Annotated in this window: 47 protein-coding genes (1 of these 47 cut by a window edge); 24 read left to right on the top strand and 23 right to left on the bottom strand. The window is 46.1% G+C overall.

What is annotated here, in order from left to right; translation table 11 throughout:
• Positions 1 to 429: 429 nt before the first annotated feature.
• From Q1A86_RS06515 to serA, 5 genes are all read right to left on the bottom strand, one after another.
• Complete coding sequence (locus Q1A86_RS06515; protein ID WP_299804394.1) at positions 430 to 1,527, bottom strand: lipocalin-like domain-containing protein; 1,098 nt, start codon at positions 1,525 to 1,527, stop codon at positions 430 to 432.
• A complete protein-coding gene (locus tag Q1A86_RS06510; protein ID WP_299804391.1) occupies positions 1,524 to 4,061 on the bottom strand; it encodes an FtsX-like permease family protein in 2,538 nt (845 codons plus the stop codon). Before Q1A86_RS06510 ends, Q1A86_RS06515 begins: the two co-directional genes overlap by 4 nt.
• Positions 4,054 to 4,722: an ABC transporter ATP-binding protein gene (locus tag Q1A86_RS06505; protein ID WP_299804388.1), complete on the bottom strand. Its 669-nt coding sequence runs from the start codon at positions 4,720 to 4,722 to the stop codon at positions 4,054 to 4,056. The genes Q1A86_RS06510 and Q1A86_RS06505 overlap by 8 nt, the downstream gene beginning before the upstream one ends.
• Before the next feature lie 548 nt (positions 4,723 to 5,270).
• Positions 5,271 to 6,242: a tRNA-modifying protein YgfZ gene (gene ygfZ, locus Q1A86_RS06500; protein ID WP_299804386.1), complete on the bottom strand. Its 972-nt coding sequence runs from the start codon at positions 6,240 to 6,242 to the stop codon at positions 5,271 to 5,273.
• A 185-nt stretch (positions 6,243 to 6,427) separates the two neighbouring features.
• Positions 6,428 to 7,657 (bottom strand): phosphoglycerate dehydrogenase, encoded by a 1,230-nt coding sequence (gene serA / locus Q1A86_RS06495; RefSeq protein ID WP_299804383.1) that lies wholly within the window; start codon positions 7,655 to 7,657, stop codon positions 6,428 to 6,430.
• Positions 7,658 to 7,913: 256 nt separating this feature from the next.
• Here serA and Q1A86_RS06490 point away from each other — a divergent pair, with 256 nt between their 5' ends.
• The 8 genes from Q1A86_RS06490 (at position 7,914) to katB (ending at position 15,986) form a co-directional block, all read left to right on the top strand.
• On the top strand, positions 7,914 to 8,528 hold the full coding sequence (locus Q1A86_RS06490) for a DUF2238 domain-containing protein (protein ID WP_299804380.1): 615 nt from the start codon (positions 7,914 to 7,916) through the stop codon (positions 8,526 to 8,528).
• Between the two features lie 241 nt (positions 8,529 to 8,769).
• Positions 8,770 to 9,444, top strand: coding sequence for a response regulator transcription factor (locus Q1A86_RS06485; protein ID WP_299804378.1), 675 nt, complete (start codon positions 8,770 to 8,772; stop codon positions 9,442 to 9,444).
• A 654-nt stretch (positions 9,445 to 10,098) separates the two neighbouring features.
• On the top strand, positions 10,099 to 11,325 hold the full coding sequence (locus tag Q1A86_RS06480) for a NupC/NupG family nucleoside CNT transporter (RefSeq protein WP_299804376.1): 1,227 nt from the start codon (positions 10,099 to 10,101) through the stop codon (positions 11,323 to 11,325).
• A 91-nt stretch (positions 11,326 to 11,416) separates the two neighbouring features.
• A complete protein-coding gene (deoD, locus tag Q1A86_RS06475) occupies positions 11,417 to 12,130 on the top strand; it encodes a purine-nucleoside phosphorylase (protein ID WP_299804661.1) in 714 nt (237 codons plus the stop codon).
• A gap of 536 nt (positions 12,131 to 12,666) precedes the next feature.
• Complete coding sequence (locus Q1A86_RS06470) at positions 12,667 to 13,116, top strand: hypothetical protein (RefSeq protein WP_299804374.1); 450 nt, start codon at positions 12,667 to 12,669, stop codon at positions 13,114 to 13,116.
• A gap of 162 nt (positions 13,117 to 13,278) precedes the next feature.
• Entirely contained in the window at positions 13,279 to 13,716 is a 438-nt protein-coding gene (locus tag Q1A86_RS06465; protein ID WP_299804372.1) for a PaaI family thioesterase, read from the top strand.
• Positions 13,717 to 13,899: 183 nt separating this feature from the next.
• Positions 13,900 to 14,148: a hypothetical protein gene (locus tag Q1A86_RS06460; RefSeq protein WP_299804369.1), complete on the top strand. Its 249-nt coding sequence runs from the start codon at positions 13,900 to 13,902 to the stop codon at positions 14,146 to 14,148.
• A gap of 371 nt (positions 14,149 to 14,519) precedes the next feature.
• Positions 14,520 to 15,986, top strand: a complete 1,467-nt coding sequence (gene katB, locus Q1A86_RS06455; protein WP_299804367.1) for a catalase KatB — start codon at positions 14,520 to 14,522, stop codon at positions 15,984 to 15,986.
• Positions 15,987 to 16,468: 482 nt separating this feature from the next.
• Here the strand turns inward: katB and Q1A86_RS06450 are convergent, their stop codons facing one another.
• Complete coding sequence (locus Q1A86_RS06450; protein WP_220759050.1) at positions 16,469 to 17,023, bottom strand: TMEM165/GDT1 family protein; 555 nt, start codon at positions 17,021 to 17,023, stop codon at positions 16,469 to 16,471.
• A gap of 669 nt (positions 17,024 to 17,692) precedes the next feature.
• On the opposite strand from Q1A86_RS06450, the gene Q1A86_RS06445 reads away from it, so the two are divergent.
• The 3 genes from Q1A86_RS06445 to Q1A86_RS06435 all read left to right on the top strand — a co-directional run bounded on the left by Q1A86_RS06445 (position 17,693) and on the right by Q1A86_RS06435 (position 22,834).
• Positions 17,693 to 18,892 (top strand): amino acid permease, encoded by a 1,200-nt coding sequence (locus tag Q1A86_RS06445; protein ID WP_299804361.1) that lies wholly within the window; start codon positions 17,693 to 17,695, stop codon positions 18,890 to 18,892.
• Positions 18,893 to 19,185: 293 nt separating this feature from the next.
• Positions 19,186 to 21,342 (top strand): S46 family peptidase, encoded by a 2,157-nt coding sequence (locus Q1A86_RS06440; protein ID WP_299804358.1) that lies wholly within the window; start codon positions 19,186 to 19,188, stop codon positions 21,340 to 21,342.
• Positions 21,343 to 22,366: 1,024 nt separating this feature from the next.
• Positions 22,367 to 22,834 (top strand): helix-turn-helix transcriptional regulator, encoded by a 468-nt coding sequence (locus tag Q1A86_RS06435; RefSeq protein ID WP_299804355.1) that lies wholly within the window; start codon positions 22,367 to 22,369, stop codon positions 22,832 to 22,834.
• A gap of 720 nt (positions 22,835 to 23,554) precedes the next feature.
• Here the strand turns inward: Q1A86_RS06435 and Q1A86_RS06430 are convergent.
• From Q1A86_RS06430 to Q1A86_RS06420, 3 genes are all read right to left on the bottom strand, one after another.
• On the bottom strand, positions 23,555 to 24,271 hold the full coding sequence (locus Q1A86_RS06430) for an RNA pseudouridine synthase (protein ID WP_299804352.1): 717 nt from the start codon (positions 24,269 to 24,271) through the stop codon (positions 23,555 to 23,557).
• Between the two features lie 12 nt (positions 24,272 to 24,283).
• Positions 24,284 to 24,997 (bottom strand): DUF998 domain-containing protein, encoded by a 714-nt coding sequence (locus Q1A86_RS06425; protein WP_299804348.1) that lies wholly within the window; start codon positions 24,995 to 24,997, stop codon positions 24,284 to 24,286.
• 136 nt (positions 24,998 to 25,133) lie between these two features.
• A complete protein-coding gene (locus Q1A86_RS06420; RefSeq protein WP_299804345.1) occupies positions 25,134 to 26,486 on the bottom strand; it encodes a Na+/H+ antiporter NhaC family protein in 1,353 nt (450 codons plus the stop codon).
• 407 nt (positions 26,487 to 26,893) lie between these two features.
• On the opposite strand from Q1A86_RS06420, the gene Q1A86_RS06415 reads away from it, so the two are divergent.
• From Q1A86_RS06415 to Q1A86_RS06400, 4 genes are all read left to right on the top strand, one after another.
• Positions 26,894 to 27,418, top strand: a complete 525-nt coding sequence (locus Q1A86_RS06415) for a DUF3087 domain-containing protein (RefSeq protein WP_299804342.1) — start codon at positions 26,894 to 26,896, stop codon at positions 27,416 to 27,418.
• A gap of 157 nt (positions 27,419 to 27,575) precedes the next feature.
• The gene (locus tag Q1A86_RS06410; RefSeq protein ID WP_299804339.1) at positions 27,576 to 28,856 is read left to right on the top strand and encodes an aminotransferase class I/II-fold pyridoxal phosphate-dependent enzyme; all 1,281 of its coding nucleotides are present in this window, start codon (positions 27,576 to 27,578) and stop codon (positions 28,854 to 28,856) included.
• Positions 28,857 to 29,310: 454 nt separating this feature from the next.
• Positions 29,311 to 31,215, top strand: a complete 1,905-nt coding sequence (locus Q1A86_RS06405) for a GGDEF domain-containing protein (protein WP_299804337.1) — start codon at positions 29,311 to 29,313, stop codon at positions 31,213 to 31,215.
• 226 nt (positions 31,216 to 31,441) lie between these two features.
• On the top strand, positions 31,442 to 32,608 hold the full coding sequence (locus Q1A86_RS06400) for a porin (RefSeq protein WP_299804335.1): 1,167 nt from the start codon (positions 31,442 to 31,444) through the stop codon (positions 32,606 to 32,608).
• Between the two features lie 110 nt (positions 32,609 to 32,718).
• Here the strand turns inward: Q1A86_RS06400 and Q1A86_RS06395 are convergent, their stop codons facing one another.
• The 3 genes from Q1A86_RS06395 to Q1A86_RS06385 all read right to left on the bottom strand — a co-directional run bounded on the left by Q1A86_RS06395 (position 32,719) and on the right by Q1A86_RS06385 (position 35,660).
• Entirely contained in the window at positions 32,719 to 33,429 is a 711-nt protein-coding gene (locus Q1A86_RS06395) for an oxidative stress defense protein (RefSeq protein ID WP_299804333.1), read from the bottom strand.
• A 171-nt stretch (positions 33,430 to 33,600) separates the two neighbouring features.
• Positions 33,601 to 34,245: a 5,6-dimethylbenzimidazole synthase gene (gene bluB, locus Q1A86_RS06390; protein WP_299804330.1), complete on the bottom strand. Its 645-nt coding sequence runs from the start codon at positions 34,243 to 34,245 to the stop codon at positions 33,601 to 33,603.
• Between the two features lie 98 nt (positions 34,246 to 34,343).
• The gene (locus Q1A86_RS06385; protein WP_299804327.1) at positions 34,344 to 35,660 is read right to left on the bottom strand and encodes an anaerobic C4-dicarboxylate transporter; all 1,317 of its coding nucleotides are present in this window, start codon (positions 35,658 to 35,660) and stop codon (positions 34,344 to 34,346) included.
• Between the two features lie 361 nt (positions 35,661 to 36,021).
• Here Q1A86_RS06385 and mpl point away from each other — a divergent pair, with 361 nt between their 5' ends.
• The 5 genes from mpl (at position 36,022) to Q1A86_RS06360 (ending at position 40,465) form a co-directional block, all read left to right on the top strand.
• Positions 36,022 to 37,407: a UDP-N-acetylmuramate:L-alanyl-gamma-D-glutamyl-meso-diaminopimelate ligase gene (gene mpl, locus Q1A86_RS06380; protein WP_299804324.1), complete on the top strand. Its 1,386-nt coding sequence runs from the start codon at positions 36,022 to 36,024 to the stop codon at positions 37,405 to 37,407.
• 5 nt (positions 37,408 to 37,412) lie between these two features.
• The gene (locus tag Q1A86_RS06375) at positions 37,413 to 38,066 is read left to right on the top strand and encodes a flavin prenyltransferase UbiX (protein ID WP_299804322.1); all 654 of its coding nucleotides are present in this window, start codon (positions 37,413 to 37,415) and stop codon (positions 38,064 to 38,066) included.
• 7 nt (positions 38,067 to 38,073) lie between these two features.
• Positions 38,074 to 38,607: a hypoxanthine phosphoribosyltransferase gene (gene hpt / locus Q1A86_RS06370; RefSeq protein ID WP_299804319.1), complete on the top strand. Its 534-nt coding sequence runs from the start codon at positions 38,074 to 38,076 to the stop codon at positions 38,605 to 38,607.
• A gap of 140 nt (positions 38,608 to 38,747) precedes the next feature.
• Positions 38,748 to 39,692, top strand: a complete 945-nt coding sequence (locus Q1A86_RS06365; protein WP_299804317.1) for an ABC transporter ATP-binding protein — start codon at positions 38,748 to 38,750, stop codon at positions 39,690 to 39,692.
• Positions 39,693 to 39,694: 2 nt separating this feature from the next.
• A complete protein-coding gene (locus Q1A86_RS06360) occupies positions 39,695 to 40,465 on the top strand; it encodes an ABC transporter permease (RefSeq protein ID WP_299804659.1) in 771 nt (256 codons plus the stop codon).
• A gap of 75 nt (positions 40,466 to 40,540) precedes the next feature.
• Here the strand turns inward: Q1A86_RS06360 and Q1A86_RS06355 are convergent, their stop codons facing one another.
• The 9 genes from Q1A86_RS06355 to sfsA all read right to left on the bottom strand — a co-directional run bounded on the left by Q1A86_RS06355 (position 40,541) and on the right by sfsA (position 48,079).
• Positions 40,541 to 40,876, bottom strand: coding sequence for a DUF4144 family protein (locus Q1A86_RS06355; RefSeq protein WP_299804314.1), 336 nt, complete (start codon positions 40,874 to 40,876; stop codon positions 40,541 to 40,543).
• Positions 40,877 to 41,015: 139 nt separating this feature from the next.
• Positions 41,016 to 41,522 carry a DUF4124 domain-containing protein gene (locus tag Q1A86_RS06350; RefSeq protein ID WP_299804312.1) on the bottom strand — a complete coding sequence of 169 codons (507 nt, stop codon included), beginning with the start codon at positions 41,520 to 41,522 and terminating at the stop codon, positions 41,016 to 41,018.
• A gap of 484 nt (positions 41,523 to 42,006) precedes the next feature.
• Positions 42,007 to 42,858, bottom strand: coding sequence for a pantoate--beta-alanine ligase (gene panC / locus Q1A86_RS06345; RefSeq protein WP_299804310.1), 852 nt, complete (start codon positions 42,856 to 42,858; stop codon positions 42,007 to 42,009).
• A gap of 70 nt (positions 42,859 to 42,928) precedes the next feature.
• Positions 42,929 to 43,723: a 3-methyl-2-oxobutanoate hydroxymethyltransferase gene (gene panB / locus Q1A86_RS06340; protein ID WP_299804306.1), complete on the bottom strand. Its 795-nt coding sequence runs from the start codon at positions 43,721 to 43,723 to the stop codon at positions 42,929 to 42,931.
• 133 nt (positions 43,724 to 43,856) lie between these two features.
• On the bottom strand, positions 43,857 to 44,351 hold the full coding sequence (folK, locus tag Q1A86_RS06335; RefSeq protein ID WP_299804303.1) for a 2-amino-4-hydroxy-6-hydroxymethyldihydropteridine diphosphokinase: 495 nt from the start codon (positions 44,349 to 44,351) through the stop codon (positions 43,857 to 43,859).
• Positions 44,351 to 45,655 carry a polynucleotide adenylyltransferase PcnB gene (gene pcnB, locus Q1A86_RS06330; protein WP_299804300.1) on the bottom strand — a complete coding sequence of 435 codons (1,305 nt, stop codon included), beginning with the start codon at positions 45,653 to 45,655 and terminating at the stop codon, positions 44,351 to 44,353. Before pcnB ends, folK begins: the two co-directional genes overlap by 1 nt.
• Positions 45,656 to 45,835: 180 nt before the next feature.
• Positions 45,836 to 46,714, bottom strand: coding sequence for a tRNA glutamyl-Q(34) synthetase GluQRS (gluQRS, locus tag Q1A86_RS06325; RefSeq protein ID WP_299804297.1), 879 nt, complete (start codon positions 46,712 to 46,714; stop codon positions 45,836 to 45,838).
• Positions 46,715 to 46,771: 57 nt separating this feature from the next.
• Positions 46,772 to 47,215, bottom strand: coding sequence for an RNA polymerase-binding protein DksA (dksA, locus tag Q1A86_RS06320; protein WP_299804296.1), 444 nt, complete (start codon positions 47,213 to 47,215; stop codon positions 46,772 to 46,774).
• Positions 47,216 to 47,374: 159 nt separating this feature from the next.
• On the bottom strand, positions 47,375 to 48,079 hold the full coding sequence (sfsA, locus tag Q1A86_RS06315) for a DNA/RNA nuclease SfsA (protein ID WP_299804294.1): 705 nt from the start codon (positions 48,077 to 48,079) through the stop codon (positions 47,375 to 47,377).
• Positions 48,080 to 48,386: 307 nt separating this feature from the next.
• Here sfsA and pepB point away from each other — a divergent pair, with 307 nt between their 5' ends.
• A complete protein-coding gene (gene pepB, locus Q1A86_RS06310; protein ID WP_299804291.1) occupies positions 48,387 to 49,664 on the top strand; it encodes an aminopeptidase PepB in 1,278 nt (425 codons plus the stop codon).
• Between the two features lie 350 nt (positions 49,665 to 50,014).
• Entirely contained in the window at positions 50,015 to 51,052 is a 1,038-nt protein-coding gene (locus Q1A86_RS06305; RefSeq protein ID WP_299804289.1) for a winged helix-turn-helix domain-containing protein, read from the top strand.
• 256 nt (positions 51,053 to 51,308) lie between these two features.
• Here the strand turns inward: Q1A86_RS06305 and Q1A86_RS06300 are convergent, their stop codons facing one another.
• Positions 51,309 to 51,620 (bottom strand): hypothetical protein, encoded by a 312-nt coding sequence (locus tag Q1A86_RS06300; protein ID WP_299804286.1) that lies wholly within the window; start codon positions 51,618 to 51,620, stop codon positions 51,309 to 51,311.
• 830 nt (positions 51,621 to 52,450) lie between these two features.
• Positions 52,451 to 52,972, bottom strand: a complete 522-nt coding sequence (thpR, locus tag Q1A86_RS06295) for an RNA 2',3'-cyclic phosphodiesterase (protein ID WP_299804283.1) — start codon at positions 52,970 to 52,972, stop codon at positions 52,451 to 52,453.
• Positions 52,973 to 53,150: 178 nt separating this feature from the next.
• Here thpR and hrpB point away from each other — a divergent pair, with 178 nt between their 5' ends.
• Positions 53,151 to 55,691 (top strand): ATP-dependent helicase HrpB, encoded by a 2,541-nt coding sequence (hrpB, locus tag Q1A86_RS06290; RefSeq protein WP_299804281.1) that lies wholly within the window; start codon positions 53,151 to 53,153, stop codon positions 55,689 to 55,691.
• Between the two features lie 24 nt (positions 55,692 to 55,715).
• On the top strand, positions 55,716 to 57,671 hold the 5' portion of the coding sequence (mrcB, locus tag Q1A86_RS06285; RefSeq protein WP_299804278.1) for a penicillin-binding protein 1B. It continues 405 nt past the right edge of the window; only the first 1,956 of its 2,361 coding nucleotides appear in the window; it begins with the start codon at positions 55,716 to 55,718; its stop codon lies off the right edge, out of view.

Raw genomic sequence — 57,671 nt, 5'->3', positions numbered from 1 at the left:
GTTTATATCGAGTCTAGACCTCATGAAAATTGTGGGTATACCTCACAAGGGGTATTGATAGTTTTTGTAGACCAAGATCAACTTTTTGAGGGTGATCTAGCTCTCAAATTGACCAATAAATATTAGGGGCTTGTGTGATTTTTGTCCACATGGAATGTTAGCTTGCGCTACATTAAAAACCAAAGATATTCAAAAGCTTGCTTAATGAGAATGGTTCTTATCTGTTGATGGTTTTTACTGATAGAAACACATGGTGATTAACCCTGTTTTCCTGAGAACTATCGAAGAATCCCCCTAATGTTGATGAGTTCTAATCCGCCGAATAACTTAATGAAAGTGGCTAACTTGGTATTAACTGCCAATTAAGGAATAGACTCGCAGCCTCGGGCTAAAGTTGCTGTAGCTGATCTAAATTCAATGGCTTGCGAGCTAGTAACCAGTCAGTTCCATATAACCTAAACCACTATGACTACCGCTTATGCTAACTGGTCCCTCCCAATATGGAATGGACAATGGCATGCTGGCATTAGCGTTAAGCGCTTGAGTGGAGAGCTCAATGGTTTGTGAGGGGATAGATATATCCCAAGCAACAGGGTAGCGCCCTGATGGTGTTTGCTGCCAAGCCGTGGCAGTCATTGAGATCTGCTCGCTGCTAATTTGTGTGCCACTACCGTCAGGGTACATGCGCCTACCACTATAGAAGTCTTGTTGCTTGCCACTGTTGTCTCTTAGCTGAAACAACATTAACGCCGAGCCATCATCTAGTCTAAAAGCAAACCAGTCCCAGCCTTGTTGGGTTTTCGATAAAAACTGTGAACTCCACTCTCTGTCTAACCAGGCATCACCGCTGACCTTAATGGTTTTACCATTTAGTTCGATAGTGCCACTGACCTCGATAAAAGGCTGGCTGTAGTAATAGCTTGCTACTGTGCCAGTGGCATTTTTGCGGCTATAGCCATTATCGCCTTGCAGTTGAAACGGTGCTTTACTGTCGAGTTGCAATTGATAGCTAAACTCTGCGGTATTAGCTGACAAAGTTGCAGGGAACAGCTGCTGGCTGTCACTGCGCCACTGCCAATCGTCTTGTTGGATAACTAATGGATTAGCTTTAGTGCCAGCAAAATTGGCGTTGCCTCGGGTCCATTTTTCTTCAGCTTGGTGTTGTTGCTCGCTGGTTATGGCTGTGTGCGACATATACAACTGCTCGGTCTGCCAATCCGATGTGAATTTATCTTGAGTCGGTGATGGTGGCGCAAGCGCAATCCGAAACTGGGTCCATTGCAGACCTAATGGTTCACCAGTTTCCGTTATGAGGTTGGCGGTTAAATACCACCACTCTTGGCGAAAGTCGTCGTGGGCCATATGATCAGCTGGAAAGGTGAGTCTCTTTCCTGAAACGACTGGGGCGTAGTGAGTGGTGTCTCCATCTAGTAGTTGTCCCATCCCCCGAGAAGAGGTTGTGGCTGAATCAAAGAAACACCCGCCCAGAAAAAGGCAAAATATTAAGCTGTAAATTCGTAGTCTCATAATGCCTCCTGCTGCAAGCTGCTGATCAATGGACGCCGGGTCTGCCACAATAGCGGCAAGATAACCGCAACGGCGCTGACAATCATAGCGATCACTAATACTCTGAAATAGGCCTGCCAGTCCCAAATCATAGCGATACTCCAGCCAAAGGCCTGTAGGGTGACTTTATTGATTAACAGGTAACCGAGAAGCGCGCCTGTTGGTAGGGCGAGTAAACAGGTCAGTAGTACGATTAACAGCATCTGCCCCGACACTAAGGTTCGCAATTGCATTCGGCTGACCCCCATTGCATAGAGTCTGGCGAGTGGAGCCTGTCTCGCTTGAGTCAGCATCAAGCAGGCACTGAACAGGCCCACCGCTGCGACGAGAAGCGTTAAGCTATTGAGCACTAAGGTGATGGAGAAGGTGCGTTTGAAGATCTGCATGGCACGTTGTTTAATCTTGCTCTGGTTATACATCTGCGCTGCAGAGAGTGGGATCTGGCTTTGTAGTATCGATTCTAGCTCGCTAATTTCATTATCATAATCTGCGGCAATGCTACTTGGAGGCAAGGGCAATCCCAGCCGCTGCCAAGTCGTCTGACTGACAATCACCTGTCCCTTTGGGCTGCCGTAATCATAAAAAATGGCCCCAATCGGTATTGGGGGGAGTGAGGCATTGTCAAACTCGGGTAAGCTGATGGTGTCGCCAACCGCGAGTCGATACTTGATTGCCATTGGCTCGCTTATCATCAGCACCTCAGCATTGAAGAAGTCCTGCCAATGGTCGGCCTGTTGCGCCTTTATCTGATTGCTGTTTCTCAGAGAGTGAGCATCTCGGGTCATTAAACTGACAGGGTCATTTTGGTAATGGCTGGAGTGTAGCCATTGACCATAAACCGCGCTGACATTAGGTAAGCTCTCGAGTAAGGTTTGAGTCTCTAGCATTTTATCGCTGGGAGGGCGGATATAAAGATCGGCATAGAGTCTGTCATCGAGCCAATGCTTTAAGGTTATTTCAAAACTGCCGACTAAAGTATTCATCGATATGTTAGCGGTAAGCGCTAATAGCATAGCCATCATGGCGAGGGAAAGCGGTGCGATAAGCTCCTTGCTCTCGGCTACGGCATATTGCCATAGACCCGCTTGAGTGACTCGTTCTACATGGGACAGGCCAACTTGCAGTACCATAGGTAATAACAGCGGGATGGCGATGGTGACTACGCCTAACAAAACTAAGCTATGTTGATAGTCCTGTGTCAATGGAAACAGGGCTGCGGCCAAAGCGAGTAATGTGAAGCCAATGATAAAGAGCCTTAGCTGCTGTCTCTTAGCATGGCTTTGCTGTTCGAAGCGACTCGCACTGCGCGCTAATGGCTGCTTGGCTAAGGTTTTAAATAATGGGTAACAAGCAAGAAGGGCGGCAAAAAAAGTCAGTCCAATCGCTTGATACAGCCAGCTCCACTGCCAAACTCCCGGCATCAGTCTTGCGCCGTAGAGTTGTTCAAGGGTGAGTGCAATCATGGGCTGTAGCCAATGGCTGAGCTGCAATCCGAGAATGAAGCCAACTAATGAGCCGATAAGCACCAATATAAGCAGTTCAAAAAGCAGGGCGAGTAGCAAGGCTCGTTGAGGTACGCCCTGTTGTTGTAGTTGGACTAACAGTTTTTGGCGTTTGAGCAGGCTGTAGCGAACGCCGTTATAAGCGATAAATAGACCAACGATAAACGCCAGTAGGCTCATGGCCGTGAGATTGAGATGAAAGCTGCGTGTTAGGCTCGTCAGGCCTTCGCCGTCATCTTGCTGAGTAAAGTCAAAATATTGCTGGCTTTGTTGATTAAACAGTTGCTGGATCTGCTTGGTTAAACGATCGGGGTTAGCAAACAGAGCGATATAGCTCAGCTCTCCAGTTCGATTCAGTATTTTTTGCCCGAGGGAGATATCCATCAAGATGGCGTTGCCGAGCCCAAGTTCATCGTTTAGGGATATCACACTCAGTCGATAGCCGTTGAGCTCAATGGTGCCTTTAGGGGCAACTTGAGCGCTGAAGCTTTCGCTCATTAAAATGTAATGGGCTCCTGATAACAGTTTCGCGAGGGGAAGGTCGGCAGATAGGAGCGAGTTCTGTTTAGAGTCTGTTGCGGTACCTTTTGTCGTCGAATGTTTGCTTTGTATCGACAGCGCCGCAACCAGATCGCTTGCCTGAATATCCCAGCGCTGGCCTATATCGTCGCTGGCGGTGCCACTCAATACGGCTAAAGCCTGAGTGATACCAGCTTGCCTAAGAGTAAAGTAAACCGATTCATCAACTGACTTTTTACCGCTAATAGGCGTGAGTAGTAACTGCGCCCTGTGGCTCAGTAGCTCGGTGGCCTCGGAGTAACTGCGCACGGCATTTTCATTGGTGGCCCTGACGCCAATTAATAGGGTGACAGCGAGTATGACCCCTAAGATAATCGCTCCGGCTTGCAGGGGCGACTTAAGGTAATGACGGGCAAAGACTTCGAGGCTTAAACGTATCGTTAAGCCGCTGTCTGCCATCGTTTGGTTACTCATGGATCTTTCCCTGCTCGAGATGCCAGCGCCGTTTCATAAAGGCGGCGCAGTCACTGCTGTGGGTGACCATTAACACACAGGTGCTAGATTCCTCGGCAAGCTGAGTGAGCAGGCTCATCACTTGCTGACCGGCTTTCTCATCTAGGTTTCCCGTCGGCTCATCGGCCAGTAATAGTTGCGGCTTGTGAGCGAGGGCGCGAGCGATGGCGACACGCTGCTGTTGACCACCTGATAGGGTTTCTACATTTCTACTTTGAACCTCTTGTAATCCAAGTTGCTCAATCAAGTAGTCGCACCAAGGGCTCCATTTTTGCTGATTTAAGCGTAGTGAAAAGGCGATATTGTCACGGACGTTGAGCGGGGTTAGGAGGTTAAACTGTTGAAACACGACTCCTAAATGCTGGCGTCTAAATTGACTCCACTGTTTATCTTGCCAGTGCGTGGTGTCATTTTGGTTGAGTAGTAACTGGCCTTGCTTGATAAATTCAAAGCCACCAATGATGTTGAGCAGAGTGCTCTTACCGCTACCGCTTGGGCCAGTTAATGCCACTGTGTCGGTAAGATTGAGTGTAAGGTTAATATCATCTAGCACCTGATGATATTTATCGCCATCGTTAAAGCCTTTTGAGACTCGGTTCAGTCGGACAATCTCACTGCTCATGACAACTCCTGTCGCTGGCTTTACCCTCAGAAATAGACCCTAACCTATCATGCTTTTTAAGTTTATACGTATTTGTACACCAATAAGATCTTTCATTATGGACTATCGATTGATGAAGCCGTGTTAGCTGATTGAGTGAGGCTGTGATTTCGGTTCAGCATGAGTTTAGGGGGGAGCCACTAAGAAAGCTAACGGTGTTCTTTTTATTATGTATTGAGTGTGTATTGATGATTTCATTTCAGCTTAGGGGCTGTTCCTAAGAAAGCCAAAGGTGCTGTGTGTTTGGAGGGGGATGATATTATCTAGGCTAATACTACTAATACCAGTCTGAATAAGAAAGTTAGCGACTCAGAGTGTTTTGTTGCAAACGAATTTATGGGCGGTGGAATGCGTGTAGCCTTGTGAATTCATTCAACGTAGAAGTCGGCAGCCAATCACACACCTGTAAGGTGATTGTCAGCGCTTAAGCCTAGTTTCACTAGGCTTTTCATTCGTTGGCTTATCTAAAAGCGCTAAACTTTCGCTGAGCGCTCAGATTTCTATACTGATTAATCCTGCTCATCTAATGAGTAAGGTAGCGCAATCAGTGTTAGCTCTGATTCCGTATCATCGGCAACTCTAAGCTTAGCATCGAGCTGAGTATCATTAGCCAGTACGGCGGTTAATAATACTTGGCCGTCACGCTGTACTGCTTCGATGATGGTACCTGCGCGGCGGAATCCTTCTTCGTCCTCCAGTGCAATCTCAAGTTGACTGTCGGCTGTGAGTGGCGCAGTTACCTTGCCGCTAACAATATACAGTGCGCGCTTGTTACCGCCGCGATACTTCATGCGAGCCACAGTTTCTTGGCCCATGTAGCAACCTTTATTGAAGCTGATACCATTGACGGCCTGAACGTTACACATCTGTGGAACAAACTGGCCTTGGTGGCTGGCACCTAAGTTTGGGTAACCCGCTAGGATCTCTAGTGTTTGCCAAGCGCTTGCATCATAGATTGGTTGCTCAATGGCGTTAACGAGTGACTCTGCCTGATCTCGTTCAATTGCTAGGATATAACGACCCGTATCATGAATAATCATGCCGCCATCGATTAATGTTAACTCAGCATTGAGTTCGCCAAACTGCGCGGTTAGCCAAGCATTTGCTTGCTCGCCAGCAACGCCAAGGAGTAACCAAGAATCAGTCACATCGGCTAAATCCGCTTTGCTAAATACTGCATACTTTTGCAGTTGTGGTAGGTCTAATGCCAAGGTGTCTTTTGGCATCATCAAGAAAAGCGTGTCATCTTTAGCGAAGGTTCTAAAGCTAGCTAGCATTTTGCCTTTAGGATCGCAGTGCGCGCCCCAGCGCCATTGGTCACTTTCTAGGGAGCTGATATCGGTAGTGACTTGGCCGTGAATAAAGCTGCGCCCCTGCTCACCTGTCACAGACATTAAGCCTAGGTGGGTTAACTCTGAAAAAAGTAGATCAGGCTGTTGTCCGTTAAGAAGCCAAGTTGGCTGAGAAGTTGACAGCGTCATGAGAAAGTCCAAGAAGTAAACCAATAAGGACAATGATTGTACCGCTAATTTCTCACTGCGCAAGCGCAGTAGTTCAAACTATTACTACTCACTAAGGATAAAGAACAAAGGCCGCATAAATCTATTTATACGGCCTTCTTTAATGTCTCGCTATGATTAAGACATAGATGCTATTTCACTAAAGATCAGTGAAGTAAACGAGTTCTAATCGTGCCTTCAATCGCTTGCAATTCTATTAACGCATCTTCAGCTTGATCTGAATCGACTTCCATTACCACGTAACCGATTTCAGCCGTTGTCTGTAGATACTGAGCAGCGATGTTGATGCCTTTCTCTGCAAACGCCGAGTTAATCTGGATAAGAATACCAGGGCGGTTGTGGTGAATATGCAGTAGACGCGACGTGCCAGAATGCTGAGCTAGAGAAACCTCTGGGAAGTTCACCGCAGTCATGGTCGAGCCATTGTCTGAGTACTTCGCCAGTTTACCCGCAACTTCGACGCCGATATTTTCCTGTGCCTCGGCTGTGCTGCCACCCACATGTGGGGTAAGTAGCACGTTATCTAGGCCGCGCAGCGGGCTTAGGAACTCATCATCATTCGACTTAGGTTCTACTGGGAATACATCGATTGCCGCACCAGCGAGGTGCTCTTCTTTTAGTGATGCAGCTAAAGCATCGATATCTACCACAGTACCACGAGAGGCATTGATAAGAATGCTGCCTTTACGCATACAGGCAAGTTCATCAAAGCTAATCATCTCTTTAGTCTGAGGCGTCTCAGGGACATGCAAGCTGACCACATCGGCAAGGGATAATACTTGCTGCAATGAATGTACTTGCTGTGCGTTACCTAGCGGTAGCTTGTCTTCGATATCGAAGAAGATCACTCGCATACCTAAGGTTTCTGCCAGAATACCTAGCTGCGTGCCTATGTGTCCGTAACCAATGACACCTAAAGTCTTACCGCGAGCCTCAAAGCTGCCTGAAGCACTCTTTAGCCAGCCACCACGGTGAGCTAGAGCGTTACGTTGCGGGATCCCGCGCAGTAGCATGATGATTTCACCTAAGACCAACTCTGCCACACTACGAGTGTTAGAGAATGGGGCATTGAAAACCGGGATCCCCAGTTTTTCTGCCGCAGACAGGTTAACTTGGTTGGTACCAATACAGAAGCAGCCGATACCGACGAGTCTCTCTGCGTGGGATAGAACTTCTTCGGTGAGTTGGGTACGGGAGCGAATGCCAACAAAGTGCGCATCTTTTATTGCAGAGGTTAGTTCTTCTTCTGCCAAAGAGGCTTTGTGATACTCGATGTTGCTATAACCTGCACGTTCGAGCACATCTACCGCAGATTGGTGGACGCCTTCCAAAAGCAGGATCTTAATTTTATCCTTGTCCAGCGAGTGTTTCGCCATGATTTATGTACCCTTTTAGTTTATATGTATTATGTATACTTAATGCCACCGCAAAAATGACTAGCTTCTACGTTGTAGGAGTGGTTTGGGTATAGACTGTCAATGTACTAAGGACTGTAAAGCCTCGACAATAGATATTTGCGTCAAAAGCGTAACAGAGGTAACAAAGTAGCACTTTTTTTTATTGCTGTGGAGGGCTAGATGGCTAAAGTGTTTATTCTGAATTTAGAACAATATCTTATATAGGGACGATATTTTGAATAAAAGAGCTGCGTGGCTAGTGATATTCTTCGCTGTATTGGTTTGGTCAGGGATTAATCCTAAGGATCAATTTACTTGGTTTTTAGAGGTGGCTCCCGCCTTAATCGCATTGCCCATTTTAATCTATACCCGTAATAACTTTACCTTGACGAGTTTAGCCTATGGTTTGATCTTGATTCACTGCATTATCTTGATGGTGGGCGGACATTATACCTATGCCGAAGTACCGCTGTTTGATTGGATTGCGGACTGGACGGGGGGCGAGCGTAATAACTACGACAAGGTGGGGCATTTCGCTCAAGGCTTCATTCCCACAATTTTGGCGCGCGAAGTGTTTATTCGCTTGAATGTGGTCAAGGTTGGTGCTTGGTGTAACTTCTTAGCCATCTGTTTTGCTTTAGCATTCTCAGCTTTTTATGAGCTTATTGAGTGGTGGGTGGCCGAGCTTACAGGAGAAGATGCCGAGGCATTTTTAGGTACCCAGGGCTATGTGTGGGACACTCAATCGGATATGGCTATGGCGTTAGTTGGGGCTATTTCGGCAGTGCTGCTCCTCAGTCGTTTGCATGATAAGGCGTTGCGAGCAAAGCTTAACCTAGCCAAGCTATGATAAGCTTGCTGGCTATAGAGGAGGCTACCTTAGTCTAGGTAGTTAATGCCGCTATATTCAGCGTCAACGAGTCGCCAGAAGGGGCTCGTAGTACGAACAAAAAGTATGAACAAAAATCTGATGCCGTAGTGGTACAGCTACTTATTCAATAGGCTCTGATGTTATTTCTGCCTCATCTCTGAATTAACTTCAGAGTTTGTTTTATATAGCGTACAGGCAAAACTTTTCAGGGAGAAAAGTGATGAGTAAAATTGATGAGGTCATCTTTCTTCATCAGGTGGCATCTCCTTGCCACTTAGCCATTCTCGCGGAGTCAATTGGACTGAAAACGCGGGTTATCTCTAACGTCGACCAGCTTGATCCTAATAGTCACAGTAACTGCTTTTATCTTGTTTCTCAGCAAGGTGCAGCGCTGGATGTCGATGGTATTCCGCTGGTGGCGAGTCAATTAGTCAAGCATGTTCCTGTGGCGCTTTATCAGGTCGAACGTGATGGTTTATCTACAGAAGCTGCGCTACTGCAAGGGATCCGTGGTCTACTGTTTATTAACGAGCGTATGGATCTGCTGCTAACGGGATTACGCAAAATGCTCAATGATGAGCTTTGGTTCGACAGACCATTGATGAGCAAAGTCTTGCGTCAATTAGTCAATAATATGAGCACTTCTGAATCCATGACGACTGAGGCGGCAGAGTCTCTTGAGGGGCTGACCAATCGTGAGAGAACCATCATTCAATTGGTATCTAGCGGCGCACGTAATAAAGAGATAGCCGATAAACTCTGCATTAGTGAGCATACGGTCAAGGCGCATATTTCCTCTATATTTAGAAAAACCCAAGCTAGGAACCGTGTAGAGCTATTGCGCTGGGCACAGTCATTCGAAAGCCAACTCAATTTATATGGATTAAGCCACTAAGCGATTTATCGAGCCTTTTATTCACACTTTAAAGCCATGTGGGACATAGCTGTTTCAAAATAGCTTTAAAGTGTGTGAGACGGCTGTCTTACCTATTCATTCTGACGATGAGCGGGGCTAGCTGCAGTAAATCGTATTTGAATATGCCATCAGAGTTTACTTATCTTGCCTCTACCTTCAATTATCCTTCCCTTTATCATGGCGCAAATTTTTCACTGTTCTCAGTACTTTTAATCTCAGTTTAATTATTAGCCGTTTAAATGTAGCGTGATAAATGACTATTTAAGCTATAAACGGGCCTTTCATAAAGGAATGCTCAAATTCCGTTCGTTATTAACGTTGTAAATTTTCATTTGTGTGTTTATTTGATCTGATTTGGACCGTTTTGGGCATAAATTTTATCATCTTAAAGCAGTACTAATTTTACCTCTTATGTTGGGGAGTATGTTTAAAGGTGGCAATGCTGTTGGTCTGGTGTTTGCATCATGTTTTGCTGATATTGATATGTTATTGCATTTCTCTCGTTTCATCGCTTATGGCAGCTAAAGGCGGTAAAAAGTTTAATTATCTTCACCAAAATCCGCCAAATGCCTTGCAGCAAAATAGTGTCTGTATACACTGCGCTCATATCAAGATTTAAACGGTAATAAATGTATGGAAGTTTTCATCAGTTTGTTCGGCATGCTTTGTCTTATGGGATTAGCTGTCGCCCTATCAGAAAATAGAAAAGCAATTAACCCTAGAACAGTACTCGGTGCGTTAGCGTTCCAAGTCGCCTTTGGCGCATTTGTTATGTACGTTCCTATGGGACAGGCAGTGCTTGATGGCGCATCAAATGGCGTGATGCATGTTATCGGTTACGCTAACGAAGGCTTAACCTTCTTGTTTGGTGATCTGGCTAAGTTTGGTGTTGGCTTTATCTTCGTCATCAACGTGCTATTTGTAGTGGTCTTCATCAGCGCATTAATTGCCGTACTTTATTACCTCGGCATTATGCAGTTGGTTATTGGCCTTATTGGTGGCGGCTTGTCTAAGCTACTGGGCTCTAGCCGAGCAGAATCTCTATCTGCGACAGCCAATATCTTTGTTGGCCCAATTGAAGCTCCTTCAATGGTACGTCCATTTGTTAAGCACATGACTCGCTCTGAGCTTTTCGCGGTAATGACGGGCGGTTTAGCATCGGTTGCTGGCGGCACCATGATTGGTTATATCCAGATGGGTGTTGACGTTAAATATGTACTAACAGCAGCGTTTATGACGGCTCCTGCAGGCTTACTGTTTGCTAAGTTGATGTGGCCAGAGACTGAAACACCACAAAACGACATCAAAAAAGTGATGGATGATGTGACAGACAAGCCAGCGAACGTACTCGACGCTGCAGCCAGCGGCGCAGCAATGGGGATGCAGCAGGTATTGTCAGTGTCAGCGCTGTTACTTGCCTTCGTGGCACTTATCGCCATGGTTAACGGCATGCTTGGTGGCATCGGTGGCTGGTTTGGCATTGAAGGCCTGACCATGCAGGCTATCTTAGGTTATATTTTGGCACCGCTTGCTTGGGTGATGGGTGTACCTTGGAGCGAAGCGACTCAAGCGGCATCATTTATCGGTCAGAAGATGGTGATCAATGAATTCGTAGCCTATATCGACTTCTTGAAAGTGGCCGATCAGCTATCTGAAAAGACCCAGATTATCATTAGTTTTGCACTGTGTGGTTTTGCCAATATTGGTTCATTAGCCATGGTAATTGGTGGTTTAGCGGCGCTTTGCCCTGAACGTCGTCACGACTTAAGCGCCCTAGGCATGAAGGCGTTAATCGCAGCGGCTCTAGCTAACTTAATGAGCGGTACCATCGCAGGTCTACTTTATAGCTTAGCGGGTTAAGACTCCGATAAGTTTGCTTTGAAATCTTTGTATTTTTATAAAGAGTACTTGTTTACTAGCGCAAACAAGTACTCATTTTTTTAAGGAAAGTATCATGACTCCACATATCAATGCTGAAAACGGCGCGTTTGCTAAAACAGTCCTAATGCCTGGCGATCCGCTACGTGCTAAATACATTGCCGACAACTTCTTAGAAAATGCTGTACTTGTGACTGACGTACGCAACATGTTGGGCTATACCGGCGAATACAAAGGCAAGAAGATCTCTGTTATGGGTTCTGGCATGGGTATTCCTTCTATTTCTATCTACGCTAAAGAGCTAATCACTGAATACGGTGTTGAGAACATTATCCGTATTGGCTCATGTGGCGCGGTGAGCGACAAGATCAAGTTAATGGACGTGGTAATGGCGATGGGCGCGAGTACAGATTCTGCCGTTAACAGAACTCGCTTTGCAAACACTGACTTTGCCATGATTGCAGACTTTAACCTACTTAAGCGTGCTGCAGATTCTGCTGAAAAATTAGGTGCTAACTACCACGTAGGTAACCTATATTCTTCTGATTTGTTCTACAGCGGTGATGAAGAGCGTTATGACTTAATGGAAAAGTACGGCATCTTAGGTGTCGAGATGGAAGCTGCAGGTCTTTACGGTGTAGCAACTGAGTTTGGTGCTAACGCATTGGCTATGATGACGGTAACCGATCACTTACGCCAAGGCCTTCACCTTACTGCAGAAGAGCGTCAACAAACACTTAATGACATGATCAAGCTCACGTTAGATGCTGTTGAAGACCTTCTTTAATAAAGAATTAAGCTTGGCAAGATAGGCTGCGCGGCAATTTATAAGAAAACTTATAACAGCTTATCTCTTTACCCTCTGGCCCGCGATTATGCACACTAAGTTGGACGCCTCTTTAGCGTAATCGACAAAAAAAATTTAAGTATTCTCGCGGGCCAACTTTGTTTTCCTTCCTCGAACGCTAGTGCTATAGCGTATTTCAAAGCAGACGCCAACATTGAGTCTCTGCTGAGCGATGTTCGGTTCAAGCCTGTTCAAATTTACTGCACTATAGTAGCTTATAGTATTTCTCTGCCATGTTAAGGATAACAATGGATACGCTACCTACTGTACTGAGAGAAACTTGGCGAATTTATACTAATCATTTCTGGTCTTTATGCGCAGCAAAGCTCTCTATAGTATCGCCAATTATCCTGCTTAATAGCCTGAGAACCAATGATGTTTCCTTGCCAATATGGGCATACTCGACCTTACTCTTATTACCGCTTTCACAGTGCGTGTTGATACTTCATCTAGCAGCCATAGTAAATAAGGATAGATTGAAGTTAACGCAACTCATCTATAGCGCCGTACGGCGCTGGCTTCCCCTTCTTGGCTTATATGTACTCTCTACCTTGGCGTTAATAAGCGGTTTTTTACTGCTTATACTCCCAATGTTCTTCGTGATGGCGCGTCTTTCATTCGCAGATTTTTATTGTGTGCTGCATAAGCAGGGAGCGGTTTTAGCTTTTAAAAATAGTTGGCGTGATACTCAGGCACTACAATGGCCGATTTTACTCGGCAGCTTAATGCTTTTGGCCTTAAGTTTTGCCCCAGGCTTCTATTTAGAGCGGGTATTTGGTGACATGAGTGGCTGGCGGGCTTACTGCATAATCCTTGTCATGAGCCTAGAGAGTGTGCTTGATATCTTAGTTACCATCTTCTGCTATCGCTATTTGTTATTGAATCAAACCCTAGCCCATTCTCGAGCGCAGGTTCTAGCGGCTTAAACGTTTAGGCATAGCTATGCATAGCCATTTGCGCTGCTATTCATACTGTTATCTACACTGTTATCTGCCTGCGTAGAGCATAAGCTCACTCATCATACCTGTTTAAAGATCCTGTCTGACACAGTAGACTGTGGCCAATAATACAAAGAATGGAATATAAATATGTCGATTTGGTTTAAGCCTATTAGCCTCGAAGTTTGTGCAAAAATGGATGTGGGTATGCACGGTAAAGGCACCTTAATGCAGACGCTTGGGATCACAGTGACCGAAATCGGTGATGATTATATGAAGGCGACTATGCCTGCAACACCAGCAGTGCATAATCCACTGGGTATCGTTCACGGCGGTGCTAATGTGGCATTGGCCGAGACTGTTGCAAGCTACGCCGCTAATTTCGCTGTCGACTTTGAAAACTATTACTGTGTCGGCCAGGAGATTAATGCTAATCACTTGAAAGCCTCACGTAACGGAATACTTACCGCGACGGCTAAAGCGGTACACTTGGGCAAGCGTAGTTCAGTTTGGGAAGTGTTGATCCATAACAGTGCAGGCGAGCTGTGCTGCATCTCTCGTATGACGGCGGCAGTGGTTAAGCGTTAGAACTGAGCGTTAGAGCTAATCGTTAGAACTGTGTGGCTGTCTGCGACTAAGTTCCACTCAAGTATGAGCAATTTTATTTAGCTAAGGCCTGTTTTAATGGCTAACTTTTGCTCATACTTATCCTATTACTTTAATCATGCTTAAAGCATTGCTTAGGCCGAATATCGATAATGAGGAGTGCGAATGGATAACGCAACAATATGGGAGTGGGTTGGATACCTTGCGTCAGTCGTCGTCGCAATATCCTTGATGATGTCTAACATCAAAAAACTACGTTGGTGGAATCTGGTTGGTGCGGCGCTGTTCGTGGCGTACGGGTTGGCTATCAACGCTATCCCAGTGGCTCTGGTTAACTTTTTTATCGTACTTATCGACGCCTACTATTTAGTTATACTCTATAAGGCGCAAAACCAGCTCAAGAGTGAGACCTAAAGCTTATACCTAAGTCTGAACTTGATAAAATAGCGAAGGGCGAGCGCTAAGATAGATAAAGAGTGCTTGTCTTTTGTCTAGCTCTTGCGACCCTTTGCATTTACTGTCTCTACTGCTACTGCTACTGCTACTTCTCTACTACTTCTCAATTATTCCTTTACTTGCTCAATATACTTCTACCGTTCTAATCTGTAATTTAGTTTAGTGTTATCTGTTTTAATCGTTTTCGCGTTTGTAAATTACTGACTAGTATTAACTCATCACGTAAGGCCTATTGCCACCGCGTTTCGTACGCAGGAGATAAACCATGGCCACCATTTTTGATTTAATCGAAACTTGGCTGGGATCACGCCAAGATTGAGGAGTAATGTATGAGTCAGCAAAACCGAGTTCTTACCGCACAAAATGGCGCACCTATCAGCGATGATCAAAATTCACTATCAGCTGGTGAGCGCGGACCGCTATTACTTCAAGACTGGCATCTTATCGAGAAGCTGGCGCACTTTAACCGTGAGCGTATTCCTGAGCGTATCGTACATGCTAAAGGTACAGGTGTTTACGGTAAGTTTACCCTGACTCGTGACATGAGTGACTACACGATTGCCGATCACTTTAACGGTGTAGGTAAAGAAACTGAAACCTTTGTGCGTTTCTCTACTGTAGGTGGTGAGATGGGCTCTGCCGATGCCGAGCGCGACCCTCGTGGCTTTGGTCTACGTTTTTACACCACTCGTGGTAACCACGATATCGTGGGTAATAACACACCAACCTTCTTCCTGCGTGACGGCATCAAGTTCCCGGACTTTATTCATACTCAGAAGCGTAACCCACAGACAAACCTGAAAGATCCCCATGCGATGTGGGACTTCTGGGCACTCAATCCAGAAGCTATGCACCAAGTTACTGTGTTGATGTCAGACCGTGGTATTCCGGCTAACTATCGTCAGATGCATGGCTTTGGTTCGCATACATTCTCTTTCTGGAATGCAAAGGGCGAGCGTTTCTGGGTCAAGTTCCACTTTAAAACAAAGCAGGGCATCGCCAACTTAACGGCTGAGCAGGCTGACATCTTAAAAGGTATCGATCCTGATTCATCACAGCGTGACATGGTCGCCGCGATCAGTGACGGTAACTTCCCTAAGTGGGCTGTTAAAGTGCAGATCATGCCAGAAGCTGAGGCAAACACTTACAAGATCAACCCGTTTGATCTCACTAAAGTATGGCCACATGCCGACTACCCACTGATTGAAATTGGTGAACTCGAACTAAACCGTATGCCACAAAACTACTTCGCTGAAGTTGAGCAAGTCGCATTAGCGCCAAGTAACCTAGTTCCAGGTGTAGGTGCATCGCCAGATAAGATGCTGCAAGCACGTTTGTTTGCCTATGCTGATGCTCAGCGTTACCGCATCGGTGCTAACTACAATCAGTTACCAGTGAACTGTCCACATGCAACAACGGCTAATCATCATCAACGTGGCGGCGCTATGGCGGGTACACTGTGCCCATTCTCGGGTAGCCAGACCGGCGGTGACGCGAGTAGTAACTATGGCCCAAACAGCAATAATGGTCTGCAAGATCAGGCGCAATTTGCCGAGCCACCGCTGCGTTTAGACGGTGAAGCAGACCGCTACAGCCGTTATGACCAAGATGACTTTAGCCAAGCGGGTGACTTATACCGCTTATTACCAGAAGATGAGAAGGCGAGATTGATTGCCAATATCGTCGGCACATTAAGTGTGGTGAGTGAAGCTACACAGGCTAAGATGGTTGAGCACTTCACAGCGGCAGACAGTGATTATGGTCGCCGAGTAGAAGAGGCGTTAAAGGCTGGGTAAAGCTAAGACGGTGAAAGCCGGATAAAGCTAAGACGGTTAAAATCGGGTGAAGCTAAGACGGTCAAAATCGGTAAAGCTAAGACGGTGAGAGCCGGATAAAGCTAAGACGGTCAAAATCGGTGAAGCTAAGACGGTGAGAGCCGGATAAAGCTGAGATGGTAAATACCGGGAAAGAAAAAGCCTGTGGAGTTTAATCTTCACAGGCTTTTTTAGGATCTAGAATCTAAAAGCCTAGAGCACTCGTAAACTCGTTGCTAGAACGCTTCGCGGCTAGAGTGGACTGCGTCCTACGAGGCAATCAAAAGCGAGTATGCAGTTTCTAATGTTAGCCCATGAGCGTTGCAGCTAAAGACTGCTAAGTTGACGGCATAAATACCGACCAACAGTTCAGCGGCTATTTTGCCTTTCCATCTTAGCTTTTTCGGCTTTTCCAAGCTCCTATTCGGCTTTATTCGTCTTAGCTCAAATCGTCCTCGCTTTCTTTAAAAAACTAAGGTTGCTACGCCTAGCAGTGCAAATAGTACGGCGCAGCCGCGGTGGATCCAGCTCATCGGTAGCTTTTCAGCGCTAAAGTGTCCAGCAATGACTACTGGCACATTGGCTATGAGCATGCCTAAGGTCGTGCCCATGACCACCATGGCTAAGGCATCATATTTAGCCGACAGCACCACAGTGGCTATCTGAGTTTTGTCACCCATCTCGGCGATGAAGAATAGAATAAAGGTGGCTAAGAATGGTCCCATAGCATAGAAACGGCTCTCTTCGGCATCGACTTTATCAGGAATTAACACCCACAGCGCAATGGCAAAAAATGAGGCCGCGACTAGATAGCGTCCCATTTCCGGGCTGATCCAAGAAATCGCCCATTGCCCAAGCCAAGCGGCGGCAAAGTGATTAACTAAGGTCGAAAGGAATATGCCGAGAATGATGGCGGTCTTGTTTTTAAAACGTGCGGCTAAGATAAGGGCCAGTAACTGAGTCTTATCACCGATCTCAGCAATGGCGACGGTAAACGTCGAGGCGAGTAGAGCTTCCAAGAGTAAATCCTTTAATGGGGATGCAAATTCTAAGCACAGAACCTCTTCCCCAAATAGAGAGGTACGGTGCTCAGGTCTTGCTGGGCGAACTCAACAGCTATTGTGTCGAATTGCTGTATGTACCATGGCATTTGGCCAATTATGTTGATACATACTCAGTAGAAGACTTAAGTATTCTTGCGTCACTCTACCGATAGCTACTCCCCTGAAGCGGAGGCGCATTATATCGACTGAGTTGTTTTTTTCAACATCCGTCGCAGATAAGGCTGATTTTTTTGGCCAAATATGCGGGAGGTCATATAACTGATATCTAAGTTTTGCGAGTATGTTGCAATATCGTGCCGAGTTGGTTTTAAGTCGCTTAGAAGGCTTGCCCACAGGGAATACTGCTGTTAATGTCGTGTCTGTCATTTTTTAGAGAAAGAGCCGTAATGAAGCAATTCACTCTGTATTTTCCACGATTTATCCAGCCTCAGTGGCTAAGTTGATAAGGTGAATACACGTATTATTTAACTTGCCGTTGGGGCCAATTGGAATCGCTAAGGTTGATTTTGACCAGATTCGATTGGGGGCTGTTAATGATATTGTTAGCTTGCACAATTCTCTCCCTCAAAGTCGTTCTAAATCTGACCTATCTAAATAAAAAATAAAATTTAACAGGACAATTTTGTGAACTCAAAAATACTTGGCTCAGTTGCCATTGTCGCAGGAACGGCAATTGGTGGCGGTATGTTGGCTTTGCCTCTAGCAACTGCTTCATTAGGTACCATTCCGGCACTGCTTTTACTTATCGTAATTTGGGGTATATCCATTTATACCTCACTCCTAATGCTTGAGATTAACCTACGGGTAGGTGTTGGTTTAAATCTGCACAGCATTACCGGTAAAACCTTAGGTAAAGTAGGCCAGCTTATTCAGGGCGGCTCATTCTTAAGCCTGCTGTTCGCGCTCACCATGGTGTATTTGATGGGGGGCTCGTCGCTGCTTGAATCAAAGATGGCAATGGTTGGTATGGACGTTGGCAGTCAATTCTCGGTGTTACTATTTACGCTGATTTTCGGTGGCATTATCGCGATTGGCGTTAGCTGGATTGATAAAGTGTCACGGGTGTTGTTTACCTCAATGATCACGCTACTGGTGATCGTGGTTGCCTACTTGCTACCAGAAGTCGACATGAGTCTGATGATGAATAATTCAACCGAAGGTATGGTGACTAGCAGCGACTTAACCAACCTATGGTTAGCGGCTATTCCTATTGTGTTCACCTCGTTCGGCTTCCATGTATGTATTGCGACCATAGTGCGCTATTTAGATGGCGACGCCATGTCGTTGCGTAAAGTGTTAATTATAGGTTCAACCATTCCGCTTGTGTGCTACATCCTATGGTTAGTGGTGACCTTAGGCACCTTGGGCGGCAAAACGGTACATGAATTTGCTGGCTCTTTGCCATTGCTTGTTACGGCGCTGCAAGGTGTTGCAGAGTCGTCAGTGTTGAAGTCTTTCATCGATCTATTCGCTAATTTCGCCTTGGTAACTTCGTTCCTTGGCGTGACCATGAGTTTATTAGATTATGTTGCCGAGCTTACACGTGCTAAAGAAAATGCATTAGGCCGCGTACAAACATGGTTACTGACCTTTGTACCACCACTACTTTGTGCATTGTACTACCCTGATGGTTTCTACAAGGTGTTAGGTTTTGCGGCTATTCCGCTAGTGGTGATTATTATCTTCTTGCCTATCGCAATGGCACTGCGCCAGCGTAAGCAAAATTTAGGTGGTTATCAGGTTTGTGGTGGTAATACCGCACTCGGTCTAGCAGGGCTCGCCGGTTTAGCTATTATTCTGGCTCAGCTATGGGTGGCACTATAACTTGGCAGGTTGTAACTAGAAGATTAAATACAGGATGCAGTTAGCGTATATGGCTTGAAGGCTTTTTTACAAGGTAACAGCTTTGTAAGAGATTAATTCAGAAACTGTTATCAGCGCCTCTTCTTATGATAAAGTCGAGCTCGAATATGAAAATATTGAGCTCGGCTTTTTTGTTTTTCCGGCCTAATAAAATTGAATATCGACGCACAAGTAATCAACAAAAAATCTAAAAAATACTCTTAATAAAGCTCTTAATAAAGCTCTAATAAGAGATAAGAAATGGACTTATAAAAATGAAAAAATGGCTTTTGACAGCGGCTATGGCGACCTCTTTTGGCGCTCTAGCTGACGAAGGTATGTGGCAGCCTTATCAACTTCCTGCCATGGCAGATGAGCTTAAGGCGAAAGGGTTAGAAATTGATGTTAACTCGATTTCAAAACTGACAGAATTCCCAATGAACGCAGTGATAAGCCTTGGCGGCTGTACGGCATCGTTCGTTTCACCAAAAGGTCTAGTAGTGACTAACCATCACTGCGCCTACGGCTCTATTCAGTACAACTCGACCCCAGAGAAAAACCTACTACGTGACGGCTTCTTAGCTAAGTCTTTTGGCGAAGAGTTGCCAGCGACCCCAGGCTCACGTGTGTATGTGACTGAAAGCGTTGTTGACGTGACCGCCAAGGTTAAAAACGGTCTTGAAAACAAAAAGGGTAACGAGTTTTACAAGGGCATTGAGCAAAAAGAAAAAGGCCTAGTTGCCGAGTGTGAAAAAGAAGACGGTTACCGTTGTAAGGTATACAGCTTCCACGGCGGTCTAGAGTATTACCTAGTTAAGCAACTAGAAATTCGCGATGTGCGTTTAACATACACACCAGCAGCCAGCGTGGGTAAGTATGGCGGTGATGTGGATAACTGGATGTGGCCACGTCACACCGGCGATTATGCTTTCTATCGTGCTTACGTATCAAAAGACGGTAAGCCAGCAGATTTCAGCAAAGACAACGTGCCATTCGAGCCAAAAAGCTTCTTAAAAGTATCGGCTAAAGGCGTGAGTGAAGGTGACTTTGTGATGGTTGCTGGTTATCCGGGGCGCACCAACCGTTACCGTACAGCTAACGAAGTCGAAAACCAATTTGAGTGGTCATATCCTGAAGGCAAGATCTTACGTGAACGCCTAATTGAGATCATTAAAGAGACCGCGCCTGAGGGCAGCGATGAGCGTATTAAGTACGAAAGCTCAATTGCAGGTTTAGCTAACTATGCTAAGAACTTCACCTCTATGATCGAGTTTTATGGTAAATCGACCATGCTTGATGACCGTAAAGCTCTAGAGCAGAAGCTAGCTAACTGGATTAGCGCCGATAGCAAGCGTAAGCAGCAATACGGTAAGGTACTCGCCGAGCTTGATAAGCTCATTGCTAAAGGTCAGCAAGGCCAAGAACGTGATTTACTACTTAGCTATATGGGTTACAGCACCATGTTAAGTACTTCTGGTCGCCTGTACCGATTAGCCAATGAAAAAGCCCTGCCAGATATGGAACGTGAGCCGGGTTATCAAGAGCGTGATATGACACGTTTTACATCAGGCATGGAGCGTATTGAGCGCCGTTATGCTGCGAGTGTTGATAAAGCCATGTTGTTAGACCTTATCACTCGTTACGCAGCGCTTCCAAAAGATCAGCGCTTACCCGCGTTTGATAAAGCCTTTGGTATCACTAACAATTTTGATGCGGCTAAGCTAAGCAAGACGCTTGATAAGATGTACGCCAACACTAAGCTTTCAGACAAAGAAACCCGCCTAGCTTGGATGGACAAGTCAGTTGCCGAGTTCAAAAAGTCAAAAGACCCATTCATTCAGTACGCCGTTGCGACCTATGATGAGCGCATGAAGCGTGAGCAGGCTGAAAAGCAACTTGCAGGTGACTTGATGAAGGTTCGTCCTATGTATATGGATGCCATCATTGCTTATAACCGCGAGCAAGGTAAGCCCGTTTACGCCGACGCTAACTCAAGCCTACGTGTAACAGTCGGTCATGTGAAAGGTTACTCACCAGAAGATGGCCTATACGCTGAGCCATTTACACGCCTTGAAGGTATTTTAGCGAAAGACACAGGTGTAGAGCCATTTAACGCACCTATGAAGCAGCTAGAGCTTATCGCTAACAAGCAGTACGGTGATTACTATGTGAAGTCATTGGACTCAGTGCCAGTAAACTTCTTATCGACTCTTGATACTACAGGTGGTAACTCAGGTTCACCAACCTTGAATGGTCGCGCCGAGCTTGTGGGTCTACTGTTTGATGGTGTGTACGAGAGTATTATCGGTGATTGGGGTTACGACACCGAGACTAACCGTTCTATCCAAGTCGATAGTCGTTATATGCTTTGGGTGATGAAGTATCTCGATAATGCAGATAACCTTCTAGAAGAAATGGAAATTGTTCATTAATCTGCGACCTTGATAGATCAAGGTTAGATAGGTCTTTTAGATGCAAAAGCCGAAACATGAAAGTGTTTCGGCTTTTTTGATCTTTGGTGGTTGGTTTGGTGGCGGCCATATGCCCAAGGTTGGTATTGAGCTTTCAGCTCAAACTCATTTGTAAGATACCAAGCTGCGCTTGAGCTTACAGCTAGACTGCGTCTAACAACGAACGTCGTGGCGCTTCGTGCCACACTTGAGATTTAAGGCATCAGGCTGCGCCTGACTAAAGTCGTGAGCTTCCAGCTCACACACGGCCAAGAGGGGATCAACAGCAATCCCCTCTTGGATCACCCCTGCCGCCCCGACGAAGTTGTCTCCCTCGTACTTATTCGAAATAGTCTAACGCTTCCGATGGGGCATCCTGCCCCGCGAAGGCTATGCCCACGTCCGTGTGGGCATTACGACTATTTCTTCAACGTACTTCGGCAACTCCGATGGGGAACTGGTGTTTTCTGTGAGTTTCGTAACTCAGTTTTGCCCCAAAACGTGTTTACCTTCGAATGAAGGCTGATTACATTTCTATTTGTGCTCGGTGCTATATGGCTGTGAGTATTAAATCGGTGCTTTAGAGTTATTAATCGCCTGCAGCGGGCGCATGTGCAGACACTGCTGCGAGACGCTGCAAGTACAATCCCTGTAAGCTCTGCGATGACATCCATGTCATCGAAGCCCGCAGCCGTATCTACACGGGATAATTGGTGTTTTACTTTAAGTTGAGTTGCTTGATGTCTAACGCGTAAATGCCCCTTTATGAGTTTCAGATTATGAGCGGAACAGATAAACAATAAGCCTGTTGACCTACTTTTGCTAATCGATAAGTGATTGCTACTTAGTCATTTAGATAAGGCATCAATATCCATGCTCACTTTTAGAAATGCATGCGCACAAAACAAATGTTATGCGCTAGTCCTAATCATGTCCTTATAGTGTCGTTGTTCTGTCTGTAGGGGAATGGTAGATTTTACTCAATCAAAAGAATTGGGAAATTTATATGACCATAGGTAAAAAAGTAAAACAGCTCAGAGAGTTAAAAGGTTGGTCTCAGGAACATCTATCATTTGTCTCTGGCTTATCGAGTAAAACAATTCAGCGAATAGAGTCTGGTAAAAAGGCATCTTTAGAGTCTCAGCAAGCCTTAGCATCAGCATTTGAGATTGAAATGAGTGAAATTTTCTATGCTAAAACCGAGGTTGTGCAGCATCCACGGGAAAACCGAAAAGAGTACATCCTTGAGATTTACTTTGAAGGTGAGTGTATTGAACAGCAAAGTTACTTTGACCCTATAATCCCTCCTTTACCTGGTGAGCAATTTTACATTTCATTTGAAAACAGTAACTACTCTCAAGCTTATGGAAACTGGTGGGTAGTAGAAAAGCGCAAGCACTTGAAGTTCAATGAAAGCATTAATATCGAAACTTTAATGCTTTATTGTGTGCCGGACCCAGAAAAAGGCATATAACAAGTTGTTCAACAGCGACTAAAAACTCGTGCCATTTTCGCTTCGCCCAAGAGTATGGAACACTGGTTTTTCGCTTCGCCCAAGAGTATGGAACACTGGTTTTTCGCTTCGCTCAAGAGTATGGAACACTGGCATTTCGCGCGTTAACAAGGGCGATAAAGAGTTGATTTTGCTCCTTTGTCGCTAATTTCAACCAACTATTTTTTGCTGTTAACAAACTTACAGAAGACACCCATTCCTCATCAGAGTCGCCGAAGAATAATAGGGGTAGAGAAAACTATCGAATGATATCGGGCTAACAGAAAACACCTATTCCCCATCGGAGTTGCTTAAGGTATTGAAGAACAATCACGTGAGCGAGTCATGGATGATGAGGTAGGCTTAGTAGAGCCATGGTCTTTCTCGTGCATCCATGCACTTTAAGACATTCAGACTTCCTGTCTATCAGATGGCGATTCTGAGGCGATAGAGATTTTCGAAAATACCTGAGGATCAACAACTTCGTCGGGGCGGCTCGGGTGATGCAAGAGGGGGAAGCTGTTGTCCCCCTTTTGCCCGAGTGTGAGCTGGAAGCTCACGACTTTAGTTGTTAGACGCAGTCTAACTTAAAGGTCAAGCGCAGCTTGATTGCCTTCAACAGAACTTGTTAGACAAAGTCTAACTCCAAGCTCAAGCGCAGCTTAGTAAGACAAGGTTTAATGGTTAACTCGAACCTAAACCCTAAGCAACAGAAGCTAACAATTCCGTTAGCTCATCGGAACTCAAAGGTCTCATAGAACCCTCTGCCAAATCCCCTAACAGTAAACTCTGAATCGATACCCGTTTAAGGTCGATAACCTTAAACCCCAACGCCTGTGACATACGGCGTATTTGACGGTTTAATCCCTGGGTCAAAGTGATCTGATACTTATCAGAACCTAAACGGCTCATCACACAAGGCAAAGTCGTGACATCTTTATAGCTCACCCCCGCGGCCATGCTAGCAAGAAAAGCATCATCAAAAGCACGGTCAACTTGCACATGGTAAGTCTTAGCATGACCAAAATCCGGATGCATCAGCTTGTGGGTTAGCTCACCATCGTTGGTTAAGATCAGTAAACCGCGACTGTCTTTATCGAGACGGCCGACAGGGTAGAGGCGGGGGGATTCAGGCAACAGATGTAATAAGCTGTTTGGTAGGTGCGCTAGCAAGCGACTGTCGGTGCCGACGGCTTTATTAAACAGCCAGTAGGCTTTAGCTTCGACGGTACTAATCGGCTCATCGTTTACATAGATCTGCTCGGCGCTGCGCTGACCTTCTGGAGTGTCGATTAGGGTCACACAATCGACGTGGTTAGCGAGGCGCTCATCGATACGGACTAGGCCGTCTCTGATTAAACGAGTCGCGGCGCGACGGGAACAGCAGCCGGTTAAGGCAAGGTATTTTGCGAGTCTCATGAATTGGGATAGTTATTCTTTAGCTAAATATTGCTGTGTGAGTTCACGGTAATTATTAATGGCCGTTTGACGTATGTTCCAAGCGTGGGCAAGGCTCCAGATCATCACAATATTAGTTTGTGCCCAGAGAGTCATCGCTACCCAGCAGTAATTTTGTTGGGGATAATGCTTGTCACAAGGGTCAAAGTCCAAGGTATGCCAGTTTAACTGAAAAACCAGCCAAGATGATGAGATAAAGCCTAAAACACTGATAAAAAAAACCGGCCAGCTACAAGCTGAATCTTGATAAAGCCTATCTATGATACAGAGAAAATACATCACTGGTGTACCCACTAAGAAGCAGGTTAAAACCAGTTGGTGAGTTTCTAAGTAGTTGATAGGGAATATTCCCATCAGAACCACACAAGAACCTACCCCGATCCCGATGCATGATAAATAATGGCTAAAATGGCCTAACTTTAATAGCAATAATGTAATCATGGATAACAGGATACATAATCCCGCCACCATTAGAGAGATGTTGTAAATATAGGCATAGCGAGTGTAGGTGTAATCACCTAGCAAGTCTGCTCGTTTGTTTATAACGTCGAAACCGATTTTCTGATATTCAAACCATACAGATAAAGAAACGCCTGTTACTGCTATTATTGCCCCGAGAAAAATCAACATTACCACTAAGCGGTGCAGATCATACTGCATCGATTCTTCCCGTAATTTGTCGTCCATGTCGGTTCCGCTTATGATTAACGCCTAAAAAAAAGGAGTACATATGTATGTACTCCCTGATTATAGAATGCGTTTAGTCAGAACTCACTTTTATACCAAATAAGTAATAAAATGGCTGAGTATTTACGCTTACGGCCTAGTGACGCTTACGGAAGATGACTATCGCAACGGCTACAACCGCTAAGATCATGCAGTACCATGCGTGGGTGACCACATCTAATGGCGATAGGCTAAAGGTTGAGGCTACAAGTAGTGCCTGAGCGCCGTATGGGATCAGACCCTGAATGATACAAGAGAATATATCCAATATGCTGGCTGCACGCTTTGGTGTGACGCCGTGCTTTTCGGCTAACTCTTTTGCAATATCACCAGTTACCACAATCGATACGGTATTGTTTGCCACACAGGTGTTGGTAGCCGCCACTATGCCCGCCATTCCAAGCTCAGATGCACGGCACGAAGCTTCGCCTTTGGCTTTAGAAAAACGTGCAATTAGTTTTTCAATCTGTTGGTTAACAAAAGCTAAGCCACCTTGCTGCTGCATTAGCGCGGCTAGACCACCGACTAACATAGACAGGATAAAGATCTCTTGCATGCTACCGAAGCCAGCATAGATATCTTGACCAAACTGGATTACGCCGTAATCCATGGTGGCGATACCCGTAATACCCGCTAATAAAATACCTATGGTTAATACGATAAATACGTTAAGACCGGCAACCGCTAAGAACAAGATAGTAAGGTAAGGGATCACCTTGATAAAGTCGATATCCTGAGGGGCAACATCTGCCTGACCTTGACCCGCAAAGGTAAATAAAACCAAGGTGATGATTGAGGCTGGGATTGCGAAAATCAGGTTTTCTTTAAACTTATCTTTCATATGACAGCCCTGAGTACGGGTGGCTGCAATAGTGGTATCAGAGATAATAGATAGGTTATCACCAAAAAGTGCCCCCGAGATCACTGCGCCCGCCATAATGGCTAAGTCGATTTGTGCTTCATTAGCTACGCCAAGTGCAATTGGAGCGACCGCTGCAATCGTACCCATAGAAGTCCCCATGGCCGTTGCAATAAAAGCTGCAATCACGAAAAAGCCAGGTAGCAATAAGTTTGAAGGCACTAAAGATAGGCCCAGTGCGACAGTGGCGTCGACACCGCCAGTGGCTTTTGCTACCGCAGCGAAGGCGCCAGCCAATAAATAGATCATGCACATGGCGATGATATTTGAGTGGCCAATACCGGCTAAGAAAGTTTCAATTGATTGGTTAAGCTTTTGCTTCGAAATTAAAATGGCAAAAACAATGGCTGGTAAAATCGCGACTACACTCGGTAGCTGGTAAAAAGCGAAGTCTACACCTTGGCTTTGAAAGTAAACGCCTGCACCAATAAATAAGGCTAAAAACAGAAATAGTGGTGTAAGGGCTAAAAATGATGGAGCGGCAGTTGCTGCTACATTTTGGGCTTGTGGGGCATTATTTGAAGTCGTCAATGTTATCTCTCTTATCTTAAACCTATCTTCGAACCATTGTTCCCATTGCCCTCCTAGCTGGAACAAACTACTTCTAGCCTGAGCTAAATTATAGAATGGTACATCTCAATAGTTGAGAGGATATGAGATCGAAAGACGTCTGTCAATTTAGACGTCTAGATGTTTTTACTGCTAATGTCGACTTTGGTAAAACTTGTGAACTCGGTTGGCTTAGTTAAAGCTATTTAAGTTAACGCTTAAGTTGCCTAGGTTAGGCTGTAATTTCAAATCTTTTTATGTGGAGCCGAGTGATTTTGTTAGCAAATTTCATTTAGAATTTAGTATTAGATGCTAAGCTCTGCCTCAGAGGCGTAAAGCACTAAATTTGAATACTTAATTAAAAGCACTAAATTAGAAAAGAGAACCCTATGCAATTGATGGATGTTGATAAGCAAGCCTATCGTAAGAACACCAATCTGGTGATCATGGGCTTTGTGGCTAGCCTAGCTATCTTGGCACTGGTTTTCGGCGCAATCTTAATTCACTTCTTTGGTGCGCCAGTAAGTGTTAGTGGTGAATCAACCGGTAACTTTCACCTCAATGTTATTGGCGTCGTGCTGGCTCTGGCAGTGTGTAGCGCGGTATTAAACAGTCAAAAGCATAAGCCATATATGCGAGAGGTATATTATGTATGGCGCTTAAAGCAACTGCATAACCAGATATATCGTAAGCTGGCTAAGATAAAGCTGGCCGCTGATAATGAAGAGTTGAATGCGTTTATTATCTTGAGTTTTTACTTTGCTAGCCTTAAGCAGGTCTACACCCTAGACAACAACACGCTCACCATCTCTACGGTGGAACAAGATCTCGCACAGTTAAATGACAAAATCGCCGCGCTGGGTTTAACGGTTTCGGCTGAGCAATTTGAGCCAAAAATGCTTGATGAGATATAACTTCTTCGGCAGGACTCGCTTTGCTATTTAGCTTTGTTAGTTCTGCCATCTAGTGATGTCTAGCTAAGTGGATAGTGTAAGGATTAAATTTATTTAGACTTCTAGATGGCTGACTGTTATGTTCGTATTTCACTCAGATGAAATAGGATATGACGCGATGAAACTCGAATCTCTAGCGCTGCACCATGGATATGAATCGGAAGCAACCACTAAGGCGGCAGCTGTTCCTATTTATCAGACGACCTCCTATACCTTCGATGATACTCAACACGGCGCCGATCTATTCGACCTAAAAGTGCCGGGTAACATCTATACTCGAATCATGAATCCGACCACGGATGTACTTGAGCAGCGTCTTGCCGCGATAGAGGGCGGGATCGGTGCGCTGGCCTTAGCCTCTGGCATGGCGGCCATTACTTATGCGATTCAGGCGCTAACCCAAGTAGGTGATAACATTGTCAGTACCAGTCAGCTTTATGGTGGAACTTATAATCTGTTTGCTCACACCTTACCGCGCCAAGGCGTGGATGTACGTATGGCGGCATTCGATGATTTCGAGCAGCTCGATGCCTTAATTGACGATAACACTAAGGCGTTATTTTGTGAGTCGATAGGTAACCCAGCTGGCAATATTGTCGATCTGCAGCGTCTAGCCGAAATCGCCCATAAGCACGGCGTGCCGTTAATCGTTGATAATACGGTTGCGACTCCAGTCTTGTGTAAGCCATTCGAACATGGGGCCGATATTGTTATTCACTCGCTGACCAAATATATCGGCGGCCACGGTACCACCATAGGCGGGGTGATTATCGATAGCGGTAAGTTTGACTGGGCGGCCCAGCCTAAACGTTTTGCCCTGCTCAATGAACCGGATCCTTCCTATCATGGTGTGGTCTATACCCAGGCCTTTGGCCCTGCAGCCTTTATTGGCCGTTGCCGTGTGGTTCCTCTGCGTAATACTGGGGCAGCCCTAGCGCCTCAAAGCGCCTTCTTGCTGCTACAGGGTTTGGAAACTCTGGCCCTAAGAATGGAGCGACATTGCGATAATGCCTTGGCTTTAGCAAAGTATCTTGAGGCACACCCAAAGGTGAGCTGGGTAAATTACGCCGCGCTTGAGAATAGCCCATTTCAAGATAACTGCCATAAGATCACGGGAGGCAAAGCTTCCGGGATCATCAGCTTCGGTATCAAGTCTAACGATGGCAAACTCGCAGGTGGACGCTTTATCGATGGACTGCAGATGATATTGCGTCTGGTCAATATTGGTGATGCCAAGTCGTTAGCCTGTCATCCTGCATCGACAACCCACAGACAGTTGGATGCTAGCGAGTTGGTTAAGGCTGGGGTGTCGGAAGACTTAGTACGTATTTCGGTGGGCATTGAGCATATCGATGACATTATTGCCGATGTCGCACAGGCGCTGGAAAAAGCGCTGTAGAGTAAGTTAACGATAGAGGCAGCCAAAATCAGAAAGGGTTTTGGCTGTCATCGCGCTTGCTTCAGTCTTTCCGTCTTGTTATTTCTAGCATCTAGACTCTAGGACACTTCGCTGCGAGAGCGGACTGCGTCCTGCTATACGGTCAAGAGCCTGCATATGTTTTTTGTTGTAGCTTGGGCTTTTGCCCATCAAAAATGACGGCATAAATGCCTACCTTCAATGAGGAGAAGCTTTAGATTTTGTTTTTCGTCTCAGCTTTATCCATCTTAGCTTTTATCGACTCTCATTCGGCCTTCCCCGTCTTAACCTGTAGTGTCTTTGCTTTAACCTTGCTTATACCTAAGATCTAGTACCTTCTCTTAAACCTATAACCTTCTGTAAAATCCCCTCTGTAAATGTGGTAATTCAATGTGTTAAGCTTATTCGTGTTGATTGTAAATAAGTTGGAATTCGGGTGTACATTGCAAAAAAGTGGCTAAAGATCATTACGCTCTTTACGGTGGCAAGTTTTGCCTCTGTGATGAGCCTTCAGGTACACGCAGCCGCTCCCTTCCTTAAGTTAGAGCAACAGCTTTCAGACTCCTCTCCAAGTGATGCTTTGGCACTGCTCAACGAGTTTCGACTCGATACTATTAATACCGCAGCATATAGCACCACGGCATTTGACAGAGCTAAGTTACATTTCCTCTACGGCAAGCAATACGCCCGTAACCGCCAGCTCGAACAATCGATTGCAAACTACGACATGGCAATTGTGCAGTCCAAGCCGCTTAAGGACTCGGAGCTGCTGATTGAGAGCTATCTAGGGCGCTCTTTTGCACTCTACTTGAAGACCAACGATCCAGAAGTTTATTGTAGCGATAGAACCAAGGCGCTGGTGCTGGCTAGGCAGCAAAGCAATAGAGAGCTATTAGCTAAGAGCTTAACTCAGAATGCTTTTTGCTTTAATAAGGTAATCAATGTGCATAATGGGATCGCCTTGCTAGATGAAGCCATGCTGTTGATCGATATAGAAGGCAAAGCGAATTACAACCGTAAGGCGATGATCTTTAATGCTACCGGCTCACTCTATCGTACGGTAGGCTTACATAAGCGCGGCTATGTGAACTTTGAGAAAGCCTATCAAAATTGGAGTGAGATAGATAATACTCAAGACATGTTTAATATGTTGCATAACATGATCAGCGAAGCGGTTAAGCTGGGGGATTGGGATAAGGCTAGAGATAATATTGAGCAGCAGTTTTTACTAGCGGTTAAAGCTTCAGAATTTAACGACTTTGGCTTCTTCGCGCACCTAAATGCGGGGCGAGTTGAGTTAGCCACCCATAATTATGCCGATGCGATTGAATACTTAGAGCAGGCGATCGCGCTAAAGGATACCACCCGAGAACAATACTTCATCAGTAGTAGTTATCTGTTTTTGGCTCAGGCGTATTTAAGAAGTGGTGATGTAGAAAAAGCGGCGGTCATGGCCCGCATTTTTAAACAAGACGACACTTTTCCTAAGAATATGAGCAGTATGATGCTAAAGGCCGATGCTATCATCGCCTTAGATCAACAGCAGTATTTATCCGCGATAAACGCCTTGTTAGAGGTGATTGATAAGGAACGGGAAAAGAATAAACAGATCATAGATAATGAGGTGATTGACTCGGCTTTAGAGCATAACTCTGCACTCGCCGAATTTGAGAATCAGTTGTTGGCGAACAAGTTGGCCATCAACGAGCTGAGCTTAGCGGCAGTGGCAGATAAAGAGCGGATCTATGACTTAAGGGTGAGTCTCTTCTTCTTAGTGGCGACGGTACTTCTGATTGCAGTTTTGTTTCTGTGGCAATCTCGTAAAGCCTTTAAGCACAGCGCACAAACCGATTTCTTAACTGGCATCGCCAATCGGGGTCATGTGTTCAATCTCGGCCAGAGAATGATCGACAGGACTATCAAGAAGCAGGAGCCCTTAGCGGTGATCATCTTTGATATCGATAACTTTAAGTCGATCAACGATCAATATGGCCATCAGGTGGGCGATATGGCGATAAAAGCCGTCGCTAAGCGCGGAGAGCGTTGGCTCCGAGAGTGCGATCTTATTGGTCGAATAGGCGGTGAAGAGTTTTTAATTGTACTGCCTGGTGTCACCGAGGCTGATGCCAGCCTGATCTCTGAGCGTTTGCGTGAAGGGATTGCTGCTCAAGCCTTTAAATTCGATGACGTGGTTATCGAGCTGACCGTCAGCATTGGTGTCTCGGTATTAAAGTCTCCTCAAACACGCTTAACCGAACTGGTTAATCAGGCCGACAAGGGACTCTATAAGGCCAAGTTCTCAGGCAAGAATAGAGTCTATCTCATTGAGGAGTGCGCTTAAGTTTAGCCAAACTACTGCCTAGCTCTTATGCTAGGCGGTTTTGTTTCCCACCTTAGTGCGCCTCTGTATAAATGTTTTACTGGGTTTCAAACTTGTATTCAGCCATTTGTTTGCTATGTTTTTTGTTTAGCGAGTGTTGAATTTTGTCAGCTTGTGAACGTCACTCGATGACCGCTAGGTGCTCGCTTAATGGAATGATGAACTGATAACTAAGGTTGGAGATCCCATGAAAAAAGCGCTAGCAATATTGCCCTTTACCGCATTGGCCTTTGCGCCAACTTGTTCAGCCGTAGACGTTTTTAAAGATGATAAAAATGTATTCCAGATGGGGGGCTATGTTGATGCTCGTGTCATCGACACCCAAGGTGTGACTGAAGTCGTTAACGGTAGTTCACGGATTAATTTCGCCTTCACTCGAGATATGTCGAATGATTGGACAGCCTATGCAAAATTGGAATGGGGCGTCAATCCATTCGGTAACAGCACCATCTCCTATAGCAGTGAGAGTAACTTCGAAACTAAAAGCGGCGACTTCCTAAATAATCGTCTTGGTTACGTGGGTCTAAGCCATGATAGATTCGGTTCTGTGACTATCGGCAAGCAGTGGGGGGCTTGGTACGATGTGGTGTATAACACCAACTATGGCTTTGTTTGGGATGGTAATGCATCGGGTACTTACACCTATAACAAATCGGATGGTGCCATCAATGGTGTCGGCCGAGGTGACAAGGTCATCCAATACCGTAACCGCTTCGGTGATTTTAGCATGGCGATTCAGATGCAGCTTAAAAATAGCGTTTCAGAAGTCGAAGATGATGGCTCCAATAGCCCTAACCGATTGGTGATGACTGAGTATGATAATACCTATGGTATAGGTCTTACCTATGAGGCTACAGAGATGCTGACCCTGACTGCTGGCGGTAACTTTGGTGAGCCTGAGGGGACAACGGCTTCGGGAGTGGTGATTTCTGAAACCGACTACATCTATGGTGTGGGAGCAAGTTGGGGCAACTGGGATGACTATGGTTTCTATCTTGCTGCCAACGTAAATGCCAATGAGTTTCACGATACCGATAACATAGGCCGCTTCTTACAAGAGGCGGTAGGCTTAGAATCAATCGCATCTTATCTGTTCGATAACAACATGAAGATCTTAGCCTCTTACAATATTTTAGAGGCGGGAGATAAGTACGAAGCTGCTCATCCAGGAGATGTGTTTAAGCGACAATTTGCCTTTGCTGGTGTGCATTATATTTGGGATAACAGCGTTATCTTCTATTTAGAAGGTCGAGTCGACTTTAGTGACTTCTCTAGCTCAACTCCTGGTATTGAGGCAAGGCAAGCACTGACTGAAGACGACGGTATTGCAATCGGAGTGCGCTATACCTTGTAATGTTTGAGGCGAGTACAGAGAAAAGGCTTACCCATGAGGTAAGCCTTTTTTGTTTGCTCGCTTTTGAACGATGACTTCAAGCCGTTATTTTAACCGCTTAAAGTAAGTGATTACTTTAAGCGATAAGTCACTTCGACTCTGTCTTGAATTGTGACCTTGCCTTGCTGATAGCTAGGACCGGCACCTAAGCCTTTTGCTTCAGAGTTCATTCTTAACATCACAGGCTGAATAGGACGCTGTTCAAAGTAGCTGATCTCCCACACCCCATCGAGTTTCTCACCAAAGCCTTCGGCTAGCATTTTAGCTTTTTGCTGGGCATCTTTGATCGCCGCCATTCTAGCTTGCTCAACATACTCAGCCTCTTTACTCGATTTAAGCGCGATATTATTGATGCGGTTGATCCCTTGTTCTAACGCCGAATCAAGAATGTTATTGAGCTTGGCAAGATCCATTACCGTGACTTTGATGCGGCGGTTAGCGCTATAACCGATAAGTTGATTTGGCTTGTTTTTCTCGTAATGATATTGTGGTTGAAGGTTGATGTTGGCGCTTTGAATAAGGTCTTTATCGATCCCCGCTTTCTCAAGGCGATCTAAAAAGTTAGCAACCGCTTTATCAGACTCTATTTTGGCTTCTTTAGCCGTTTTAGCCTTAATCACTACTTCAACATTGACCTCAGCCATGTCGGCTTTTACGCTGAGTTGGCTTGTGCCTACAGTGTTTAAGTGTGGAAAGTCGACATCGGCGGCTTGAGCCGTGCCAACCATGGCCGTTGAAGCAATTAGGCCTGAGATAAGGGCTGCGATAATTGATGATTTCATAATGACTCCAAAAGTATAAATAGGTATGTATTGTTCGTTTATCTTGTTAGGTATAAACGTAGTCATTTTCGAAAAGGGTTATTTTTCTTTTTTTCTTTTTTTCTTTTATTTGGGCCTGTCGTTTACCGAGCAAATGAGCTGAGTAGAGCTGACATGAGGGGGGCATAAAACTTATTTAAAGACTTCGTTAAATATCACATCGGCTTTGTTTCTTTGTTTTTCCCAGCCTTTAGTCTTTAACTCAGGTTCATCGAGAAAGTCTTCGACATAGCCAATGCAGAGATAGCCAATTAATTCGGCATCCTGAGGGGCATTGAGTGCTTGTTTGACTGTATCAGGGTCGACAATGCTGACCCAACCCACACCAACATTGAGTGAGCGAGCCATTAGCCAAATATTTTGAATGGCGCATACAACGCTAAACCGGCCCATATCAGGCATGCTCGTTTGGCCTAGTACGGGTGTCGATTGCGATTGATAAAACACGGCAAGGTTAACCGGGGCTTCTAATATTCCTTCTAGTTTGAGCTTGCTGTACTGGGTATTTTTATTACCGGTAAATTGTTCACGGCCTGCGGCGTTGGCCTTTACAAAAGATTGGTGCACCTGCTGTTTGGTCGCATCTTCGCGGATCACCACAAATTGCCAGGGCTGGGAGTAGCCGACAGATGGCGCATTTAAGGCCGCATCAATGAGCTTATCAATAATGTCATCACCGACAGGCTTAGGTAAGAAACGATTGCCTCTCACATCTCGTCTAAGACGAATAATTTCAGCGAGTAACTGGCTGTCACTTTCGGAAAATTTCTGGCTCATAGGGCTGTCTCAAGTAAAAAAGCTAATAAAAAGGCGCCACTATGGGCGCCTAGAGCTTAACTGTATTTTGTACTTAAAGCAGCTAGCTTCTGCTGAAACTAGTTAATCATCATAGAGATGAAATAACCAATGACGGTTGCGGTTATTACGCCGATAAAGCCAGGCATAATAAAGCTGTGGTTCACTATATATTTACCAATATGTGTAGTGCCGGTTCTATCGAAGCTGATGGCGGCTAAGTCGCTTGGGTAGAACGGGAAGAAGAAGTAGGCATAACACGCAGGTAGCACACCGATAAGCACAGGCGCCGGGATCCCTAGCGAGAACCCTAGAGGCAGCATGATGGTTAAGGTGGCGGCTTGGCTCTTTAAGAATACCGAGGCGGTAAACATGGCAATCGCAAATGACCAAGGGTGAGCGTGTACGATATCGCTGACCGATTCGATTAAATAAGCCTTGTGGTGACCAATAATGGTGTCACTCAGCCATGCGATACCAAAGATGATGATCACAGCAGTCATACCGGCAATAAACACATTGCTGTGGACGATTTTCTTCGGATCAATCTTGGTTGCCAGTAGGATAATCGCGCCAACCGATAGCATCATAAACTGAATCGCTACCGACATCTTTACGCCTTCTGGTAGTAGTTGGTCGCCAAACATTGCCAGCGCAATCACCGACAAAATACCCAGTAAGAAGATGCTTAAACCTTTCTTGGCAGTGCTGTCATTCTTAGCGCTATCGCTGCTGTCTGACTCAGTATCAATCAGGCTATTTCTAAAATCTTCATCTTGTAAGCGCGCTTGAAACTCAGGGTCTTTATCGAGATCTTTACCGCGATTAAGGCTCCAGGCTGAGGCAACAAGTACACCTATTAGAGTCGATGGAATGGTGACGATCAGCACATCAATAAGACTAATATCAAGGTTGTTTTCCATAGAGCTGGCAATCACTACGGCTGCTGCCGCTGCAATTGGGCTGGCGGTAATCCCCATTTGCGATGCAACGGTAGCAATGGCAAGTGGGCGCTCAGGACGGATGCCTTTTTTGTAAGCAACATCGTAAATTACTGGCAATAGCGGGTAAACCGAATGGCCAGTACCGACCAATACGGTTAACGAATAAGTACAAAGTGGGCCAAGAAATACAATTTGATTCGGGTGTTTACGCAGTAGCTTTTCGGCGTAACGCACCAGCAGTTTCAAACCGCCAGTGGCTTCAAGGGTCGCTGACGCCGCAACCACAGCCAGAATAATCAACATCACGTTGATAGGCGGATTACCTGGCGCAATACCAAACACAAAAGCAAGAATCGATACGCCCAAGCCGCCGAGTAGGCCAAAGGCCACACCACCGTGGCGGATCCCCACAAAAATAACAGTTAACAGCAAGAGCATGTGGATGAAGAACATTGGGGGTTCCTTTAGGCAATAACAATAAGTCAGCCACTTGTATTGGAGGCAGTACCAGAAGTCGTCTATAGACTGGTGGCTAATAAGCCGCAGTTATACCGTATGTTACCGACTGCTTAAATAGTGGGTGTTACACAAGGTGATAACACGCATTTATTTGTCAAACTTTTACTGAAAAGTGTGAACTGGCGCTGACCGGCGCTAGGCTACAACAGCTGCTAACAACATGGTGAGCAGGTGGTTGAAAGTATGTCATTTTGGCAACCGTGGTGATTAGCTGATATTAAACACGAGTTAACTGACAATATTGTGCGGAATTGGTTAGAATTAGGCAGATTTTTCATTCTTCAGAGTGGCAGGCATGCACGTACATATTTTAGGAATTTGTGGCACTTTCATGGGCGGCTTAGCATTATTGGCTAGAGCGGAAGGGCACAAAGTCACCGGCAGCGATGCCAATGTTTATCCGCCAATGAGCACGCAACTCGAAGAGCAGGGTATTGAGCTTATTCAAGGCTTCGATCCGTCACAACTAGGCAGCAATGAAGATGATGCGCCAGATTTAGTGGTGATTGGTAATGCTATGAGCCGCGGTAACCCTTGTGTTGAAGCGGTATTAAACCGCGGTATTAAATATACCTCAGGGCCACAATTTTTAGCCGAGCATATTTTGCCACAGCGCTGGGTACTGGCAGTATCAGGTACTCACGGCAAAACTTCAACCTCAAGCATGTTAGCGTGGATTTTAGAAGACTGTGGCTATGAGCCTGGCTTCTTGATTGGCGGCGTACCGCAAAACTTTGGTGTGTCAGCACGCCTTGGTGGCTCGCCTTTCTTTGTGGTGGAAGCCGACGAGTATGACAGCGCCTTTTTCGACAAGCGCTCCAAGTTTGTACACTATCAGCCACGCACCTTAGTGATTAATAACTTAGAGTTCGATCATGCCGATATTTTTGATGATTTAAAGGCGATCCAACGTCAGTTTAATCATGTCATTCGTACCGTACCGGGCCAAGGTAAGATTATCTGGCCAGCGGATGCTAATAGTGTGCAACAAGTTATCGAGATGGGCTGCTGGAGTGAGCAAGAGCAGTACCACTTGAGTGAAAACTCGCAAGGCTGGTATGCGGTGAACTTGACTGAGGATGGTCATAAGTTTGAAGTCTTCTTTGACGGTGAGTCACAAGGTATTTTAGATTGGCAATTAATCGGCCAGCATAATATTGAAAATGCGGTAATGGCCATTGCCGCGGCAAGGCATGTAGGGGTAAAGCCTGAGGCTGCAATAACCGCATTAACCCAGTTTGCGCCACCAAAGCGCCGTATGGAGCTACTCGATACGGTTAACGGCATTGAAGTCTATGATGACTTTGCTCATCACCCAACGGCGATCACCACTTCGCTTAATGGCATGCGCGCTCGTGTGGGCGAGGGCAAGGTGACGGTGATTTTAGAGCCGCGCTCTAACACTATGAAGAGCGGGGTACACAAGGATACCTTGGCGAACTCACTCAGTTTGGCGAGTAACGCTTTTCTGTATCAAGCTGGCAATATCGATTGGGATATTAGCGCGGCAATGGCGTCAGCCTCGGTTCCGGTAGAAGTCTTATATGATATCGATGAAATAGTGGAGCAGGTATCAGCTCAAGCCAATAGTGGAGATACTATTATTGTTATGAGTAATGGTGGCTTTGGCGGTTTACATCAAAAGCTGCTTGCTAAGCTTCGCAATCAAACAGGTAAATAAAAGCCATGAGTGTTAAATATCGTAAAGCAGAAAAGTCGATAAGCTTGGCTTGGACAGGTGCGTCTGGCGCGCCTTATGGCTTGAGACTATTAGAGATCTTACTTAAAAGTGATTATCAGGTATTTTTGATGATCTCTTCTGCGGCCCGTGTCGTTTTAGCTACCGAGCAAGGCCTACAATTAAGCGCTAACGGCGATAAAGCCAAAGAGCAATTGCTGGCACAATTTGGTGAAGTCGGTGGTGAACTCGTTGTACTTGGCAAAGAAGAGTGGTTTTCGCCGCCTGCGTCAGGCTCTGCTGCGCCTAAGCAGATGGTGATTTGCCCCTGTAGTACAGGCACTTTAGCCGCCGTAGCGACCGGTATGAGTAATAATTTGTTAGAAAGAGCCGCCGATGTGGTAATAAAAGAGCGCGGGCAATTAATCTTAGTTCCGCGAGAAACTCCTTTTAGTGCCATACACTTAGAGCATATGTTGTCGCTTTCTAAGTTAGGGGCGACCATCATGCCTGCTGCACCAGGCTTTTATCATAATCCCAAATCGGTTGAAGATCTGGTAGACTTCATGGTCGCTCGAATTCTTGACCATCTGGGCGTTAACCATGCACTAACGAATCGTTGGGGTTATGACAAGCATAACGTTAGCGACATCGACTACTGAGAGTTTTATGAAACACACCACTGAAGTGATGATCACTGCTGAAGAGATCAATCAAAAATTGGATATTTTGGCTGAGCAGATTAATGCACATTATGCCGATAGCGACCGCCTATTGATGGTAGGTTTACTGAAAGGTTCTGTTGTTTTTATGGCAGATCTTTGTAGACGTATTAAAGGTCATGTTGAGATCGACTTTATGTCGGTATCAAGCTATGGCAACGAAATGAGCAGCAGCCGCGACGTAAAAATTCTGAAAGACGTGCAGTCTGAAATTCAGGGTCGTGATGTGTTGATCGTGGAAGATCTTATCGATTCAGGCAATACCTTAAACAAGGTACGCGATATGCTGATGATCCGTGAGCCAAAGAGCCTAGCGCTTTGTACGCTATTGGATAAGCCTGAGCGCCGTGAAGTTGACGTTCCTGTCGATTTCATTGGCTTCACTATCCCTGATGAGTTCATCGTGGGTTATGGTATCGACTATGCGGAGCAGTACCGTAACCTGCCGTATATCGCTAAAGTTGTACCGCTAGAAGACTAAATTTCAGCACTAAGTATAGGGTGCAGATATTATGGCTGTTATAACCAGCTGATATTCGCCCTTCTTAGGGATGTAATTTATCTATCGACTCCCGCAATCGCGGGAGTTTTTATTTACTTTTCAAATGGATTGGAATAACCATGGCAAATTCAGAAGCAGCCCTCGTTATTGACTCCCTAAAAAAAACCTATAAAGGCGGAGTCGAAGCAGTAAAGGGGATTAGCTTAACCGTTAATAAAGGTGACTTCTTTGCACTTTTAGGCCCAAACGGCGCAGGCAAATCGACCACCATTGGTGTGATTAGCTCACTGGTACAAAAGACTTCAGGCACAGTTTCTGTATTCGAACACGATATCGATAAAGAGCTTGAGCTGGCGAAGCTGTGTATCGGATTGGTGCCGCAAGAGTTCAATTTCAATCAATTTGAAACCGTACTGCAAATTGTAGTTAATCAGGCTGGCTACTACGGTGTTAAGCGCGATGTCGCGATGGCTAGAGCTGAAAAATACTTAAGTCAGCTAGATTTGTGGGAAAAGCGCAATAGCGCTGCTCGTGAGCTATCAGGCGGTATGAAGCGTCGTTTGATGATTGCCCGAGCCTTGATGCATGAACCTAAGCTACTTATTCTGGATGAGCCCACCGCAGGCGTCGATATTGAGCTACGCCGCTCGATGTGGACTTTCCTGACTGAGCTTAACGCTCAAGGGGTGACGATTATTCTGACTACCCACTACCTTGAAGAAGCTGAAATGCTGTGCCGTAATATCGGCATCATAGACAAGGGGGTGCTGGTGGAGTGTACCAGCATGAAGTCTTTGTTGAGCCGTTTGAATATGGAAACCTTTATTCTCGACATTAAAGAAGATCTCGACTCAGTGCCCGAGCTATCGGGTGTGCAGTGTCGCTTGAGCGATAGCCATACGCTAGAGGTGGATGTCGCTAAAGAGCAGGGGTTGAACAAGGTATTTGTCCAACTGAGCGAGCAAGGCATTCAGGTGCTATCGATGCGCAATAAGGCCAACCGCTTGGAAGAGCTGTTTGTTGAGTTAGTCGAGAAAGGTAAGCATAACGGAGATGTGAAATGAACATGAAAGCGCTGTATTTCACAGCTTTTAAAAGTATTTTAACCAAAGAAATCAACCGCTTTACCCGTATTTGGGTGCAAACCTTAGTGCCGCCAGCAATCAGTATGACGTTATACTTTTTGATTTTTGGTAATTTAGTGGGTAAGCGCATCGGTGAGATGGGTGGCGTCTCTTATATGGAGTTTATCGCCCCAGGTTTGATTATGATGGCGGTGATCACTAGCTCCTACTCCAACGTGGCATCGTCATTTTTTAGCGCTAAATTTCAGCGTAACCTCGAAGAGTTGATCGTCGCACCTGTGCCTCACTATGTGATTATTGCAGGCTACGTGGGTGGCGGTGTCGCTCGTGGTTTATGTGTCGGTACTATCGTCACCTTGGTGGCGATGTTCTTCGTCGATATCACTCTGCATCATGTCGGGCTAGTGGCGATAACCGTACTATTAACGGCGATTCTATTTGCCCTTGGCGGTTTGATTAACGCTGTATTTGCCAAGAGTTATGATGATATCAGTATCGTACCGACCTTCGTGCTAACGCCATTAACTTATTTGGGCGGTGTGTTTTACTCGTTATCATTACTGCCCGATTTCTGGCAGGGCGTATCAGCGCTAAACCCGGTGGTGTATATGATTAACGTATTTCGCTATGGTTTTCTAGGCTATGCAGACATGAGTGTGCCGTTATCAATCGGCATCATGGTAGCTTTCTGTGCAGCACTTTGGAGTGTTGCCTACTACCTGATCTCACGTGGTATCGGCTTGAGAAGCTGATCTCTTTTAAGCTTCATATTAAAACGCCAACAGCTTAAGCTGTTGGCGTTTTTGTTTGAAGCATTTGATAGCGCTTTATGGTGACTCTTGTTCGATAAAAACTACTATTTCAAATAGCTGGGCAATATTGTTTACGCTCAACTTGCTAGTGCAGCAGTGTCCAGCTTGGCTCGCGTGTAAACGCACCCAGTCTATTAGTGTAGCAATTGGCAGTTGTGGCGTGCATGGGCTTAGCAAGGTGTCAGATTCTATGTGATAGCTGGTGCCGTTAGTGTCGATAATAAATACGCCGTCGAGGGGACCAAGTAAACTCAACTGCTCGAAAAACTCCTCACTGGAAGTTAGGTAGATAAGCTCATCTTGCAGAGGCTGTTTAAGCAAAATAGGCCAAGTAAGCGAGTGGATATTCAAAGGATCTTGTCTCCTTGAGCTTGGACGCAGACCTAACTCGGTGTGGGGGGCTATACTTGCATTGAACCAGTCCGGACTTGAGGCAGAGATTAGCTGCTCCGCTCAACAAGTTTGGCTTAGATGATACCTCATGTCAGCCTTAGTATATCGCAGTTGTCTCTTTTTCTATTTGCAGCTTTCTATCGTTGAGTAACTCAATGGTGCCAGAATTAACCTTTACAAGCTGGTCAAAGTGCTGGTTCATCTCTTTCACTGACTCTTGGAATTCTGGATCGCTAGGTGCTTTTTTCTGCCAATAGCGGTCGCGCTCCAGTTTTTGCAGTTCACTGGCTCTGAGTATTTCGTAATAACTATTTTCTTGGCGCAGTCGATACATTTCGCTATCTAACAGCTGTAGTAGGCGCTTCTTTGAGATGGTTTTTTTGTTGAGCAGGGCTTGTAGCGGATCTTGGATCTCGATACGTTTATCTGAGTCCGTTTCTGTGGTGATCCCTAACTGGTATTCAATCTTGTGCTGGCGAAATTCTTCAGGGCATGACTGTTGACTAAAGACTATCTTGTCATCTTTTATACACTTAAAAATACTGTTTGCCTGTGCAGAACCCGCAAGAGCGAGGCAGAGAAAAGTGAAAATAACTTTCGCCATCCGGCTAACTATCCTTATTGACCGTTTAGTTGATACAAATGCATAGCTGTTAACAGCAAGTCTGGATCGAGAAATAATCACACACTGTTTTTTAATTAACAAGAATGCTTAACATTTAACAATAGAGCACACTATGGCTTAAGTTGACGCAGAACACCAGTTTTTTGACACTAAATAATTGCACTTTAAAAGTGTTGTGAACTCATATATATAGGCAAAAATAGCTTGGTGAATCTTGTGATTTATCTTATTGCGAGGAGGTCATGGAGCTATGGTGTAGCGCTAAGGTTTAGTGATACAGATTACGCTGACTTCAGTCATTCTTGATAGCTAAGTATCAATGATAAAACACCTATGATAAAACGATAAGACCACCGCCAGTTTGTAATGGGGGGCAATAAAAAACGGTTCAAAACTGTGTTTTGAACCGTTTAAATCTTGCCGTTAAATAGTCATAAATTGCTTTGTGACGAAAGACTATCTGCTAGTGGGCTAACTTGACCACTAAATTGTCAATAAGTCGTGTCGAGCCCATGTAAGCGGCGACTAAAATGACCAGTTCTTTATCGACAGCCGTTGCGATGGCAAAAGTATTGGCGTTTCTAACATCGAGATAATCGTTTCTAAAGCCGACATGCTCGAGTTCTGTTTGCGCCTTTGCGACCACATTCTCAATCAGTAAGCCCGCTTTAAGCGACACGCCCATTTTATCTAAGGTGCGCTTTATTTGCGACGCCTGATCTTTTTGCTCCGTCGTTAGGTAGCCGTTGCGAGAGCTCATGGCAAGGCCAGAGGCTTCACGTATCGTCTCAACGCCGACAATCTCAATTGGCATCGATAGATCTTCTACCATGGTGCGGATCACTAATAACTGCTGAAAGTCTTTTTGGCCAAAAACTGCAATGTCAGGCTGGACTATGTTGAACAGCTTGCAGACTATGGTGGCAACGCCTCTGAAGTGACCTGGGCGACTGGCGCCACAGAGTTCATCGGAAATGCTCGGCACTTCAACAAAGGTCTGTGCATCCATACCTTTTGGATAGATGATATCTGGCGTCGGGGTGAACAGTAACTCGGCACCGGCTTCAATGAGCGCAGCCTGATCATCGGCTAGGGTTCTTGGATAAGCATCAAGATCTTCATTTTGACCAAACTGCATTGGGTTAACAAAGATAGAAGCAACCACGTGATCGGCACGAGTCTTGGCCTCTTTAACTAAGGTGATATGACCTAAATGCAGGTTGCCCATGGTCGGGACAAAAGCAACGGTTTCGCCCTTTAGTCGCCATGCTGTTACTTGTTTGCGGATATCAGAGATAGATTGAGTCGTGATCATGGTTTTACTGCTCTGGTACTCAATTAAAGAATGGCTCTCAACTCATAGGTTGAGAGCGAGTGAATAGACACTAGTTAAAGGTGTGCTCGCTGCCAGGGAAAGTCCCTTCGGCCACTTCATCAATATAGGCACGAACAGCGGCGCGAATTTCACCTGTCTGCTTGAGGTAGTTTTTAGAGAAGCGTGGAATATAGCCGCTAGAGATCCCAAGTACATCGTGCATGACTAGGATTTGGCCGTCGGTATCTTTACCCGCCCCAATACCTATGACTGGGATTGTCAGAGCTTCGGTAATCGCTTTGGCTAGCGGTGCTGGTATGCATTCAACCACTAACAGCTGAGCGCCAGCGGCTTCTAGTGCCTTGGCTTCATCAAGAATTCGCTGAGCATTGTCGGCATCGCGACCCTGCACTTTAAAGCCGCCAAATACGTGGACAGACTGTGGCGTTAAGCCTAAGTGCGCGCAGACAGGAATGCCGCGCTCTGTCAGCATAGCTACGCTTTCGAGTAGCCATTTACCGCCCTCAACCTTGACCATATTTGCGCCCGCTTGCATCAGCGTAGTGGCATTCATCATGGTTTGCTCAGGTGTTGCATAACTCATAAATGGCATATCGGCAATCAGCAGAGCGCGCTCAATACCACGACGAACGCAACGTGTGTGGTAGGCAATATCGTCGACTGTCACTGGCAGGGTATCGCTATGTCCTTGCAGTACCATCCCCATCGAATCACCGACGAGTAGTACGTCAATGCCTTCGCTATCGAACGCGCCGGCAAAGCTGGCGTCATAGGCAGTTAATGCGGTGAACTTCTTCCCTTCCTGCTTGAAGGTACGTAGTGTAGAACTTGTAATTTTGGACATAATGGTAACTTTCTAACCCAATTTGTGAAGTGGTTGTAGGCCAATATGGGCTCACTTCAATGATCTCGGTGTTAAACCCTTTTATTACGGATGCGAATTATACTAACAGAAAATCACAACGGCCGAATGTCACTTATTCAGCAGTCAGAGCTTGAGCTAACACTAGCTCGGATCTTAATGACTCGTTGAGCAAACTTGAAAGCGGAGTATTGTCTGGCAAGATAAGCTCTGGTGCAATATCCGCAAGCGGTACCAATACGAAACTGCGATCACGCATCCCATAATGGGGCACGGTCAAGCGAGGGGTATCGATAAGCTGCTTGTCATAAAGCAATAGATCTAAATCGAGCGTTCTCGGTCCCCAGCGTAGTTCTCTAACTCGGCCTTGCAGATTTTCAATACTCTGCAAGGCATCGAGTAACGCAATAGGCGATAGCATGGTTTGAAAGCCTGCTACGGCATTGACGTAATCTGGCTGCTCGACGTCACCCATAGGGGCGGAGCGATAATAGGGGGAAACGCTGAAGGAATCTGCATTCGCCAGACTCAACAATGCATCACAGGCATTATCGAGCTGGCTAATTGGATCGGCTAAGTTAGCGCCTAACGCGACATAGACTTGCGCCATTATTCTGCAGATTTTGGTGCCGCTTTAGCACTTGGCTTACGGCGACGACGTTGGTTAGAGTTGCGGTTACGGCCACCTTTATTGGCTGAGCGAGCAATCACATTACGTTGATCTTCATTGCCTTCGACAAAGCTCTTCCACCACGCGGCGCTCTTAGCTAAAACACCACCTTCGGCATGGGCGCGAAGCAATAAGAGATCGTATGCGGCTCTAAACTTAGGATGTTCGATAAATCTAAAGGCCTTGGTGCCTTTGTTTCGGTCGAATCTAAGTTGTAATTGCCAAATATCTTTAGTGATAGTGCTAAAGCGGCGTGGAACACTAATGGTTCGGCATTGCTGCTCCATGACATCACCCATGGCTGCATTATATGCGTCGTAAGAGCTTAGGCCGCTTTCCAGTGCGATATCGTCTGCGCGTTGGCTTAATGGGTACCAAAGTAGCGCCGCATAGAAGAAGGCTGGAGTAACCGGCTTATCTTGCGCAATGCGCTCATCGGTACTTGCCATCATTTCTTGTATTAATTTAGCGGTTTCACCGTTTGGATATTCTTTTAACAGTGCTTCAACCTGAGGAAATAGTGGCTCAAATAGACCAAATTCTCGCATCATATGGTAGTTTTCAAGCGCTTTTCCTGCGAAAAACAGCTTCAATACTTCTTCATACATACGCGCGGCAGGAATATCTTTAAGCAGATGCGCTAGGCCTTTAATTGGCTCGGCAGCCTTAGGTTCAATGCTCATATCTAGCTTAGTCGCGAAACGCACTGCGCGAAGCATACGCACAGGATCTTCACGGTAGCGAGTCTCTGGATCGCCAATCAAGCGGATAGTGCGCGATTCTAAATCTTGTAATCCACCGCCATAGCTGTGAATAGAGAAGTCGCTAATGTCGTAATACAGTGCGTTAACGGTAAAGTCACGACGCTCGGCGTCTTCATCTATGCTGCCGTAGACATTGTCACGCAGTAGTCGACCTGACTCATTCGTCTTAGAGATCTTTTCGCCGCTATCGACGTGGTGTCCCCGCAGGGTAGCAACCTCAATTACATCGCGTCCAAAAACGATATGAGCGAGGCGGAAGCGGCGACCAACGAGTCGGCAGTTACGGAACAGACGCTTGATCTCTTCTGGTGTCGCATTGGTAACTACATCGAAATCTTTCGGTTGCAAGCCCAATAAGATGTCGCGTACACCACCACCGACTAAATAGGCTTTAAAGCCTGACTTATGTAGTCGATAGAGTACTTTGATCGCATTTTCACTGATCTGTCTGCGAGAAATTGCGTGCGCATTTCTAGGCACGACCTCTAGACTAAGACCTGTCTGTGTGTGTTCTTCAGCTTTTGGACTATCTTCAAAAAGCTGTTTACAGAATTGGCTAATACGGCGAAAAATGGGACACCTCTGATTTGGATCTTAATTTGGGTAAAAACAAGTGGGCTATGATAACTCAATTAAAGCTTAATGAGTATACGATTGAGCTCACGTATCAAGGAGTATTTCCGATTGTTTAGGTACCTTCGAGAGATCAAATTGACTCACGGCCTGTTCAATCATCTTACTGACCTGAGATTCAGCTATCACAGGCTGTTGACCTAAGAAGGCTAAAGCGGCGTTAATACTGGCTTGTGGGTGCTGGTTATCGATCGCGGGCGCATGATTTTGCTTAGATAGCTTTCTACCTTTTTCGGCGCAGGCTAACGGCAGGTGCAACCACTGTGGTGCTGGCGCTTTGAGGATCTGATACAAGCTCTCTTGTCGACAAGTTGGCTCAAGTAGATCGCAACCTCTGACGACTTCGGTAATTTGCTGATGAATATCATCGAGTACCACCGCCAACTGATAAGCATATAAACCATCACTGCGCTTGATAATAAAGTCTTCGGCCGCAAATGCGCTATCGACTGACACTCGTCCCATATGCTGATCGACAAAATGCTCGACGCCAAATGGATTGCGTACTCGAATAGCCCCTTGGCTGAGTGGCTCTAATCGCTGGCCGCAACGGCCATCGTAACTGCCGCCCATAGCTTGGATCTGCTTGCGGGTGCACTGACAATAATAGGCTTGATTATCTTGTAGTAATTGTTCAATGCTAGCTTGATATACGTCAAGGCGTTGGCTCTGATAGAGCACCGTCTCATCCCACTCTAGGCCATAGGCTTCAAGGGTTTTCAAAATGGCACTGCTTGCGCCTGCAATTTCACGTGGCGGATCGATGTCTTCGATACGAACCAACCATTTGCCGCCTAAGGAGCGGGCACGCAAAAAACTGCCGAGGGCAGCAATCAATGAACCAAAATGAAGAGGGCCAGATGGGGAAGGCGCAAATCGGCCTATATAAGGAGTCGTGTTAAGCATTTACTGACGCCAAAAGCAAAAGAGCGGAGCCATAAGCTCCGCACCTTAAGATAGCATTTAGCCTGCCATCTGCTTTTCTTTGATCTCAGCTAACGTTTTACAGTCAATACACTGATCGGCTGTAGGACGTGCTTCTAATCGACGAATACCGATTTCGATGCCACAAGATTCACAGAAGCCGAAATCGTCTTCTTCAATCTTTTGCATTGTCTTTTCGATCTTCTTAATCAGCTTACGCTCTCTATCACGCGCACGTAATTCTAAGCTGAACTCTTCTTCCTGAGCTGCGCGGTCGACAGGATCTGGGAAATTAGCGGCTTCGTCTTGCATGTGATTCAGAGTGCGATCAACTTCTTCACGCAATTGGTTACGCCAAGCTCCAAGAATAGTCTTAAAGTGACCCAATTGGGCGTCGTTCATGTACTCCTCACCTGGTTTTTCCTGGTAAGGATCTACACCTGCAATAGCGAGCACGCCAAGTTTTTTAGTGCCTTCAGGCATAACGCATCTCCTGTTAATCATTTGCGTTGTAGGGCGTCTTTTAATAACGGCCGCTATCTATATCAGAAAGCTTTGAACTAGGCAAATAATTTGTGGTAATTGGCTTCTATTCTTTGACTATGTCCGCTATTAAGAACAATTTCAACCATACAGGGCGAATTAGATTTTAACCGGACAGGATTTAACCAGAGTCGCCCCCGAGGGCGATGAGTCGGTGCTATAGGCGATTATCTCGACACCTTTGCAATAAGCCTCACTGAGTAACTGGGCATATTCAGCATCGATATGCGCCGCAGCTTGAACACTATTTATGCCCGAATGCTGAACAACAAATAGCAATACCGCGCGTTGTCCTTGCTCCACCATCTCCATCAGTTCGCGCAGATGTTTTTGTCCCCTAGCTGTCACGGCGTCAGGAAAGTAGCCTTGTCCCTCTTCTAATAAAGTACAACTTTTGACTTCTATATAGCAGTTGGGCTTTTCTGTATCCTCAAGCAAGATATCGATACGGCTGTTTTCACTGCCGTATTTCACTTCTCGCCGCAGAGAATCGTAGCCCTGTAATTCAGTAATGACACCTGCTTGAATCGCCTCTTCTGCCAGTGCATTGGCGCGACCAGTATTGATGCCAATGATGTGGCCATCTGGGGTTTGGGCTAACTCCCAGGTGCGGCTGTATTTACGTTTAGGGTTATCAGAGGTAGAGAACCAGACTTTCTCACCGGGAAATAAGCAGTTCTTCATCGAGCCAGTATTAGGGCAATGAATGGTGACCTGTTCGCCATTGTCTATGGTGATATCAGTTAAAAAGCGTTTATAGCGTTGGATTAACACGCCAGTTTCGAAAGAGGGACTAAATTCCATATAGATGTCTGTGTTGAGCTGCTTTGTGCCTAGGTTAGCAAAATTTGCCTTAGCTGTGGCAAGTGTTTGCTGCAGCTTTAATTAGAACAAGACTGATGACATCGAGCAAAACAGAGCGATATCAAGGGGCGCTTAATTACCTGTCTCAAAATGCTGCCACTATTATAGTCCTGCTGTTATGACTATCGTCTTTAGATATGGTCAGGGATCCAGTAGACTGCTTGCACTAAAAATAGGCTGGTTGTGGGTAATAGCGGCGGTAAGCAGCGGTTATTGGCAACATCGATTTATATAATAAGGACCTAGCATGACGGATTTTATGAAAGTGACACTAACTAACGAACCTGCTGCAGCTCATTGGGGCAGAGCAGATGTGACCTTTCAAGGGGAGTTAGCCTCTATTCATATGATAGAGGGCGATGCTTTGCTTCATGTACAGCAAGCGGCACGTAAGTTAGAACAGCAAGGCGTGACTAAAGTCGCCCTTGCTGGTGAGCTATGGAGCTTAGATCTGCAGTGGGCTTTTGCACAAGGGTTTGCCACAGCGCTTACCACCCCCATTATTGAATGGACTGGTGACGGTGCGACTCAGGCGTTGTTAGCGAGCCGGCTTGAAAGTGCGACATTTGCTCGTCACCTGATTAATGAAACACCTGAAAACTTATCACCTGTGGCGCTAGCGACTCAAGCGGCTAAATGGCTTAGCGATATCGGCGGTGACAAGGTGAGCTATCGCATTATTGAAGGCGAAGCACTATTAACAGAGAAGTGGATTGGTATTCACGCTGTAGGCCGCGGCAGTGAGCGTCCACCTGCGCTGCTTGAGTTAGACTTTAACCCATTAGCGAGTGACGCCGATGTCTCTGTTGCCTTAGTTGGTAAAGGGATCACCTTCGACTCTGGCGGATATAGCATTAAAGGCTCTGAAGGCATGCTTGGCATGAAGTGTGATATGGGCGGCGCGGCGACGGTGACTGCGGCTTTAGGTCTTGCAATGAAATCTGGCCTTAACAAGCGAGTAAAATTGTTCTTATGCTGCGCGGAAAACCTCATCAGTGGTCATGCTTACAAGCTTGGTGACATTCTAAAATATAAGAATGGCGTCACAGTAGAAGTGGTCAATACCGATGCTGAAGGTCGCTTGGTACTGGCCGATGGTTTACAAGCTGCCTCAGAAACAGGCGCGCCAGTGATTATCGATGCAGCGACCCTTACGGGCGCAGCGGTTATGGCTGTAGGTACTAACTACAACGCTATTTTCTCACCTAAGCCTGAGATGCTAGCGTTGGCACAACAAAAAGCAATGGCAGTGGGTGAGCGTGTTTGGCCGCTACCATTGGACCCTTGGCATAAAGATAACTGCCCAAGTGCCTATGCCGATACGGCAAACAGTCGCCCGATGAAAGGTGGTGGAGCCGGTGGTGCATCGAATGCAGCAGGCTTCCTATGGCGCTTTGTCGCCCCAGAAGCTAACTGGTTACATATTGATTTAGCCTCGGCGTTTTCGGACTCGGGTGATCACCTATGGGCTCCTGGCGCGACGACCCACGGGGTATTAACTATCGCCGGTCTATTAGAAGACTAATAACAAAACTAATAACTAAAACTAATAATCAGAGTTAGTAACCAGTGTTAGTGGCTAGTGCTAATAACCAATACTAAAGCCTGATATAAAAGCCTGGAATAGATGCTTAGTAAAGAAAGCTAATACAAATGGCCAATATTTAAGTTTGGGCAAGCAGGCTAGTATAGTCTCAGTCCGTGTTAGTAATAAGCCTCGCGATAGCGGGGCTTTTTCTTGTCCACATTTTTACGATAAGGCCAGGCGTGTATCGTTATCTAGATTGATTCGACCTCATCACTGTTTACTCAAAGGTGAGCTTTAATGCATTATATATGCATGTTTTTTTTTACGCCAATTAAGGACTTGTGTACATGCTGCTAAGTTTTAGTGAATTCTCCATAGACAGTGAAACATTAGAACTGAACGTTGATGGGGATTGTCTCGCTATCGATGAGCGGAATATGACTCTGTTGGCTATGTTGGCAGAGCGCTACCCCGATCACTGTAGCAAACAGGAGTGTTTAGACCTCATCTGGCAAGGCACGGTCGTATCTGATATGTCTTTATCTAAGCTGGTGTCTGATACACGCAAGCTTTTCTGTAAGGCGGGCTATCAAGGGCCGCTTATCCAGACCGTTCACGGTCGCGGTTATCGATTAGAGCATCAACTTGGTAAGCAGCTTCTCGCCAAGACCCAAATAGAGCTTGAGCCACAAGCAAGCTCGCAATCTGAAAGCCATAGCCATAGCCATAGCCATAGCCACAGTATTAATAATGAAAGACGAACTCGGGTTCGGCGTGAAGTCGATAGAAGTGTTGAAGTCGTTGAGTCGATAACGATGCAAGATCCCGAACCCGACATTGAAAACTCCCAAGCTAAAAAAGAGAGCCCTAAACGTATAACTCAAGCTTCTGGTTGGGAGCTACTCGCTAAGGCACTAATCGCATTGCTGCTGATATTAGGGTTATTTTTTCAGTTTTGGCAGGGGGAAGCCTCAAATTCAGAAGCCAAAAAACAATTGGCCTACAGTGAACCCCACAATGCCGACGGTCGTGTATTGTGGGTCGATGATCACCCCGAAAATAATCTCGTCGAAAAAGCCTACTTAGAGCAGAAGAACATCGGTGTTTATAACACAGTAACCTCAGAAGAGGCCTTGATGCTACTGTCCATGTATCACTATCAAGCTGTGATTTCTGATATGGGGCGCCACGGTGACTCGTTGGCTGGGTTGAAATTATTGCAGGCTATTCGGGCCAAGGGCGATAAGACGCCGTTTTACCTCTATACCTATGTGGAGTCGCCGGGACTGGTCGAGGCAATATCTGAAAGCGGTGGCCAAGGCGTCGTGCTTGATTCAGAGTCTCTTTATCAATTGCTGTTAGGTGATATCGCAACTGATAAATAGTTAAATCATTAAAATTCAAAACTTTTCAAACAATTTCAAACTTTGTCTGTGGGTAATTGTGTGAGCCTGTGATACCAATAGAGTTAACGAATTGATGAAGGCTGGATTGGTTAGTTTGCCGCGACTCCAGCTGTTCTCTATTAGCAATTCAGGCTGTAGTTAAATCGCCGTTCTCTGAATTGCTTAAACAGTTCTTCGATTAGCCACCTAGAGAGAGGTGGCCTTTTTTTGCCTGTTCGTCTGCTCGCTTTTGACGTTAATCGCTAAAGCCATCTTGAATAAACAGATGCTTAGTTTGATTGAAGTTGCTTTCACTGCAGCTAACAAAATCAATTGCATACTGAGCATTATCGAGTCTGAACTTTTCAGTTTTAGCAATTTCATACTCATTCATCACGATATTCATCGCTTCTTGAGTCCACTCAGGCTCGCCGGTACCAATTTTAACTTCTGGCGGATCGTAGTGGGTGATCATCCAGTTTTGCAGTGCTTCGGCATCAATTTCGCCTAGCTTCCAAGACGTCAGTAGGGTAAGCAATTGTGCTTTGGTGATTTCGGTTGTTTCCATGGTTATCTCAAATAGCTAGAACTTAATGCTGCATAGGGTAGCCTAGATTTTATAAAGCAGCTAGATAAGACTTAAACCAGAGCCCAAGAGTAAAGTGTTGGGGATATTCGACGTGGCCTTGCCACTTATCAGGCTACGCCTGACCTCTAAGTTAGACTGCGTCTAACAACTAACCTCGTGGCGCTTCGCCCACACCCGAGCCAAGGGGGAAAGCGCTTGCCCCCTTAGCGAACCCTCAGCGCCCCAGACGAAGTTACATGCATTAGATACGGACCTCATACTCCAATAAAAATCGCCTAACGGCTCAGATGGGACATCCATGTCCCCCCGAGCCTGAACCATCATCCATGATGGTTCCACGGCATTATTTTAGATTAAGAGCCATCTGCGTACTTCGGCAACTTCGATGGGGAATTGGTGTTTCCTGTAAATATTATGTGATTGTTCAGTCTTTCGTTTTTTGTTGATAGCTAAATGGGTAAGATGATTGTGCTTTTCTAACTCAGTGTAGATACGGCTTAGGCCTTCGAAAACATGGATGTTTTCGCAGAGCGGTCAGGGATGACGTAAAGCGTGCCTAAGAAGTGTCTGCACATGCGCTGGCTGCAGGCCATTGGAACCACGGTTGGTTGAATGTAAGTTTTGCTTAATGACATAAGTATGATGTGGTCAACAGTGTTGGGGATATTCGACCCAATGTGGGAACCTAGATAAGACTTAAACAGGTGCGATTATGATGGTGCTAGCGTTAAGCTCAGATAAGGCTTAAACCAGAGCCCAAGGGTGAAGTGTTGGGGATATTCGACCCAATGTAGGGATCTGGGTAAGGCTTAAACCAGATCCCATGAGTGAAGTATTGGATATTCTACTCCGTTAGGGCCGGGATAAGACTCGAATAGCTGCAGTTTTGATGGCGCTAAGGTTAAGGGGCTATAGTCGATTCCTGTTACCTCTGACTTGGCTTTTCGAGAAAGGGTGATGTGGGGATTATAGTCATGTTCACTGCAATGTAAGCCAAGTTCGCTTGCAAGGCTTTGGCTATCGAGCGCGAGTTGGCGTAGGCGATTATCACTGGCAGCCCCCCTAAGGCAGAGGACTTTAGGTTTAGCCCAGTGGCTTATGGTATCGAGAGTGACGCTAAACTTTGGTTTATGTAGACGGTTAACCTTATCGATAAGTGCTGTAAGCTGAGCAGGAGTCGCGGCGCCTAAGAAGGCTAAGGTCATATGCAGGTTGGTGCTAGGCACGAGGCGGACATTTTTAGGAAGCTGCGCCTGAATCGCGGTTACCGCCTTAGTCTGGCTTTGATTCAGCGAAAAACCTAAAAAAACACGCTTGGTTTGAGTTGGCATATTAGGCTCCTGATGTTTGAAGTAAAGGTGCTAGCGCGAAGGTTGCTTCAAGCAGTTTATACTGATTGGTATTAGTTTAGGCTCACTTTTAGAGTACACTAGTTGGCAATTGATTCACCTTTATTCATGCTTGCTTGAGCGCTTAATTGGGCGTAATTCCCCCCAAGACTCTCAGCGCATGGCATATTCGATAATAAGAGTAACAGATCCTCTCGTGACATCTTTACCTATACATGCACTGCTACAACCGCTGCGTGACGCATTTACTTGTTGTCAGCAGGTGATCCTCGAAGCGCCGACCGGCGCGGGTAAGTCGACCGCTCTACCACTGGATATGCTTAACTGGTCTGAGATCAGCGGTAAGATCTTGATGCTAGAGCCTAGGCGAGTGGCTGCACGCAACGTGGCGCAATATATTGCTAAACAGCGTGGTTGTGAGCTGGGCAGCGAGGTGGGTTACCGCGTTAAAGGCGATACCCGAGTCTCGGCCAATACACGCTTAGAGATTGTGACCGAAGGGGTCTTGACCCGAATGATCCAGCAAGACCCTGAGTTGACTGGGATCGATATGGTGATTTTCGATGAAATTCATGAGCGTCATCTCACTACCGATCTTGGTCTGGCCCTCGCACTAGAGATCCAAGCGAGCTTTCGTGAAGACTTAAAGATCCTCGCCATGTCAGCGACTCTGTCTGGCCTGCCTCTAAGTGGGTTAATGCCTGAGGCCAAATTACTCAAGAGTGAAGGCCGCAGCTTTCCTGTTGAACATAGCTATGCCGCCGTGCCCAATCAGAGTCACTGGATTGAGCATATGGCTAAGGTGATAGTGGCGAGTCTGAGTGAGCATACTCAAGGCTCCTTACTGGCCTTTTTGCCGGGACAAGGAGAGATTAATAAGCTACACGGTATTCTCAGTTCACGTCTCGATTCAAATGTTTATCTCATCTGCCCGCTATATGGCAGCTTGAGTGCTAGGGCGCAAGATCTCGCGATAGCACCCGCTGCAAACGGAATACGTAAGGTGGTACTCGCCACTAACGTCGCCGAGTCGAGTTTAACTATCGAAGGTATTACTCAAGTGATCGATTCTGGTTATAAGCGTCAGGCCAGATTTAATCCCAAAACCGGTGTGACTCGTTTATCACTGAAGCGAATTAGTCAGGCGTCGGCGGCGCAGCGCGCGGGTCGTGCAGGGCGTTTGATGGCAGGCTTTTGTACTCGACTATGGAGTCAAGAGGAGCATGGGCGTTTACTCAAAGCCGATGAGCCCGAAATAGTCCATAGCGATCTACTCTCTATGGTGCTAGACGCCGCCTTTTGGGGCGTTAAATCACTTAATGAGCTACCTATGCTCACCGCGCCATCAGCAGCTAATGAAAATGTAAGTTGGCACTTACTTCAGGCTATGGGTATGGTCAACGAATCGCGCTTAATTACTCATCATGGCCGCGAGGCGCACAAGCTAGGTTGCAACCCAAGACTTGCGCATATGCTATTGATGGCGAAACAAAGTGCTGAGGATAATCAAGATCTTAATCTTGGACTGTTAGCCTGTATCTTAGCGGGAACCCTTGAGGCTCGAAGTCGAAGCCGTCAGGGAGCGGATATCAGCCGATACCTGAACGAAGCGCTGCAGGGGGAGTCGCAAAAACAGATCCGCAATTGGGTTAAGACCTTAGGGTTACCGGCTCTAGGGCAGCTTGATTTAACCCAAGTGGCTCGCAATGCTGCTAGTGATGATATTGCCATGCTATTGGCACTTGCTTACCCAGACCGCATTGCTAAAGCCCGTGGAGTGAGTGGTTATCAACTGGCGAACGGCAGTGGCGTGGAATTAGCCAATGACGACGCATTATCGGGTTCGGTTTGGTTAGTGGTTGCAGACCTGCAAGAAACTGAAGGGCGTAGCCAAGGTAAAGTGTATTTAGCTGCGCAGCTTAACCCACAGTTATTTGACTCTGAGTTGGCATCTTTGGTCATTAGCCAAGAGTATGCTGGCTGGGATGAAGTAAAGGGACGTTTCTTCGCCGAGAAGCAGCACAAAATAGGTGAGATCTTACTCACTAAGACAGCTATCAATAACCTAGATAAGCGGCTTATCAAGCAGGCACTCCTTGAGCAAATCAGGCTCAAAGGCTTGGCATTAATGAACTTTAATGAGGCTTGTCAGCAGCTGCAACAGCGAGTGGCATTAGCCAGACAATATTGCCCAGAATACGGCTGGCCTGCACTCGATAATGACAGCTTGTTAAGTGAGTTAGATAGCTGGCTCGCGCCTTATTTAGATGAGGTGCGCAGTCTTGCACAATTACAGCAATTAGATTGTTATACTCTGCTGCTCAATCTTTTACCTTGGGAGTTGCAGCAACAACTTGAAGGCTTACTTCCAAGAAAGTGGCCGATGGCCACAGGTTCTAGCGTTAAAATCGAGTATGATGCCACAGGTCGAGCACTACTAAGTGTGAGGCTGCAAGAAGCGCTGGGAATGCAGCAGAGTCCTAGACTCGCACAGGGCAAGTTAGTGGTCACCATGGAGCTATTGTCTCCGGCCCATAGGCCGCTTGCGTTAACCGCCGATCTTGAAAGCTTTTGGCAAGGGCCGTACGAGCACGTGAAGAAAGAGATGAAAGGGCGCTACCCAAGGCACTTATGGCCCGATGATCCGGCTAACACTCAACCGACCAAATTTACTAAAAAGAAGACGTTTAGCTCGCAATAAGCTTGAGCACGTCGCGGAAGTATAATGACAGATAAAGCTACACCTAAAGCGGCCACCAAAAAAGCGCCTGCGAAAAAGAGAGCCACGGCTAGAAAACCGAGAGCAAAGAAGTCGACCCCGAAGAAAGTACCTTCGAGTTGGGGCAAGAAGATCTGGTCTATCAGCTGGAAGCTTGGCTTAGTTGTTGCTGTGGCAGTTGCGTCTTATGGTATCTATCTAGACCAGATAATTGCCCGCAAGTTTGAAGGTCAGAAATGGCATCTTCCAGCACAGGTGTTTAGTCGCTCAATGGCGCTATATCCTGGAGCCGCGGTCAGCCATGGTCAGCTGATGTCTGAGCTTAAACTGCTTGGCTACCGTAAGGTTGCTAATCCACGTCAGGTGGGCGAGTTCTCAGCTTCGAAGACAAAGATTGACCTCTGGCGTCGACCATTTTTGCATCCTCAAGGGGATCAGGTTGAACAGAGGGTGATGATCACCTTCGACAGTAACGGTGTCGTGTCAGTTGCCCGTAACAGCGATAAGCGGCAACTTGCGGTATTCCATCTTGAGCCTGTGCTGCTGGACAGGATCATTACGGGGGATGGTGAAGACAGGCTGTTTGTGCCAACCAAAGATCTGCCAAAATCGATTGTTAACGCGCTTATCTTAGTGGAAGACCGTAGTTTCTATCAGCACCATGGAGTCAATCCATTTGCTATTTTGCGTGCGGCCATGGTGAACATCAGTGCTGGGCGTACAGTGCAAGGCGGCTCGACCCTGACGCAACAGTTAGCGAAGAACTTTTTCCTTTCCAGTGAGCGTTCGATTACTCGTAAGGTGCGCGAAGCACTGATGGCGATCATTATCGATTTTCGTTACGAGAAAGATGAGATCTTAGAGGCCTACCTCAACGAAGTGTACATGGGGCAAGATAAGGCCCGTGGCGTACACGGTATGGGCTTGGCTTCACAGTTCTATTTTGGGCGTCCGATCGCCGAATTAACTGTGCCGCAGCAGGCATTCTTGGTCGCCGTGATCAAGGGACCTTCCTACTACAATCCATGGCGTTACCCTGAGCGTGCTCAAGAACGACGCGATTTAGTATTACGCTTGCTGATGGAGGCGGGGGATCTGAATGTGGCGCAGTATCAAGCTGCAGTCGAGTCGCCACTAGGACTTAGAAAAGCCAACAAGTCAGTGCATCAAAAGCTGCCGGCATTCTTTTCCGTGGTAAAACATGAACTCGCCAGTCGCTACGGCGATGCTTTGCTGCAGCAGTCAGGGGTTAAGGTTTACACCACGTTGGACCCTATGGCTCAAGAAGCCGCCGAGAAAGCCGTTGAACAAACCTTGAAGCAGCTGGGTAAAAATGATGAGAGTTTACAGGTCGGTATGGTGCTAACCGATAAATACTCAGCCGGTATTGCCGCTATGGTTGGCGATAAAGTACCAAGCTATCAGGGCTTTAATCGCGCCGTAGAAATTCGCAGACCGATAGGCTCGTTAATCAAACCATTTGTCTATGCAACGGCATTGACCCAAGGCGATAAGTATAATTTGGTGTCGCCGTTAAAAGATCAGCCGATTACCCTTAAGAATGATCAAGGCAAGACCTGGTCGCCACAAAATGTGGATAAGCAGTTCCGTGAGCAGGTGCCGCTATTAACCGCATTTAAAAAATCGATGAACGTGCCGACGGTAAACTTGGGCATGGCGATTGGTGTGGGCAGTGTGGCAACGACGCTGGATAAGGCTGGCTGGCATGAAAAGATCCCTGAGTACCCATCGATGTTGCTCGGTGCGGTCAATGGCTCGCCCTTGATGGTCGCGCAGGTGTTTCAAACTATTGCTGACGATGGGCGTTATCGCCACTTGAATTCGGTGACCACTGTACTGGATTCGAATAATCAGCCGCTAACGGCCTCACGTCCTCAGGCGAGTCAAGCTATCCCGAGCGCGAGTAATTACTTGGTTAAATATGCCATGACTCAAGTGGTT

It is taken from the genome of uncultured Shewanella sp. (assembly GCF_947497935.1).
GTDB lineage: Bacteria > Pseudomonadota > Gammaproteobacteria > Enterobacterales > Shewanellaceae > Shewanella.
The sequence above is the reverse complement of the archived record's forward strand: the minus strand, read 5'-3'. Positions and strand labels throughout refer to the sequence as shown.

What these genes read in the sequence shown, in the direction of transcription:
- Q1A86_RS06410 (WP_299804339.1), top strand. Translation starts at nt 27,576, where the DNA reads ATGAAACTCGAATCTCTAGCGCTGCACCATGGATATGAATCGGAAGCA.
- Q1A86_RS06440 (WP_299804358.1), top strand. Translation starts at nt 19,186, where the DNA reads ATGAAAAAATGGCTTTTGACAGCGGCTATGGCGACCTCTTTTGGCGCT.
- Q1A86_RS06480 (WP_299804376.1), top strand. Translation starts at nt 10,099, where the DNA reads ATGGAAGTTTTCATCAGTTTGTTCGGCATGCTTTGTCTTATGGGATTA.
- serA (WP_299804383.1), bottom strand. Translation starts at nt 7,657, where the DNA reads ATGGCGAAACACTCGCTGGACAAGGATAAAATTAAGATCCTGCTTTTG.
- ygfZ (WP_299804386.1), bottom strand. Translation starts at nt 6,242, where the DNA reads ATGACGCTGTCAACTTCTCAGCCAACTTGGCTTCTTAACGGACAACAG.
- pepB (WP_299804291.1), top strand. Translation starts at nt 48,387, where the DNA reads ATGACGGATTTTATGAAAGTGACACTAACTAACGAACCTGCTGCAGCT.
- Q1A86_RS06510 (WP_299804391.1), bottom strand. Translation starts at nt 4,061, where the DNA reads ATGAGTAACCAAACGATGGCAGACAGCGGCTTAACGATACGTTTAAGC.
- katB (WP_299804367.1), top strand. Translation starts at nt 14,520, where the DNA reads ATGAGTCAGCAAAACCGAGTTCTTACCGCACAAAATGGCGCACCTATC.
- Q1A86_RS06300 (WP_299804286.1), bottom strand. Translation starts at nt 51,620, where the DNA reads ATGGAAACAACCGAAATCACCAAAGCACAATTGCTTACCCTACTGACG.
- dksA (WP_299804296.1), bottom strand. Translation starts at nt 47,215, where the DNA reads ATGCCTGAAGGCACTAAAAAACTTGGCGTGCTCGCTATTGCAGGTGTA.
- Q1A86_RS06375 (WP_299804322.1), top strand. Translation starts at nt 37,413, where the DNA reads ATGAGTGTTAAATATCGTAAAGCAGAAAAGTCGATAAGCTTGGCTTGG.
- Q1A86_RS06395 (WP_299804333.1), bottom strand. Translation starts at nt 33,429, where the DNA reads ATGAAATCATCAATTATCGCAGCCCTTATCTCAGGCCTAATTGCTTCA.
- Q1A86_RS06435 (WP_299804355.1), top strand. Translation starts at nt 22,367, where the DNA reads ATGACCATAGGTAAAAAAGTAAAACAGCTCAGAGAGTTAAAAGGTTGG.
- panB (WP_299804306.1), bottom strand. Translation starts at nt 43,723, where the DNA reads ATGTCCAAAATTACAAGTTCTACACTACGTACCTTCAAGCAGGAAGGG.
- panC (WP_299804310.1), bottom strand. Translation starts at nt 42,858, where the DNA reads ATGATCACGACTCAATCTATCTCTGATATCCGCAAACAAGTAACAGCA.
- Q1A86_RS06425 (WP_299804348.1), bottom strand. Translation starts at nt 24,997, where the DNA reads ATGGACGACAAATTACGGGAAGAATCGATGCAGTATGATCTGCACCGC.
- hrpB (WP_299804281.1), top strand. Translation starts at nt 53,151, where the DNA reads ATGGCATATTCGATAATAAGAGTAACAGATCCTCTCGTGACATCTTTA.
- Q1A86_RS06360 (WP_299804659.1), top strand. Translation starts at nt 39,695, where the DNA reads ATGAAAGCGCTGTATTTCACAGCTTTTAAAAGTATTTTAACCAAAGAA.
- Q1A86_RS06485 (WP_299804378.1), top strand. Translation starts at nt 8,770, where the DNA reads ATGAGTAAAATTGATGAGGTCATCTTTCTTCATCAGGTGGCATCTCCT.
- gluQRS (WP_299804297.1), bottom strand. Translation starts at nt 46,714, where the DNA reads ATGCTTAACACGACTCCTTATATAGGCCGATTTGCGCCTTCCCCATCT.
- hpt (WP_299804319.1), top strand. Translation starts at nt 38,074, where the DNA reads ATGAAACACACCACTGAAGTGATGATCACTGCTGAAGAGATCAATCAA.
- mpl (WP_299804324.1), top strand. Translation starts at nt 36,022, where the DNA reads ATGCACGTACATATTTTAGGAATTTGTGGCACTTTCATGGGCGGCTTA.
- Q1A86_RS06305 (WP_299804289.1), top strand. Translation starts at nt 50,015, where the DNA reads ATGCTGCTAAGTTTTAGTGAATTCTCCATAGACAGTGAAACATTAGAA.
- Q1A86_RS06350 (WP_299804312.1), bottom strand. Translation starts at nt 41,522, where the DNA reads ATGGCGAAAGTTATTTTCACTTTTCTCTGCCTCGCTCTTGCGGGTTCT.
- Q1A86_RS06415 (WP_299804342.1), top strand. Translation starts at nt 26,894, where the DNA reads ATGCAATTGATGGATGTTGATAAGCAAGCCTATCGTAAGAACACCAAT.
- folK (WP_299804303.1), bottom strand. Translation starts at nt 44,351, where the DNA reads ATGGCGCAAGTCTATGTCGCGTTAGGCGCTAACTTAGCCGATCCAATT.
- Q1A86_RS06385 (WP_299804327.1), bottom strand. Translation starts at nt 35,660, where the DNA reads ATGTTCTTCATCCACATGCTCTTGCTGTTAACTGTTATTTTTGTGGGG.
- Q1A86_RS06505 (WP_299804388.1), bottom strand. Translation starts at nt 4,722, where the DNA reads ATGAGCAGTGAGATTGTCCGACTGAACCGAGTCTCAAAAGGCTTTAAC.
- Q1A86_RS06430 (WP_299804352.1), bottom strand. Translation starts at nt 24,271, where the DNA reads ATGAGACTCGCAAAATACCTTGCCTTAACCGGCTGCTGTTCCCGTCGC.
- Q1A86_RS06400 (WP_299804335.1), top strand. Translation starts at nt 31,442, where the DNA reads ATGAAAAAAGCGCTAGCAATATTGCCCTTTACCGCATTGGCCTTTGCG.
- Q1A86_RS06365 (WP_299804317.1), top strand. Translation starts at nt 38,748, where the DNA reads ATGGCAAATTCAGAAGCAGCCCTCGTTATTGACTCCCTAAAAAAAACC.
- bluB (WP_299804330.1), bottom strand. Translation starts at nt 34,245, where the DNA reads ATGAGCCAGAAATTTTCCGAAAGTGACAGCCAGTTACTCGCTGAAATT.
- Q1A86_RS06465 (WP_299804372.1), top strand. Translation starts at nt 13,279, where the DNA reads ATGTCGATTTGGTTTAAGCCTATTAGCCTCGAAGTTTGTGCAAAAATG.
- Q1A86_RS06515 (WP_299804394.1), bottom strand. Translation starts at nt 1,527, where the DNA reads ATGAGACTACGAATTTACAGCTTAATATTTTGCCTTTTTCTGGGCGGG.
- Q1A86_RS06460 (WP_299804369.1), top strand. Translation starts at nt 13,900, where the DNA reads ATGGATAACGCAACAATATGGGAGTGGGTTGGATACCTTGCGTCAGTC.
- sfsA (WP_299804294.1), bottom strand. Translation starts at nt 48,079, where the DNA reads ATGGAATTTAGTCCCTCTTTCGAAACTGGCGTGTTAATCCAACGCTAT.
- thpR (WP_299804283.1), bottom strand. Translation starts at nt 52,972, where the DNA reads ATGCCAACTCAAACCAAGCGTGTTTTTTTAGGTTTTTCGCTGAATCAA.